The sequence below is a fragment of the Rhodococcus sp. MEB032 genome (genome assembly GCF_030208925.1).
Lineage (GTDB): Bacteria > Actinomycetota > Actinomycetes > Mycobacteriales > Mycobacteriaceae > Rhodococcus_F > Rhodococcus_F qingshengii.
The window spans coordinates 1-57,084 of sequence record NZ_JARVSY010000040.1; the positions used below are offsets into that span (position 1 = coordinate 1).

The 57,084-nt window shown below is 62.9% G+C and carries 53 protein-coding genes (1 of these 53 only partly in view); 26 read left to right on the top strand and 27 right to left on the bottom strand.

Going from position 1 to position 57,084, the window contains the following annotated elements; all coding sequences use genetic code 11:
• Positions 1–499 (bottom strand): aminotransferase class III-fold pyridoxal phosphate-dependent enzyme (locus QRN54_RS29155; protein ID WP_285183639.1); only part of this gene is annotated, 499 nt, incomplete at its 3' end.
• Between the two features lie 40 nt (positions 500–539).
• Entirely contained in the window at positions 540–2,018 is a 1,479-nt protein-coding gene (locus tag QRN54_RS29160) for an amidase (protein ID WP_007735205.1), read from the bottom strand.
• Between QRN54_RS29160 and QRN54_RS29165 the strand changes: the two genes are divergently transcribed.
• Positions 2,010–2,150 (top strand): hypothetical protein, encoded by a 141-nt coding sequence (locus QRN54_RS29165; protein ID WP_155277953.1) that lies wholly within the window; start codon positions 2,010–2,012, stop codon positions 2,148–2,150. The two genes, QRN54_RS29160 and QRN54_RS29165, sit on opposite strands and share 9 nt — an antisense overlap.
• On the opposite strand, the gene bar is transcribed toward QRN54_RS29165, so the two are convergent.
• Positions 2,144–3,253 (bottom strand): barbiturase, encoded by a 1,110-nt coding sequence (gene bar / locus QRN54_RS29170; RefSeq protein WP_007735206.1) that lies wholly within the window; start codon positions 3,251–3,253, stop codon positions 2,144–2,146. The genes QRN54_RS29165 and bar overlap by 7 nt on opposite strands.
• A gap of 223 nt (positions 3,254–3,476) precedes the next feature.
• On the opposite strand from bar, the gene upp reads away from it, so the two are divergent.
• The 4 genes from upp to QRN54_RS29190 all read left to right on the top strand — a co-directional run bounded on the left by upp (position 3,477) and on the right by QRN54_RS29190 (position 8,914).
• Complete coding sequence (upp, locus tag QRN54_RS29175; RefSeq protein WP_007735207.1) at positions 3,477–4,100, top strand: uracil phosphoribosyltransferase; 624 nt, start codon at positions 3,477–3,479, stop codon at positions 4,098–4,100.
• Positions 4,101–4,192: 92 nt separating this feature from the next.
• Complete coding sequence (locus QRN54_RS29180; protein ID WP_003946020.1) at positions 4,193–5,890, top strand: PucR family transcriptional regulator; 1,698 nt, start codon at positions 4,193–4,195, stop codon at positions 5,888–5,890.
• Positions 5,891–6,179: 289 nt separating this feature from the next.
• Positions 6,180–7,406: a CaiB/BaiF CoA transferase family protein gene (locus tag QRN54_RS29185; protein WP_285183642.1), complete on the top strand. Its 1,227-nt coding sequence runs from the start codon at positions 6,180–6,182 to the stop codon at positions 7,404–7,406.
• On the top strand, positions 7,403–8,914 hold the full coding sequence (locus QRN54_RS29190) for a carboxyl transferase domain-containing protein (protein ID WP_042450595.1): 1,512 nt from the start codon (positions 7,403–7,405) through the stop codon (positions 8,912–8,914). Before QRN54_RS29185 ends, QRN54_RS29190 begins: the two co-directional genes overlap by 4 nt.
• A gap of 87 nt (positions 8,915–9,001) precedes the next feature.
• Here the strand turns inward: QRN54_RS29190 and QRN54_RS29195 are convergent, their stop codons facing one another.
• From QRN54_RS29195 to QRN54_RS29205, 3 genes are all read right to left on the bottom strand, one after another.
• Positions 9,002–10,435, bottom strand: a complete 1,434-nt coding sequence (locus tag QRN54_RS29195; RefSeq protein ID WP_042450598.1) for a uracil-xanthine permease family protein — start codon at positions 10,433–10,435, stop codon at positions 9,002–9,004.
• Positions 10,436–10,583: 148 nt separating this feature from the next.
• A complete protein-coding gene (locus QRN54_RS29200) occupies positions 10,584–12,227 on the bottom strand; it encodes a PucR family transcriptional regulator (RefSeq protein ID WP_083058490.1) in 1,644 nt (547 codons plus the stop codon).
• A 102-nt stretch (positions 12,228–12,329) separates the two neighbouring features.
• The gene (locus QRN54_RS29205; protein ID WP_064689119.1) at positions 12,330–13,445 is read right to left on the bottom strand and encodes an XdhC family protein; all 1,116 of its coding nucleotides are present in this window, start codon (positions 13,443–13,445) and stop codon (positions 12,330–12,332) included.
• A 282-nt stretch (positions 13,446–13,727) separates the two neighbouring features.
• On the opposite strand from QRN54_RS29205, the gene QRN54_RS29210 reads away from it, so the two are divergent.
• The 3 genes from QRN54_RS29210 to QRN54_RS29220 are packed head-to-tail and all read left to right on the top strand — an operon-like array spanning position 13,728 to position 16,274.
• Positions 13,728–14,915 (top strand): CaiB/BaiF CoA transferase family protein, encoded by a 1,188-nt coding sequence (locus QRN54_RS29210; RefSeq protein ID WP_285183646.1) that lies wholly within the window; start codon positions 13,728–13,730, stop codon positions 14,913–14,915.
• 43 nt (positions 14,916–14,958) lie between these two features.
• A complete protein-coding gene (locus tag QRN54_RS29215) occupies positions 14,959–15,618 on the top strand; it encodes a TetR/AcrR family transcriptional regulator (protein ID WP_003946066.1) in 660 nt (219 codons plus the stop codon).
• Positions 15,615–16,274: an enoyl-CoA hydratase-related protein gene (locus tag QRN54_RS29220; RefSeq protein WP_007735215.1), complete on the top strand. Its 660-nt coding sequence runs from the start codon at positions 15,615–15,617 to the stop codon at positions 16,272–16,274. Before QRN54_RS29215 ends, QRN54_RS29220 begins: the two co-directional genes overlap by 4 nt.
• Here the strand turns inward: QRN54_RS29220 and QRN54_RS29225 are convergent.
• Complete coding sequence (locus QRN54_RS29225; RefSeq protein ID WP_231914970.1) at positions 16,242–16,787, bottom strand: ATP-binding protein; 546 nt, start codon at positions 16,785–16,787, stop codon at positions 16,242–16,244. The two genes, QRN54_RS29220 and QRN54_RS29225, sit on opposite strands and share 33 nt — an antisense overlap.
• 115 nt (positions 16,788–16,902) lie before the next feature.
• Between QRN54_RS29225 and QRN54_RS29230 the strand changes: the two genes are divergently transcribed.
• Entirely contained in the window at positions 16,903–17,634 is a 732-nt protein-coding gene (locus tag QRN54_RS29230; protein WP_003946042.1) for an MBL fold metallo-hydrolase, read from the top strand.
• On the opposite strand, the gene QRN54_RS29235 is transcribed toward QRN54_RS29230, so the two are convergent.
• Positions 17,626–19,017 (bottom strand): amidase, encoded by a 1,392-nt coding sequence (locus QRN54_RS29235; protein ID WP_064075500.1) that lies wholly within the window; start codon positions 19,015–19,017, stop codon positions 17,626–17,628. The genes QRN54_RS29230 and QRN54_RS29235 overlap by 9 nt on opposite strands.
• A 150-nt stretch (positions 19,018–19,167) precedes the next feature.
• Positions 19,168–19,479: an ArsR/SmtB family transcription factor gene (locus tag QRN54_RS29240; RefSeq protein ID WP_007735219.1), complete on the bottom strand. Its 312-nt coding sequence runs from the start codon at positions 19,477–19,479 to the stop codon at positions 19,168–19,170.
• Positions 19,480–19,570: 91 nt separating this feature from the next.
• On the opposite strand from QRN54_RS29240, the gene QRN54_RS29245 reads away from it, so the two are divergent.
• Both QRN54_RS29245 and QRN54_RS29250 read left to right on the top strand, forming a co-directional pair.
• Positions 19,571–20,629, top strand: coding sequence for an SDR family oxidoreductase (locus QRN54_RS29245; RefSeq protein ID WP_042926153.1), 1,059 nt, complete (start codon positions 19,571–19,573; stop codon positions 20,627–20,629).
• Between the two features lie 139 nt (positions 20,630–20,768).
• On the top strand, positions 20,769–22,067 hold the full coding sequence (locus tag QRN54_RS29250; RefSeq protein ID WP_285183651.1) for a T3SS (YopN, CesT) and YbjN peptide-binding chaperone 1: 1,299 nt from the start codon (positions 20,769–20,771) through the stop codon (positions 22,065–22,067).
• A gap of 24 nt (positions 22,068–22,091) precedes the next feature.
• Here the strand turns inward: QRN54_RS29250 and QRN54_RS29255 are convergent, their stop codons facing one another.
• The 6 genes from QRN54_RS29255 to QRN54_RS29280 form a co-directional block, all read right to left on the bottom strand.
• On the bottom strand, positions 22,092–24,281 hold the full coding sequence (locus tag QRN54_RS29255; RefSeq protein WP_285183652.1) for a transglycosylase domain-containing protein: 2,190 nt from the start codon (positions 24,279–24,281) through the stop codon (positions 22,092–22,094).
• Between the two features lie 112 nt (positions 24,282–24,393).
• A complete protein-coding gene (locus QRN54_RS29260) occupies positions 24,394–24,603 on the bottom strand; it encodes a hypothetical protein (RefSeq protein ID WP_019746112.1) in 210 nt (69 codons plus the stop codon).
• A gap of 22 nt (positions 24,604–24,625) precedes the next feature.
• Positions 24,626–25,462, bottom strand: a complete 837-nt coding sequence (locus tag QRN54_RS29265) for a carbohydrate ABC transporter permease (RefSeq protein ID WP_003946046.1) — start codon at positions 25,460–25,462, stop codon at positions 24,626–24,628.
• Positions 25,459–26,634 (bottom strand): carbohydrate ABC transporter permease, encoded by a 1,176-nt coding sequence (locus QRN54_RS29270; RefSeq protein WP_007735224.1) that lies wholly within the window; start codon positions 26,632–26,634, stop codon positions 25,459–25,461. Before QRN54_RS29270 ends, QRN54_RS29265 begins: the two co-directional genes overlap by 4 nt.
• 20 nt (positions 26,635–26,654) lie before the next feature.
• Positions 26,655–27,944 carry an ABC transporter substrate-binding protein gene (locus tag QRN54_RS29275; protein WP_007735225.1) on the bottom strand — a complete coding sequence of 430 codons (1,290 nt, stop codon included), beginning with the start codon at positions 27,942–27,944 and terminating at the stop codon, positions 26,655–26,657.
• A gap of 170 nt (positions 27,945–28,114) precedes the next feature.
• Positions 28,115–29,188 (bottom strand): ABC transporter ATP-binding protein, encoded by a 1,074-nt coding sequence (locus QRN54_RS29280; RefSeq protein WP_003946073.1) that lies wholly within the window; start codon positions 29,186–29,188, stop codon positions 28,115–28,117.
• A 114-nt stretch (positions 29,189–29,302) separates the two neighbouring features.
• On the opposite strand from QRN54_RS29280, the gene QRN54_RS29285 reads away from it, so the two are divergent.
• Genes QRN54_RS29285 through QRN54_RS29295 form a run of 3 tightly spaced genes read left to right on the top strand, consistent with a single transcriptional unit; the run spans position 29,303 to position 31,048 of the window.
• On the top strand, positions 29,303–30,127 hold the full coding sequence (locus QRN54_RS29285; RefSeq protein WP_030537724.1) for a DUF2786 domain-containing protein: 825 nt from the start codon (positions 29,303–29,305) through the stop codon (positions 30,125–30,127).
• The gene (locus QRN54_RS29290) at positions 30,124–30,621 is read left to right on the top strand and encodes a TIGR04338 family metallohydrolase (protein WP_083058478.1); all 498 of its coding nucleotides are present in this window, start codon (positions 30,124–30,126) and stop codon (positions 30,619–30,621) included. Before QRN54_RS29285 ends, QRN54_RS29290 begins: the two co-directional genes overlap by 4 nt.
• 58 nt (positions 30,622–30,679) lie before the next feature.
• On the top strand, positions 30,680–31,048 hold the full coding sequence (locus tag QRN54_RS29295; protein WP_003946041.1) for a helix-turn-helix domain-containing protein: 369 nt from the start codon (positions 30,680–30,682) through the stop codon (positions 31,046–31,048).
• Here the strand turns inward: QRN54_RS29295 and QRN54_RS29300 are convergent, their stop codons facing one another.
• Both QRN54_RS29300 and QRN54_RS29305 read right to left on the bottom strand, forming a co-directional pair.
• Entirely contained in the window at positions 31,049–31,636 is a 588-nt protein-coding gene (locus QRN54_RS29300; RefSeq protein ID WP_003945993.1) for an ATP-dependent Clp protease proteolytic subunit, read from the bottom strand.
• Between the two features lie 4 nt (positions 31,637–31,640).
• Entirely contained in the window at positions 31,641–32,249 is a 609-nt protein-coding gene (locus QRN54_RS29305) for a ClpP family protease (protein ID WP_116057617.1), read from the bottom strand.
• 300 nt (positions 32,250–32,549) lie between these two features.
• Between QRN54_RS29305 and QRN54_RS29310 the strand changes: the two genes are divergently transcribed.
• The gene (locus QRN54_RS29310) at positions 32,550–33,344 is read left to right on the top strand and encodes an LLM class F420-dependent oxidoreductase (RefSeq protein WP_030537640.1); all 795 of its coding nucleotides are present in this window, start codon (positions 32,550–32,552) and stop codon (positions 33,342–33,344) included.
• Here the strand turns inward: QRN54_RS29310 and QRN54_RS29315 are convergent.
• Genes QRN54_RS29315 through QRN54_RS29325 form a run of 3 tightly spaced genes read right to left on the bottom strand, consistent with a single transcriptional unit; the run spans position 33,266 to position 37,583 of the window.
• Positions 33,266–34,495: a CaiB/BaiF CoA transferase family protein gene (locus tag QRN54_RS29315; protein ID WP_285183655.1), complete on the bottom strand. Its 1,230-nt coding sequence runs from the start codon at positions 34,493–34,495 to the stop codon at positions 33,266–33,268. The genes QRN54_RS29310 and QRN54_RS29315 overlap by 79 nt on opposite strands.
• Positions 34,492–36,207, bottom strand: coding sequence for an acyl-CoA dehydrogenase family protein (locus QRN54_RS29320; RefSeq protein WP_285183656.1), 1,716 nt, complete (start codon positions 36,205–36,207; stop codon positions 34,492–34,494). Before QRN54_RS29320 ends, QRN54_RS29315 begins: the two co-directional genes overlap by 4 nt.
• A complete protein-coding gene (locus QRN54_RS29325) occupies positions 36,207–37,583 on the bottom strand; it encodes an MFS transporter (protein WP_285183657.1) in 1,377 nt (458 codons plus the stop codon). Before QRN54_RS29325 ends, QRN54_RS29320 begins: the two co-directional genes overlap by 1 nt.
• 146 nt (positions 37,584–37,729) lie before the next feature.
• Between QRN54_RS29325 and QRN54_RS29330 the strand changes: the two genes are divergently transcribed.
• Positions 37,730–38,608: a LysR family transcriptional regulator gene (locus QRN54_RS29330; protein ID WP_285183658.1), complete on the top strand. Its 879-nt coding sequence runs from the start codon at positions 37,730–37,732 to the stop codon at positions 38,606–38,608.
• Here the strand turns inward: QRN54_RS29330 and QRN54_RS29335 are convergent.
• The 3 genes from QRN54_RS29335 to QRN54_RS29345 are packed head-to-tail and all read right to left on the bottom strand — an operon-like array spanning position 38,605 to position 42,484.
• A complete protein-coding gene (locus QRN54_RS29335) occupies positions 38,605–40,296 on the bottom strand; it encodes an acyl-CoA dehydrogenase family protein (RefSeq protein WP_151098503.1) in 1,692 nt (563 codons plus the stop codon). The genes QRN54_RS29330 and QRN54_RS29335 overlap by 4 nt on opposite strands.
• A 10-nt stretch (positions 40,297–40,306) precedes the next feature.
• On the bottom strand, positions 40,307–41,812 hold the full coding sequence (locus tag QRN54_RS29340; RefSeq protein WP_285183659.1) for a class I adenylate-forming enzyme family protein: 1,506 nt from the start codon (positions 41,810–41,812) through the stop codon (positions 40,307–40,309).
• A 36-nt stretch (positions 41,813–41,848) separates the two neighbouring features.
• A complete protein-coding gene (locus tag QRN54_RS29345; RefSeq protein WP_030537647.1) occupies positions 41,849–42,484 on the bottom strand; it encodes a TetR/AcrR family transcriptional regulator C-terminal domain-containing protein in 636 nt (211 codons plus the stop codon).
• A gap of 176 nt (positions 42,485–42,660) precedes the next feature.
• On the opposite strand from QRN54_RS29345, the gene QRN54_RS29350 reads away from it, so the two are divergent.
• From QRN54_RS29350 to QRN54_RS29395, 10 genes are all read left to right on the top strand, one after another.
• The gene (locus QRN54_RS29350; protein ID WP_047270147.1) at positions 42,661–43,641 is read left to right on the top strand and encodes a helix-turn-helix domain-containing protein; all 981 of its coding nucleotides are present in this window, start codon (positions 42,661–42,663) and stop codon (positions 43,639–43,641) included.
• A gap of 204 nt (positions 43,642–43,845) precedes the next feature.
• Entirely contained in the window at positions 43,846–44,907 is a 1,062-nt protein-coding gene (oxdA, locus tag QRN54_RS29355) for an aliphatic aldoxime dehydratase (protein ID WP_064075482.1), read from the top strand.
• A gap of 115 nt (positions 44,908–45,022) precedes the next feature.
• Positions 45,023–45,391 carry an ArsR/SmtB family transcription factor gene (locus QRN54_RS29360; RefSeq protein ID WP_007735244.1) on the top strand — a complete coding sequence of 123 codons (369 nt, stop codon included), beginning with the start codon at positions 45,023–45,025 and terminating at the stop codon, positions 45,389–45,391.
• A gap of 44 nt (positions 45,392–45,435) precedes the next feature.
• A complete protein-coding gene (locus tag QRN54_RS29365) occupies positions 45,436–46,842 on the top strand; it encodes a substrate-binding protein (protein WP_054187255.1) in 1,407 nt (468 codons plus the stop codon).
• Between the two features lie 114 nt (positions 46,843–46,956).
• On the top strand, positions 46,957–48,522 hold the full coding sequence (locus QRN54_RS29370; RefSeq protein WP_042450636.1) for an amidase: 1,566 nt from the start codon (positions 46,957–46,959) through the stop codon (positions 48,520–48,522).
• A 73-nt stretch (positions 48,523–48,595) separates the two neighbouring features.
• Complete coding sequence (gene nthA / locus QRN54_RS29375) at positions 48,596–49,219, top strand: nitrile hydratase subunit alpha (protein ID WP_042450854.1); 624 nt, start codon at positions 48,596–48,598, stop codon at positions 49,217–49,219.
• A 26-nt stretch (positions 49,220–49,245) separates the two neighbouring features.
• Positions 49,246–49,884, top strand: a complete 639-nt coding sequence (nthB, locus tag QRN54_RS29380; protein ID WP_285183668.1) for a nitrile hydratase subunit beta — start codon at positions 49,246–49,248, stop codon at positions 49,882–49,884.
• 98 nt (positions 49,885–49,982) lie between these two features.
• Positions 49,983–51,182, top strand: coding sequence for a zinc metallochaperone GTPase ZigA (zigA, locus tag QRN54_RS29385; RefSeq protein WP_285183669.1), 1,200 nt, complete (start codon positions 49,983–49,985; stop codon positions 51,180–51,182).
• 151 nt (positions 51,183–51,333) lie between these two features.
• Positions 51,334–53,151 carry an ABC transporter substrate-binding protein/permease gene (locus QRN54_RS29390; RefSeq protein ID WP_003946057.1) on the top strand — a complete coding sequence of 606 codons (1,818 nt, stop codon included), beginning with the start codon at positions 51,334–51,336 and terminating at the stop codon, positions 53,149–53,151.
• Positions 53,152–53,155: 4 nt separating this feature from the next.
• Complete coding sequence (locus tag QRN54_RS29395) at positions 53,156–53,902, top strand: amino acid ABC transporter ATP-binding protein (RefSeq protein ID WP_003946070.1); 747 nt, start codon at positions 53,156–53,158, stop codon at positions 53,900–53,902.
• On the opposite strand, the gene QRN54_RS29400 is transcribed toward QRN54_RS29395, so the two are convergent.
• The 4 genes from QRN54_RS29400 to QRN54_RS29415 form a co-directional block, all read right to left on the bottom strand.
• Positions 53,888–55,072: an RNA polymerase sigma factor gene (locus QRN54_RS29400; RefSeq protein WP_054187259.1), complete on the bottom strand. Its 1,185-nt coding sequence runs from the start codon at positions 55,070–55,072 to the stop codon at positions 53,888–53,890. The genes QRN54_RS29395 and QRN54_RS29400 overlap by 15 nt on opposite strands.
• A gap of 8 nt (positions 55,073–55,080) precedes the next feature.
• The gene (locus tag QRN54_RS29405) at positions 55,081–55,488 is read right to left on the bottom strand and encodes a YciI family protein (protein ID WP_003945999.1); all 408 of its coding nucleotides are present in this window, start codon (positions 55,486–55,488) and stop codon (positions 55,081–55,083) included.
• Positions 55,489–55,640: 152 nt separating this feature from the next.
• Positions 55,641–56,255, bottom strand: coding sequence for a response regulator transcription factor (locus QRN54_RS29410; protein WP_064689017.1), 615 nt, complete (start codon positions 56,253–56,255; stop codon positions 55,641–55,643).
• On the bottom strand, positions 56,252–57,084 hold the 3' portion of the coding sequence (locus QRN54_RS29415) for a sensor histidine kinase (RefSeq protein ID WP_054782137.1). Its footprint extends 310 nt past the window's final position; only the last 833 of its 1,143 coding nucleotides appear in the window; the start codon falls outside the window, past its right edge — the gene reads right to left on this strand; the stop codon is at positions 56,252–56,254. The genes QRN54_RS29410 and QRN54_RS29415 overlap by 4 nt, the downstream gene beginning before the upstream one ends.

Genomic DNA, 57,084 nt, shown 5'->3' on the forward strand with positions numbered 1-57,084 from the left:
CATCCGCCATCAGCTCGCCGTACCCCTCACGGTTCACCGGAATACCAGCGAGAGCCGTTCCGGCAATATGCATTCCGTGATACGCCTTCTGACGACCGACGATGATCGCCTTCTCCGGCTGCCCCACCTCGTGCCAGTACCGGCGAGCGAGCTTCGCCGCAGTGTCCACCGAATCCGAACCACCCGAAGTGAAGAAGATCTTGCTCCCGGCAACCGGCGCGATCGTCGCCAACCGCTCCGCCAACACCTGCGTGGTCTCGGGAACGAAATCACCGAAATTCGAGAAATGAGCGATCTTCGACAACTGAGCCGCCACCGCATCCGCGATCTCCGTGCGCCCGTGCCCGACATTGGTGAACCACAGGCCCGCCGTCGCATCCAGATACCGAGTGCCCTCGCGGTCCCAGATGTACGCACCCTCACCGCGAGAGACGACAAACGCGCCGTTCTTCTCCACAGCGCCCATATCCGCGAACCCGTGCCACAATGCCGAAGCCATCGTCTCTCTCTCCCAACTGGATACGTTCGAAATAGATCGGTCAGTTCACGCGGAGTGCGGGCGGAAGAACCCGCTCGACCCACTGGGTTGCCTGCTCGAATGCGTAGGCGAGTTGGAGTACGTCCAAGTCGGCTCCGTGCCGACCGATGATCTGGATACCCATGGGAAGCGAACGATCGTCGAAGCCGACCGGCATTCCCGCAACCGGAACCCCGGCCATCGTCCAGGGGACAACCGTCTCCATCCACCGGTGATACGTGTCCATCGACCGGCCGTCGACGGTCTCGGGCCAGTGAGTGTTCTTGTCGAAAGGAAACACCTGGGCACTGGGCGCAAGAATGTAGTCGTAGGTTTCGAACATCTTGGTAATGGCCGACAGCCAGCCGTTGCGGGCCTCCGCGGCCTTGGTCACGTCGAGAGCCGACAGTGTGACCGCGTGCTCGAGTTCCCACAACAGTTCGGGCTTCATCAACTCGCGCAAGCTCGGATCGTTGTACTGATCGATCAAGCCGAGCTGTGCCCACCAACGCCACCGCAAGAACAGTTGCCAGATGTCCTCGGGTTTGAAGTCGGGAAGCGCCGCCTCGACGCGGCACCCCAACTGTTCGAAGACCTCGAACGAGGATTCGCACAACTCGAGAACTCCAGGTTCGGTTGCCAGGTAACCGTTCCAGTCACCGACCCATGCGATCCGAGAGCCCTTCAGATCACGTGCGAGGCTTTCGGTGAATACCGCGGGATCCTCACGAATCCCCAACGGTGCATAAGCATCCGGCCCCGCCATCGTGGAAAGCAGGTGAGCCACGTCGGTGACGGTTCGGCCCATCGGGCCCACAACAGCGCCCTGAGCGATGAATCCCGTCTCCGGTATCCGACCCCAGGATGGTCGAAACCCAACAACGTTGTTGAATGCCGACGGGTTTCGGAGCGAACCCATGTAATCGCTTCCGTCAGCCACCGGCAGCATGCGGAGCGCCAACGACGCAGCGGCGCCTCCGCTGCTACCGCCGGCAGTGCGCGAATTGTCGTACGGCGACACCGTCGTACCCCACACCGGGTTGTACGTCTGGGATCCGAGCCCGAACTCCGGTGTGTTCGTCTTGCCGATCACGATGGCACCGGCAGACCTGATCCGCTTGACGAACAGTTCGTCATCTTCGGCGATTCGATCCGCGAACATCGGCGACCCGGACGTGAACGGCAGACCCTTGGCCGCCGAAAGATCCTTCACCGCATGCGGAAACCCGTGCATCCAACCGAGATACTCCCCACTCGCCAACTGCGAATCACGCTCGCGCGCCTCCGCCGTCAACGCTTCCCGATCCCGCAATGCGACAATCGCGTTCACCGCCGGGTTATGTAATTCGATCTGATCGAGGAAGCTGTCCATCACCTCGACACACGACACTTCACGCCTGCGTATCAGACCACTGAGCGTGACCGCATCGGCCATGACGAGTTCGCGATTCTCGGGCGCACCGGAAACGCTCTCGTCGACAGGGTCAGCAGCATGAACCATCGTGAATCCTTTCAAGCAGTGAAGTGGGGTACGCCGCGGCGGACTCGCCGCCACCGGCAACTGATTCGAGGACGAATTGCCGGTGGCGGCGCGACTGTCGAGGTTTCCAGCGAGGTTCTTGCCTACTACTGACCGAGATCGACGATGGCAGCGACTGGGCCGCCGCCCTCGGGACCCTGGTGCGCTGCCGATACCGAGACGAACACTGCCGGATCGCCGGTGACAGCTGCCGTGACTCCGCCGACACACGACTTGATCTGGCGGTGCCAGTGCACGTCGGAGTCGTCGAGCATCGCATTACGACGGCCACGGACCGTTCCGTCCTGACTGGCCTCGCACTTCAAGAACACGTTGACGAGTTGACCGTCCAGGTCGCTCGAGTGCGGCCGCTCCGGAAGTTCGAGTCCGGCGTCACGGATCGCCGCCCAGATGCCGTCCTGGTCGAGCGGATCCTTCATCACGCTGTGGCCGATCCGGTAGCGTCCGCCGACGCCACGTGCGTTACCGACGACGACGATCTGCGCGCGGTCCAACTCGACGCCGGACGAGCAGGATGCGACAGAGGAGAAGAGTTCGCGGCTGTGCATGACATCCTCGTCGGTCGGCATGTCGATTTCGCCGAGCGCAACCGCGATCCCCAGAGCCGTTCCGCCGTTGGACAGGTCCATCGACTCATGAGTCTGTTCGGTCCACACAGTCTTGCCGCGGCTCTTGGCGTCACGGATGGTGTGAATTGTCAGCAACGGGGTCTTGGTCTGTACGTAGTGCACGTCGGCGGGATCGGTGATGCCGGCATTGGCCATCGCGTCTTTCACGGCCGCAGCAACTTTGGTGATCATGGCCGTACGGCCGATGTCCTCGGGCAGCAGTTGCTCACTCATGGCGACACCCACGGTCAGTCGCGGCTCGTCGGTCTTGGTGACCTTGTCTGCCGGCACGGTCGCGAAGATCGTCGCGTGCGGGCTGATCACGCCGTCCGTGCCGCCGGACCAGACGATCGGCACCTCCGCCACTTCTTCGGGGCTGCGATTACCCTTGGCGGAGAGAACCTCTCGGAACGCTCGGTCCGCGATGATGCGCGTGTAGTCGTTGACGCCGCCGTTACCCTCGGTTTTGCCGATGACTGCAATGACGCGGTCGGCCTCGAGGACACCGTCGTCGATCAGCTTGGCGAGCTCACTGGCGTCGGAGACGCTGTGTAGCGGAACCTTACGGACCTCGATTGCTTCGGGCATTGGCATCTCCTTGTATAGGGAATCGTGGAGGCAAAATTGGGCCTTGACAGCTCCGGGCGCCCAGTCCAGCCGAGCGATTCGGAACTGCCGTGTCGACCACGCTATGACGACTCGAACCCATCGGCATCGTCAATACTTGCCCAAACGAAAACCGCGATTGGTTATTTCGACTCCGAATCACCGGTTGTGCGCCGCCCCATCGGTTCTCACTTACGATTCGACCATGGACACCACTGTTGTCGACCATCCGCTGGCGGCATCGCTGCTCACGACCATGCGCGACGCTCGCAGCGACAACGCAACGTTCCGGTCCGCCTTGCGCAGACTGACCCATATGTTGGTCTACGAGGCCATGCGCGGCGCAGAACTGGAACAGTTCGACATCGAGACGCCAGTTGCTCCGACGCTGGGGGTGCGGCTGGCGAATCCACCGCTCCTGGTCCCGGTCTTGCGAGCGGGCCTCGGCATGGTCGAACAGGCGAGTGCCCTTATTCCGCAGGCAGGCGTCGGTTTCGTGGGAATGGCACGAGACGAGAAGACACACCAGCCGGTTCCGTATCTCGAGTCCCTGCCAGCTGATCTGTCGAGCACCCCCGTCTACGTCCTCGATCCGATGTTGGCGACCGGTGGATCCATCGTCCGCACAATCGATCTGCTCATTGCACGCGGAGCCACCGATGTGACTGCAATATGTGTCGTCGTGGCTCCGGAGGGGATCGAAGCACTGAAGAACTCCGGACATCCGGTCCGGCTCCTCACAGCGAGCATCGACGACGGCCTGAACGAAAATGCTTTCCTGATACCTGGACTCGGAGACGCGGGCGATCGCCAATTCGGGCCGCGGTAGTTGGCAGACATACGGAGAACCGCTCATTTCGAGAGGCTATTTTCGTCAACTGTTGACAATGTTCGTCGCGTGATCGAGCGTAGTCTCGCGACATGGATAGATCTGCCAAATATTCGAGCGAAGAGCTTCAACATTTGCCAGAGGGTGGCGACTACAGACTCACAGTTCGGGATGTCCTCGAGCTGCCCAGTCTGCGTGGAGCCGAAGTCCTTGCCGGGCACGGGGGCTTACGCCACCTCGTTCAATCGGTGAACGTGATGGAAGTACCGGACATCCTCGCTTGGGTGAAGCCGAACGAGTTGTTGGTGACAACCGGGTTCCCGCTGCGCTACGGGCGAACCGGCGAGCTTCTCGACGACACAGATCTCAGTGACCTCGTCGACGGTCTTGCACGTCGAGGAGTCGCGGCACTTGCCGTGAAAACGGGCCGTTATCTCGACGAGTTGCCCGAGGCGATGCTGCACATGGCAGAGCAGCGAGGGCTTCCGCTGTTGGTTCTTCCCGTCACCGCGGGATTCGACGAGGTGATCTCGGAGGTCTTCACCAAGTTGGTGGCGAAGCAGTCCGCGGCACTCGACATTGCCGATCGACTTCACCGCTCGTTGACGTCGATCGTCTTGGAAGGTGGCGATCTACCTCAGATTGCCGCAGAATTCGCCGCGCTCTTCGACGTCAGCGTTCTGATCTGCTCGCCGGACGGAAGGGTATTGACCGAGGCCGGGGATTCAGCCGCGCTGAACGCGCTTCCGTTGTTCGAAAGCACCGGTCGGTTCCTGACCGAGCGGGTCGCCGTCGGTTTACAGAACGCGCCCAAGGGATTTCCCGGCCAGTTGGCGCTCACCCGAGTGGTGGCCGGCGGCACCGACCACGGCCGGATGGTGGCGTACGCCGGCACCCACGAACTCGGCGCAGTTGTCGTTCAAGCGCTGGAGCGAGCGGCCACCGTTGCCGCGCTGGCCGTCACCAAACAGCTGGCAGTTGCGGCAGTGGAATCCAAGTTCCGCGGCGACTTCCTCCGTGACGCACTGATAGGCGAAGCCGGCTCGCCTGCGGAAGTGAGCGCGCACTTCACCCAGTTGGGGTGGGATGTCACTCGTCCACTTGCCGTTGTGGTTGCAGAACTCGACGTCGATCACCCGGAATCCCAGCACGCGAATTCCACTCGCACGGACCAAGATCGACTCAGCGACGGCTGGCAACAAGTGGTCCGAACACACGAGCGGACGGCGCCGTCCGTCGGGTTTCGACACGAGGTGGTCACGCTTTTCCCGACCAGCACCGACCGTGCGGTTCGGGACATCGAAGGGTTGGTGCGCAAGGTTGCCGGCGATCGCACCAGCGGCCGCCGATCCTTCAGCACGGGAGTGAGCCGGGTGATCTACTCCCTGGCCGATCTACCCGCGGCCTACGACCAAGCCTGTACAGCCGTGGTCGTCGGCCGACGTATCAACGGGCCGGGGCAGATCGCACACTTCGACGAACTCGGTGTACACCGACTCCTCTCGCTCCAGACGGACAAGAGCGAACTGCGTTCGTTCACCGATGACGTTCTGAAGTCCTTGTCGGCGGACAACGCCGAAGCCGCTGACCTGCGTCTGACACTCCAGACCCTGCTCGACTGCAATTGCAATGTCGCCGAGGCCTCCCGGGCGCTGCACATGCACTACAACACTTTGCGTTACAGAATCGGAAAGCTGGAGAGCGTCGTCGGATCGTTCACCGACGACCCCGTCCTTCGATTGAACGTCTCACTCGCCCTGCAGGTCATGAAGATGCACGAAATGTCATGACTTCGCACGATATGAGCTGACAGAACGTCCCGATAACGGTTCGATACAACCGCAATCGCGCCGCCCGGTGAGCGTTCGTCACTTCTTACCCACCACTGGCACCCGTCGTCGGCAAGGTTACCCATGTGCCGTTCACCGGTGTCCGCTTACGGTTCGAAAGACGGGCCGCACATACCTCCTTCAGTGGCCCTGGCCGATTTCTCGGTCCAGCGGACCGGAGTCGACCGAACTACGGAGGCCTCAACCACCAACTGGCTCAGCCAATTACACCAGAACACGGCGGTGCGACATGAACTCGACTTCGAAGCCTCACAACACAAGTGCTCGTAGTGGTCCGCTACACGACGTGATTGTCGTCGACCTCACGCGCGCACTCGCGGGTCCTCACGCGGCAATGATGCTCGGCGATCTGGGTGCCGACGTGATCAAGGTCGAATCACCTCACGGCGGCGACGACACCCGTGGGTGGGGGCCGCCTTTTGTGGAGCCCACGTTGGAACCACCGAACACGCAACGGGAATCGACGTATTTTCTGTCCACGAACCGGAACAAGAAGTCGATCACGCTCGATCTGAAATCCGACAGTGGGTGCGCGACCCTCGAAGATCTCGTCTGCCGCGCCGATGTTCTCATGGAGAACTTCCGCACCGGAGTTCTCGATCGACTCGGATTCTCGACCGAGCGGCTGGCCGAACTCAATCCTCGACTGATCGTTCTGTCCATCAGCGGTTTCGGCCACGACGGCCCGGAAGGCGGTCGCGCCGGCTACGACCAGATCGCCCAGGGGGAAGCCGGACTCATGTCGCTGACCGGCTCGAGTCCGGACGACGTTCAACGAGTCGGAGTTCCGATCGCCGATCTTCTCGCCGGAATGTACGGGGCGTTCGGTGTCGTCGCGGCTTTGAAGGAACGCGAACAGACGGGGAAAGGCCGCGTTGTCCGAACGTCGCTCTTGGCCAGCGTGGTCGGTGTTCACGCGTTTCAAGGAACGAAGTGGACCGTCGCCGGTGAGGTAGGCACAGCGCAGGGCAACCACCATCCCTCCATCGCACCGTACGGACTCTTTCGTACCGGCGATGGCGCAGTACAGATCTCGGTCGGCAGCGAAAGCCTGTGGAGAAGATTCTGCGAAGGATTCGACCTCGACCCTGACGCCCCGGGTATGGCAACAAACGCCGAACGCGTCGAAAATCATTTCCAGGTCGTCGAATTGATCGAACGTACCTTCAAGCCGTACTCGCGTGACGAGCTTCTGACCGAACTCGACCGCATCGGAGTACCGGCAGGACGGGTTCGGACGATCTCCGAAGTGTACGAATGGGAGCAGACCCGATCACAGGGATTGCTCGTCGACGTCGACCACAGCACGCTCGGAAACATCACACTGCCCGGTCCACCGCTACGATTTTTCGATCCGGACGGAACCGAAGTGACGGAGACCCGCCACACTGCACCTCCGGTTCTCGGTGAAGACACTGACGAAATCATGTCATGGCTACAAGGATTCACCCGATGAACCGCCTGACGGCTCGCGACTTGCTCGACCTGGTAATCGATGCCGGCACCTGGGAGTCGTGGGATACCCCTCCGATTCCCGTCGCGACCGACTCCGATTACGCCGAAGCACTTCTGCGGGCCCAGGAGAAGACCGGACTCGACGAGTCCGTCCTGACGGGAAGCGCCTCCGTCCGAGGCCGCCGTGTGGCAATCATCGTCTGCGAGTTCGGCTTTCTCGGCGGATCGATCGGCGTGGCGGCGGGCGAACGCCTCGTCGTCGCCATCCGTCGAGCCACGCAAGAGCAGCTGCCCCTTCTTGCGCTTCCCACGTCCGGGGGAACGCGTATGCAGGAGGGGACGACGGCGTTTTTGCAGATGGTCAAGATCACCGCGGCGCTCATCAAGCACAAAGAAGCGCACCTGCCCTACATCGTCTATCTCCGAAACCCCACCACCGGAGGCGTATTCGCGTCCTGGGGATCACTCGGTCACGTGACGATCGCGGAACCGGGGGCCCTCGTCGGATTCCTCGGCCCTCGAGTGTTCGAGGCCTTGTACAACTCACCTTTCCCCGCCGGTGTCCAGACAGCGGAGAACCTTCACGAGCACGGACTCATCGATGCAGTGAGGCCGCCAGACCAGCTCGCCGAAATCGTCGAACGCGCATTGCGCATCATCACCGGGGCGCATCGTGGGTACTTATTGCCCAGTGACCCGTGCTCGTACGATTGCCCACCCGATACGTCAGCCTGGGAATCCGTCGTCGCATCCCGACGCGAAGACCGACCGGGGATACGGGAAGTGTTGCTCAATTCCGCCTCGGACATGCTCCCGCTCAACGGAACCGGCCAGGGCGAGAACGATCCCGGCATCATGCTCGCGCTCGTTCGCTTCGGCGACATGCCCTGCGTCCTTCTCGGACAGGACCGGCGCGGACAGACTGCTCACTCCCCACTCGGCCCCGGCGCTCTGCGGGAGGCTCGGCGAGGTATGCGGCTGGCCGCAGAACTCGACCTGCCGCTGGTGACGATCATCGACACAGCGGGCGCGGCACTGTCGAAGGAGGCCGAAGAAGGCGGACTGGCGGGCGAGATCGCTCGGTGCATAGCCGACATGATTTCACTCGAGGTCCCCACCATTTCCCTCCTGCTCGGGCAGGGCACGGGCGGCGGCGCCCTGGCACTGATTCCGGCCGATCGAGTGCTGGCGGCCCGCCACGGTTGGCTCTCGCCCTTACCTCCCGAAGGTGCGAGCGCGATCATGTTCCACGACATCACGCACGCGCCGGACATGGCAGCCAGTCAAGGGATCAGGTCCTTCGATCTGCTCGCGGGCGGCATCGTCGATCGGGTCATCCCCGAATTTCCCGATGCCGCGGACGAATCCGCCGCCTTCTGCACTCGAGTCGGAACGGTACTGCACTACGAGCTGAGCGTGCTCAGTGCTACCGATGCGACTGAACGGCTCAACACCCGCACCGAACGCATCGACCGTATCGGCCTGGTCGAAGCCAGTACCTCCGTCTGATCGATCAGTACCCAGAACACCGGAAAGGCCGGACATCCTCCGCGGAGGATGTCCGGCCTTCGTCGATCGAGCACACTCAGCCAAGCGTCACGTGAGTTGCTTGGCGGGTTCCTCCCGCTCGCCGCCGGGAGTCTTCGAATCCGGCTTGTTCGGTTCCGGATTCTTCGCATTCAGTTCCGGGTTCTTCGAACCGATGAACTGGCACAGGTGGTACATCCCGATCACGACGATGGTGCCGAGCGCGATGCCGCTGAGCGAGAACGTGTCACTGAACTTCAGGGCCGTGTCGCCGATACCGATGATGAGGCCGGCCGCGATCGGCATCAGGTTGAGCGGATTGCCGAAGTCGACGCCGTTCTCCTTCCAGATCTTGGCGCCGAGAAGGCCGATCATGCCGTAGAGCACCACGGTGATTCCGCCGAGAACACCGCCGGGCGTCGCCGAGATGACGGCACCGAACTTGGGGGAGAAGCCGAGCATCATGGCGACGATGCCGGCAACCGCGTAGGCGGCGGTGGAGTACACACGGGTCGCTGCCATGACACCGATGTTCTCGGCGTACGTCGTGGTGGGCGAACCGCCGACGCTGCTGGCGATAGCGGTGGCGAAACCGTCACCGGCGAGCGCACGTCCCATGTACGGGTCGAGGTCGTCCCCGGTCATCTCGGCCACGGCCTTCACGTGGCCCGCGTTCTCCGCGATCAACGCGATGACACCCGGAAGGACCAGGATGATGAACGTGAGGCTGAACGACGGAGCGTGGATGCCGACGATTCCGTTGGCCTCGTCCGAGAACGGGGGAAGGCCGAACCACGACGCCGACTGCACCGAATCCCAGTTGACGCGGAAGTGCTCGGTGATCTGACCGGTGCCTGCGTCGTAGGAGGTGATCGTCCCCGAGACCCGGTCGAGGATCCAGGAGAGGACGTAACCGAAGATCAGCGCCAGGAAGATGGCGATGCGCGCCATGAAGCCGCGTAGCGCGATACTCATGACGATCAGGGCCACCATGACGATCAGAGCCACCCACTGGTCCTGCGGCCAGTACAGCCCCGCGACGACGGGTGCCAGGTTGAATCCGATCAACATCACCACCGCGCCGGTCACCACTGGCGGAAGAACCTTGAACACGACCCGGCCGCCGAGGAAGTGGATCGCGATACCGATGGCCGCCAGGACCAGTCCGGACACCAGGATCGCGCCGGTCACCTCGGCGGACGTTCCGCCCTGGGCGCGAATGGCGGCGATACCACCGACAAAAGCCGCCGACGTACCGAGGTAGCTGGGAATGCGTCCCTTGACCACCAACAGGAAGAAGAGCGTACAGAAACCCGACATCATCACGGCAAGTTGAGGATTGAGGCCCATGATGATCGGGAACACGAACGTCGCGCCGAACATCGACACCACGTGCTGGCTACCCAGCCCAATGGTTCTTCCCCAGCTGAGCCGCTCGCCGGGAGCGACCACTTCACCCGGTTTGATGTTCTTTCCATCTCCGTGCAACGTCCAAATCGGCATGATGGGACCTTTCGTGCAGAGGAAGGTGTCCGAACGCTGAGTGTGCTCCAGCTCACAAAACACCGTGACTGGAGTGAAACGCTATTACAGCGCAGGGGTATCGACGTGATGACAATCTGCCAGAACCCACGGACTCGGATTGGCAATATTAGTGATTGATGCCGCGCATCGCGGTTATCTTCAGTGCTAGAGACAGATCCAGCCGTAGCTCGGGTTGCGCCGTGAAGGGTCCCAGCATTTTCTCCAGCTTAACGACCCTGTAACGCAGTGTGTTGTAATGGAAGTGGAGCTTGCGCGCTGTCTCGGCGATGTTGATGTTGGTCGCGAGCAAGACTTCCAATGTCTTGCGCATGTCCTGCGCTTCGGCAGTTTCCTCCGTCAGTTCCCGCAGTGTCTCCCGCGCGAACGTCTCCAGTTCGTTTTCGTCCTCGACCAGACTGAGCAGTCTGTACACACCGAGATCGTCGAACTGAGTCACCGTCCACGGACCGGAGATCCGTCGCCCGACGGTCAGTGCGGTGCGCGCCTGACTGTAGAGCGCGGGGACGGCGTCGATCGCCGCTGTCGGCCGGGACACCCCGACACTGAACGGCCTTCTCCCGCCGCCACCTTCACCGCGAACGACCGTGACGAGGTCCCGCACCAATGCCATCGTGTCGGTGCCGACGCCCATGACGATCACCGTCTCGCCCGTCAGCGCGGTCACCGCCGCACCGGGATCGCGGTGGGCGATCGCCCCGGAGAACGCCATCGCCTGGCGATCGACAACAGGCAGCCGAGCGGGCGCCGCCGAGGCCGGTTCGTCGACCGGGTCCGGCTCGATCGAGACGATCACCAGCGGGCGATCGAAGTCCCAACCGAACGTCTTGGCGTGGGAGACAACGTGATCGTGGTCCCCGGCACGGCCGAGGAGCAGGTCGTGAACGAAGTTGGCGCGATGGCGTTCTTCCACCGACGCAACGGCCTGCTCACGGGTGATGACCAACGCGCACACCGACGCGGCCCGCTCGACCAGGTACTGGTCGTAACTCGTCATGACGCGCTCACCGGTGAACAACGCGAGACGCCCGTGGTCGATGTGATTGGCGGAAATCGCGGACACCGCGATGAATTGACCGTCGAACTCGTGCAGACCCAATCCGCCCTCGACGGTGTCGGTCCGCAGACGACCGGTGGAATCGACGGCGGGACAGGCAGACAGATGCTTGCGCTCCGCGGCGTCCCCGGCGCGGCAGATCTCGCGTCCGTCCGAGGTGGTGATCAGGGCGGCGCCCTTCATCTCCCGAGCGATGACTTCGGTCAATTGCGGGAGGCCGCCGCCGCCCATCACGACGTCGACCAGCAGCCGTCGCAAGCGCTCGGCCCCGAACATGGCGTCGATCTGGGCCGACTCCGTCTGCTCACGGTCTCTCGCCGCAGGGTGATCACACGCACCGTGAAAAACCAGGAGCGGGAAGCCGGCGCTTTCGGCCGCGTCGACCAGCTCCGGCGCGAGAGTGTCCCCGTCTGCGCCGAATTGGACGGCAAGTGCCGCAACACCTCGCGTCGACAACCGTCCGACAAATGCTTTGAAGGTTTCGGTGACCCTGGCGAGGGTTTCCGGCGTGGTGATCAGCAACTGTCCGTGCCGCAGCCACGGTCCGATGTCCGGAACCGCCATGAATCCCACCCGGGCTACCGTCGGGTCTTCGCAGCCGCCGGCGACCTTTCGAACACCAGGAAGGAGCTGGGTTCGAAGAAGTTCGGAGAGAACAGCATTCACCTCGGATGCCGGTACGGCCGGGTTTGCCACTTGGCAGGCACCTCGATTTCATTCGGATCACGGAAGATGGTTCACGAAAGAAACGATCCTATCCCCACCGAACACAAGATGTCCGAATTCAGCGCAGTCGACTCAGGCCGTTCGATGCAGGGCGGTCGGATTCTCCTGAGGTGGCGGGTGGATCGGCCCCTGCAGATCCCGCAGTTCCAAACCGGAGGCATTGCGAAGGGTCTTGGTCATCTCGGCGAGGATCGACACTGCAGTCTCCTCCGGTGTCCTCGCGCCGAGATCCAACCCGATCGGTGAGTGCAGACGCCCCAACTCGGCGTCGGTGACGCCTCGCTCCTTCAACAGCGCCACCCGACGCTCATGCGTCGCACGACTTCCCATCGCGCCGACGTACGCAGCCGGCGAACGCAGCGCGATCTCGAGCAGGGGGATGTCGAACTTCTCGTCGTGCGTGAGCACGGCCAGGACGGTTTTGTTGTCGATCGGTGCGGTTTCGAGGAACTTGTGTGGCCACATGACGACCAGATCGTGGGCGTCGGGGAAACGCGCCCGTGTCGCGAAGACCGGCCGTGCGTCCACGACGGTCACTCGGTAACCCGCAAAGGCGCCCAACGTACACATCGATGCCGCGAAGTCGATGGCCCCGAACACGTACATCCTCGGTAGTGGCGCGAAGATCTCGACCAGCAAGTCGTGCTGCGAATCGATGAGGGTTCCCGCCGGCGCGACAAAAGCGACGGACTCACCGGTGTCCATCGTGCGCAACAGGATGGAGACCTCGTCCTCCGTGGCATCCAGATCCCCGCTGCGTCGGCCGTGCTCGACGACGAGATGCCGCGCCGGCGCTCCCGGACGCACTTCGGTGACCACGACGACGGGCGTATCGGCCTCGATTCGTTCACAGACCTGACCGAACTCGGCGAAATCGGCTCCGACGGCCTGGACGAACACTTCGATGGTTCCGCCGCAGGTCAGACCTACTCCGATGGCGTCGTCGTCGGAGACGCTGAAGACCTCGATGCGGCTGGTGCCGTCGGCGAGAACCTCCTGGGCGATCTCGTACAGTGCACTCTCGATGCACCCGCCCGAGACGCTGCCGACCACCTCGCCGGAGCGTGAGACGGCCATCGAAGCACCGGGCATGCGCGGTGAGGATCGCCAGGTACGGACAACCGTCGCCAGTGCAAAATCCTCGCCGCGGGCGTGCCACTGCGCCAGCTGAGTGGAAATGTCGCGCATCGCCTCGCCTCCCGCTTGCATCGCCGTCCGTAGAGAGTTCACGGTATCGGCCCACCGCAATCCTGCCTGTCACACAATGCGCCTAAATCCGGGCCCTGCAGTTGTGCAATGTCGCCGTCGCATCACCTTGCGCTCTCGACCAGTGTTGTCACCGAGCCCAGCCGAAAGCAGGCCTGACCTTCATTCTTCCCCTCTCCGACGATCACTGCAGCGGCAATTCACGCAGATGGTGCGACGGATCGAGTGGGCGACGTTGCACACCACAGAACCGAGGTTTCTCCCATGGACCAATTGCTCAGCGGTATCAAAGTTCTCGACCTCACCCGTGCTCTCGCGGGGCCTCTGTGCACGTCGCTGCTCTCGGACTTCGGCGCCGACGTGGTCAAGGTCGAAACCCGTGGCTCCGGCGACAGTTCGCGTCAGTGGCCTCCGTTCGACGGCGATCGAAGCCTCTACTTCGCTTCCGTGAACCGCGGCAAACGGTCGATCGCCATCGACATGCGCAGTGACCGCGGGCGGAAACTGCTTCGCAGCCTGGCCCTCGACGCAGATGTGCTGGTCGAGAACTTCCGTCCGGGAGTACTGGCCGACATGGGGCTCGATCCCGACTCGCTCGAGCAGGAGAATCCAGGGCTCGTCGTGATGAGCATCAGTGGTTTCGGCCCGGTGGGCCCGGACCAGTTCGCGCCCGGACTCGATCAGGTGGCCCAGGGCATGTCCGGGCTGATGTCGGTCACCGGTGCCGGGGAACAGACCCCGATGCGGGTCGGTATCCCCATCATCGACACGGTCTCGGGCATCTACGCGGCACTGGGAATCACGGCGGCACTGGCTTCGCGCGGACGCGACGGTCGTGGGCACCGCGTGCAGACCTCGTTGCTGGAATCCGCGATCTCGATCATGACCTTCCAGGCGCAGGACTACCTGAGCACCGGGCGGGTTTCGACGCCGAACGGCAATACGCACCCGACGATCACGCCGTACGGCGCTTTCGACACTGCCGACTTCCCGATCAACATTGCCACCGGCTCGGACAAGCACTGGATCGCACTGTGCTCGGTACTCGGTGACCCCGAGCTCGCCTTCCGTACCGAATATGCCACGGGTACAGAACGTTTGGTGCACCGAGACCAACTGACCAAAGAACTCGAGGACCTACTGACCACGAAGGGCGCAGCGCAATGGATCTCCGAGATCCGCGGTGCCGGAATCCCCTGCGGCCCCATCCATTCGATCGATCAGGTGTTCTCCGACCCGCAGGTCGAGGCATTGCAGATGGTCGAGCAGACCCAGAGCGCCGACGGAACGTCGATTCCCGTTGTCCGCGGACCGTTCTGGGTGGACGGCAAGACCCTTCCCGTCAGGAATGCGCCACCCATGACTCTCGGCGGTGACGCCGACGACGTACTCACCGACTTCGGCCTGCGCCCGGAGGAGATCGAGGATCTTCGCGCAAATTCGGTGATCTGACCGCACTCTAGTAACAGAGCAGACGCTCTGTTACTGTGCGTTCATGCCTCGGCCACGCGTCCACGACCTCGACACCCTGCTCGACGCTGCCGAAAAACTTGCCGCCACTGCCGGGCCGAGCGCTGTCACGGTCCGGGCAGTCTCCGACGCCACCGGTGTATCCAACGGGGCGATCTATCACGCATTCGGCTCTCGCAGTGGACTGGTCGGTAGCGCGTGGCTGCGTGCTGCGCGACGATTTCTCGCGCTTCAACAATCGAGAGTGGACGACGCTCTCGCGGACCCGTCGCCGACTTCGGCGGTTTCCGCCGTCGTCGCGGCCGCCGAAGTTCCGGCCGTCTTCGCGCTCGACTACCCACAATCCGCGTTGCTGCTGTTGACGATCCAGCGCGACGAACTGCTCGGCACCGACGTCCCTGCCGACATCGCCGAGCAACTCACACAACTCGACCGGTCTCTGGTCGAGTTGTTCATCCGGTTGTCGACCGCGCTCTGGGGCCGCAAGGACGGCAGAGCCGTCGAGGCAATCGAGGCCTGTGTTGTCGGCCTGCCTACCGGATTACTCATTCATCCCGCCAAACGCGCCGACGGTTGGCGAGTCCCCGACGCCGCAGCACGCGCGCGGTTGGATGCCGCCGTTCGAGCGGTTCTGCATCTCGACCCACCACTGCCCAAGCCACGCAACAGGAAAGGCCAATCATGACCGCAACTCTGCGCTTCGAAGACAAGATCGCCGTTCTCGATCTCGGCGAGGACGAGAATCGATTCTCGCCGGAGTGGCTCGATTCCGTCGACAAGCTACTCGACCAGGCTTTGAGCGAAAGCGCACATGCCCTGGTCACCACGGCGACGGGCAAGTTCTACTCCAACGGACTCGACCTCGACTGGCTGGGCGCGAACGGCGACAAGGCGAAGTGGTATGTGCAGCAGGTGCAGTCGCTGTTCGCCCGGATGCTGACGTTCCCGATGCCCACCGTCGCGGCGATCAACGGCCACGCCTTCGGAGCCGGCGCCATGCTCGGCATCGCGCACGATTACCGCGTCATGCGCGATGATCGCGGCTACTACTGCTTCCCGGAGGTGGACATCAACATCCCCTTCACCGAAGGAATGGCAGCTCTCATCCAGGCCAAACTCAGCCCGGCGTCGGCAATCGTCGCCATGACCACGGGGCGGCGATACGGCGGAAGTGACGCATTCGCAGCCGGTTTGGTGGACTTCACCGCATCCGTCGACGCTTTGACCGCCAAGGCCATCGAAATGGTTGCACCGATCGGCCCGAAGAATGCGGGCACACTGGGGGCAATCAAGTCGACGATGTTCGCTTCAGTGGTCACCGCTCTGAACACCGACGGCTAGAAGCGACGGACTGTGTTCTCGCAGAGCCGCTTCCAGATCGTCGGCAACACTTTCGGGATCGCGGCCGTCGGTGCTCAGAACCACGTCGACTCCACTGAGCGTCGGCATCGAACCGGCCAGCAGTTGTGACGCCTCCACCAACTCGTCCAACCCGGCCCAGCCGGCCGGTTCACGTTCGATGATTCTGGTACGCAACGTATCCGGATCGGCCTCGAGGCGCGCCAGCAGGTGCCCCTCGGCGCCGGTCGCGGCCAGCAGGGCGCGCCCGTAGTCGTCGTCTTCGACGGTAGCCGTGAGGAACAGGAGTTCGTACCCCGCTTCCCGGTACGACGCACACAGCATCCCGACGTGTGCGATTGCCCGTTCGGTCCCCAGCGGCGGATAGCACCGCTCGAGTTCGTCCACCTCGATCATCGCGTTGCTCACCCCGGCCTCGCCGAGTCGATCGTGAAGCGCGGTCAGCACGGAACTCTTCCCCGCGCCCGGCGGGCCTGTCAGCAGCAGTACGAACACGTCCTCCACTATTGCAGAGCCGTAAGCACGTCCAGAACCTTGTGCAGGCGAGGGGCGGCGAGAAGGCTGGAGAAGACAGCTCGACATGTACAACAGCCCTGATCGGAGCACAGCGATGACCACCACGATCACCGAAATCGCGCCGGACATCTACCGACTGTCGACCTTCGTGGACGAAGCGAACCTCACGATGAACCAGTTTCTCGTCGACGGCGAGGAACCCTTGCTCTTCCACACCGGGCAGCGAGCGTTGTTCACCTCGGCTTCCGACGCACTCTCCACGCTGATCGACATCGACCGTCTGAAATGGATCACGTTCGGTCACGTCGAGGCCGACGAATGCGGGTCCATGAACTCCTGGCTTGCGGCGGCCCCCGAAGCGCAAGTTGCACACGGTGCGATGGGGTGCTTCGTCCAGGTCAACGATCTGGCCGATCGGGCGCCACTTCCCTTGCAGGACGGCGACGTACTCGAAACCGGCAGCCGCCGAGTCCGGCACATCGACACCCCACACGTCCCACACGGTTGGGACGCGGGTCTGATGTTCGAGGAGACGACGTCGACGCTGTTCTGCGGAGATCTCTTCACTGCGTTCGGGCACCACCCCGCGACCACCGAGCACGAAATCGTCGGTCCCGCTTTGGAAGCCGAGGACTTGGGCCACGCCACCTGCCTCACCCCGGATCTCGAACCCACGATCCGCGCCCTGGCCGACCTCGAGCCGCGGATTCTGGCTACCATGCATGCACCGACGTACTACGGCGACTGCGTCACCACGCTTCACGACCTGGCCGACTCGTACGCAACACGTTTCGCAGCCGAAACCGAAAGATGGAAGTCAGACTAGAGCTTGCGCATTCGACGTGATTCGCGCCGCCACGGACAGCGCAACATGCTCGTGGAACGGCCGGGCCACCACTTGCACTCCGACCGGTAAACCGTTGCGGGAGAGTCCTACCGGAACCACGACCGACGGAAGGCCGAGCACACTGATCGCCCGGCAACTCGCGAGCGCGTCCATCCACGTGAGTTTGCGACCGCCCACCTCGAAGCTCTCCACACCGAGCGGCGGAGCGAGCACCGACGCAACCGGCAGAATCAGGACGTCGCCCATCTCGTCGAGGAATTCGGCGATCAACATCGCACGATCCGCCCACAGCGCTTCCACCTCGGCGGAACTGCGATCACGGCCTGCCGCAAGCATGGCGGTGATGTCCGCGTCGAAAGAGTGCGCTGAACCTGCGGCGAGAGAGTGGATGTCCGCGTGGGTCTCGACCGATCGCAACGCGCCGAAAAGCGCGTTGGCCCGCGGCAGAGCCAGACCGTCGTACTCGCTCGCGTCCAGGCTGATCGCCACCGTCCGAACCGCTGACCGGATTTCTTCGTCGACGGGAATCGTTCCCTCGCCGGTGGCCCAGCGGATGTCGAGGTCATCGACGTCGACCGAATCAGGCTCGCTCCACGAGAAATGCGGCATCGACAGGACGCGCAACGCAAGCGCCGCATCACCGAGGTTGCGGGCCAGTGGGCCGATGGTCTGGATCGTGCCGTGCATCGTCGCAGGGTTGGCGAGTACCCGTCCATCCGAAAGCACGCCTGGATACTGACCTTCCGGATCGACACGTCCGAGCGTCGGGCGAACCGAAGTGAGGCCGGTGCAGTGGGCGGGCCAACGCACCGAGCCACCAAAATCCGTACCGAGTCCGAGCACGCTCATTCCGGCAGCAACCGACGCGGACTCGCCGCCACTCGACCCGCCGGGGGACCGGACGACGCCGTCCGGTCGCACCGGACTGGCCGTGGTTCCGAACAGTTCGTTTCGAGTCAGGCCGCACGCGCCGAATTCCGGGGTGTTGGTCTTGCCGATCAGAATCGCACCGGCAGCCTTGAATGCCGCGACGGCCGGGGCGTCGACGGCCGGGACGTTGTCCGCCAGAGTGCGAGAACCGGCAGTGGTGCGCACGCCGGCAGTGGCGATCAGGTCCTTGACCGTGAACGGAACCCCGGCAAGGGGGCCGAGTGTCTCACCGAGAAGGCGTCGTTCGTCCAGGGCATCCGCGGCCGTGCGAGCCTCCTCGGCGCACACGGTGACCAGTGCGTTGAGTTCGTCATTGCATTCGTCGACCCGTGCGAGGTGGTCTTCGACGATGGTCCGCGCCGACGCCTGACCCGACCGCACGGCCTCGGCGATGGATCGGGCATCACGGCCCACCCAGCTCTCACGACTCATCGCACGCCTCTCCTTGCCAGTACCCTCTGCCGAGCGTAAGGACAACGAGCAACCCGAGAAACGACCACAATGCACATACCGACGGCGCCGGCGATGTGAGGTTTTGCCACAACGTTGGCGGCCCCGGAGGGATCGGTCAGGTGCTGGTACCTACAAACCCTGCCTGATGAATGCAGCAAGCTTCTCGATCTGTTGCTCGTTTCGCTTGTAATGCCGCCACTGACCGATTCGTGTGGTGGTCACCAGATCCGCGGCCTGGAGTGCGGCCATGTACTGAGACGCCGTCGATTGCGACACCTTCGCCCTCGCTTGAATGTGCTTGAGGCACACTCCGACCTCCTCAGCAGGCTCGAGCTGAGGGGGAAAGCTCCCGGGGTCTTTCAACCACTGCAGGATTTGCACACGCATCGGGTTGGCCAGCGCCTTGAACGCCGTTTCCCACTCGGTTGTTGCGTCTTCCATGTTCGTGAGCATACCGCTAGATCGCGAAATGCCGATATGTGTGGTTCACTCCCTATATCGCAACATCGCGATATACCAATGGGAGGCTGAAATGGTGCAGCACGACAAAGTGGCACTCGTGGTCGGAGCCCGAGGCGTGATCGGTGGGAACTTGATCGATCACCTCGAGTCGACCGGAGAATGGAAGATCATCGGACTCTCGCGGCGAGGCGGTACGGACACCGACCGGGTCGAACACATCGCAGTCGACCTGCTCGATCCTTACCGGACTGCAGCGGCACTGAGCGGACTGGGCGACGTCACTCACGTCTTCTACGCCGCCTATCAAGACCGCCCGACATGGGCCGAGCTGGTTCCGCCCAACTTGGCGATGCTGGTCAACACTCTCGACGCCATCGAGCCCGTTGCGGGCGGACTCGAGCACGTCAGCCTGATGCAGGGCTACAAGGTTTACGGGGCACACCTCGGACCGTTCAAAACTCCGGCCCGCGAGAGCGATCCACCGCACATGCCACCCGAGTTCAACGTCGACCAACAGCAGTTCCTCGAACGTCGGCAGCTCGGCAAGTCGTGGACATGGTCGGCGATCAGACCCTCGGTCGTCTCCGGATTCGCACTGGGCAACCCGATGAACCTCGCGATGGTCATCGCCGTCTACGCGACCATCTCGAAGAAACTGGGTGTCCCACTCCGATTCCCCGGCAAACCCGGCGCGTACACCAGCTTGATCGAGATGACCGACGCCGGACTCCTGGCCGAAGCGACGGTCTGGGCCGCGACCAACCCCGAGTGCGCAAATCAGGCGTTCAACATCAACAACGGCGACCTGTTCCGCTGGCAGGAGATGTGGCCGAAGATCGCAGCCTTCTTCGACATGGACGTCGCACCTCCGCTCCCGATGTCCCTCGATGTCGCAATGGCGGACAAGGAGTCGGTGTGGGATGAACTCGTCGAGGAACACCAACTTGCTCGGACCCCGTATTCCGATGTCTCGTCCTGGGGGTTCGGTGACTTCGTATTCGGATGGGACTACGACTTTTTCGCTGACGGATCGAAAGCTCGGCGGTTCGGATTTCACCGCCACGTCGACACCGAAGCGATGTTCCTCGACATCTTCGCCAATCTGCAGGCTCGGAAGATAATCCCCTGACTGAAACACGGTCACTCGGATCCTACGAACACTGTCACTGTCGGACCCCACGACTAACGTCGTAGGCGGGGTTTGAAAAGCAGGGGTTTCGGCGAGTCGTCGGTAGGGCCCCATGCGCCCCCGGACCAGAGGAGCGACGATGTCGGACAATACTTTCGATCTGGAAATCCTGAGTGCCTGGACTACTTTCGAGACTCATCTCGCTCGCTACATCTCCGTGATGGAGGACGACGACACCCTCGTGGTGGAGTCGCATTACGACAGCATGGACGAACTGGCCGACGCACCCGCGTGCATCCAGTTCTTCGCGTGGAACCAGACCTCCGTGCGCTGTGAAGTTCCTTCCAACAGGTTTCTGCATCCACTGCGCATGCTCGAACCGGAAGACCATTCAGCGCTGCTCGACATGGGGTTCAACGCTCCCGATCTGTGCGAGCACGAACCCGAGGGCAATGGGTCCATGTCCTTCTACATCGACGTCGACCGCGCTCGTCCCGAGGAACTGGTGACAAAGGTGTTGCGCGTATTCCGCGAAATGTGGAGCATTGCGCACCCGTCGTTCCTGCGTGCCAGCACCAGTGGGCGCGAGTCGACGCCGGCGTTCGCCACGACGCCGTCTCACGCTCCCTCGGGTTCGGGCGACATGCTGCGGATCCTGGTCGACGGGGCCGTCGAGCGCCTTCTCGGTCATCCGCCCAAGCGTGACGACGACGGCGATATCCCGCTGGTCCGCGGTGAGCAGGTCACCTATGTTCGTGTTCTCGAGGACGACGAGTACGTAGAGGTGTTCTCGCGGGTCGTGCATTCGGTGGAGAACCTCGAGAACGCTGCTGTAATTCTTGCTCAGCTCAATCGGCAATGGCCGACCATCAAGCTCATTCTCGTCGAGCAGAGTGTGCTGGGCGTGGTCCGCGTGGACGGCGCACCCTTCGTCGCCGAGCACCTGCTGCGGGCTCTGCGCTCGTTCGCCGAACTGGCCGAAGCATCCGACGAACTCGCCGAAGAACTGGGCGGGCAACCCATCCGCGCAACCGGAGACACCGCCTTCAACGACGGCATGGCCTCCGAGCACGAAGATCCCGGTGCCGAATACGAGTCACACGAGTGCCACGAATTTCCGCCGGCTCTCATGGCGCTCCTCGAACTCGACGCAGACGGAACGGGCGAGCTCAGCGCCGAAGAGGTTGCCGTGATCTGTGAGCACGACCGCGACACCATTCTCGACTACCTGCGGATCAGCCAGGAGCAGGAGACTGCCTGGCACGAGGCGTTGACCGAGTCCATCCGCCGCAAGGACGACGACACCGACCTGTGTGCGGGCGAGAAGCGCGCGTGGACGCACGCGATCCGCAACCTCAGGCGCGGACTGCGCGTCGTCGTACTGCCCGCCAAGGATTCAGCGCCCACCCAACTCGGTCTCTTCGACGATCAGGCCTGAGAACCGGAAATCGGGCGCTGCTTGTCAGCCCGGCAGTGGGATGACGATGCCCGGCAGGATCTCGATCTGACGCGGCAACTGGGGGAGCGGCGGCACTTCGATCGGCGGTAGGCCGGGCACCTCGATGGGCGCCGGGGGAGCGACCGCGCCCGTCGTGGGCGTGCCCGTCCCGTCCCCCGAGGTCACGCCGGAGTTCGCGGGAACGCCGGCCTGCCCGCCGATGGGGTCCGGCCACGGGAAGCTCTCCCAGTCGGATCCCTTCAGCGCGCCGTCCATCGTGCTCTTCCAGATGTCCGCAGGCACTCCGGAGCCGTAGATCAAACCACCGTAGGAGTTGGTGATGGCCTGAGCGTCGGAAGTTCCGATCCACACCGCGGTGGACAGCGACGGCGTGTAACCGACCATCCACGCATCCTTGTTCTGCCCCGTGTCACCCAACTGCGCGGTGCCGGTCTTGGCAGCAGACGGGCGTCCACCGGCAAGCGCGTGACCGTTCGAGTACGACGCGATCGGGAGCATTGCCTGCGTGACGTTGTCGGCAACGGCAGCATCGAGACGACGCTCACCGGGAGAGACCGGGCGATCGAGCAGGACTTCACCTTCGGCCGTCACGACCTTCCGGATGAAGTGCGGCTGCTGGTACACACCGGAATTGGCGAGCGTCGCGTAAGCGGACGCCATGTCGATAACGCGAGACTGATACTGGCCGAGCACGATTCCGTTCTCCGGCGGACCACCCTCCTGTGTGAGCGTCGGGTAGTCGAGTCCGGGAATGTGCTCGGGGATGCCGGCCAGGTGGGCGGCGTCGGCGATCTTCTGGGGACCGTTCTCCATCGAGAGCATCAACCGGTAGAAGCTGGTGTTCAGCGAACGCTTGAGTGCCTCGGCGATGGTGCATCGACCACAGGATTCGCCGCCGACGTTTCCGATGGTCACGCCGTTGATCGTGAGCGGTGAACTGTCGAACCGTGCGGACAGCGGAATGTCTTCCATCAATGCTGCGACCAGACCGAAGACCTTGAACGCTGAACCGGTCTGCAGCGGCGCCTGGGCGTAGTCGAAGCCGGCTCCGTCGTCACCGCCGTAATAGGCGTCGACGCCACCGGTCTTGGGGTCGATGGACACTACTGCGGTCCGCAGGTCTTCCGGCTCGCCCTCGAGATTCCGCCTGACGGCGTTCAGCGCAGCTTCCTGCGCAACCGGGTCGATGGTTGTCGTGATCTGCAGACCAGCGGTGTTCAGCGTCTGATCGCTGATACCGGCCTCGGCCAGTTCCTTGAGTACCTGGGTCTTGATGTGGCCTTCGGGTCCTGGCGCCTGGTTCAGATCGGTCGGCCGATTGGCGGGGGCGACGACCGGGAACTGCATCGCGTCGCGATCCGTCTTGGTCAGGCTGCCCAGTTCCACCATGCCGTTGAGAACGTAGTCCCAGCGCGCTTGCAGCGCGGACAGATTGGTCTCGGGGTCCAGGAACGACGGGCTCTGGATGACGGACGCGAGAACTGCGCCTTCCTCGACACTCAGCTCACTGACCGGCTTGTCGAAGTACGCGTTCGACGCGGCGGCGATGCCGTACGCACCGCGACCGAAGTAGATGGTGTTGAGATACGCGGCAAGAATGTCGTCCTTGGACCATTCGCGCGCCATCTTGGCGGAGATGACGAGCTCACGCAGCTTCCTGTCGATACTGCGCTTGTCACCGACCAAGACGTTCTTCACGTATTGCTGAGTGATCGTCGAACCACCGCCGGCGCTTTCCTTGCCCATCACGTTGTCGCGGGCAGCGCGAGCAAATCCGGAGATCGAGAATCCGGGGTTGGTGTAGAAGTTACGATCCTCCGCCGAGAGCACCGAATCGCGGACGTGAATCGGGATGGCCGACAACGCGACCTCGGTGCGGTTTCCCTCCGCCGGCACTACCTTGCCGAGCACGGTCGTGCCGTCGGCCATGTAGATGGTGGACACCTGATTGGTCTGCATGTCAGAGGGGCGCGGGACGTCGGTCCGGCTGTACGCGACAGCAAAAAACGACGCGGGCACGATGACCATCAGGAGCACGAGCACGTAGATGGTCCGCCGGACGTACCGCCACTTCGAGCGCTGCTTTTTCGCGGGCTTGGCCGACTTGTTCGACCGGGGCGAATTAGCCGACTTGCCCGATCGAGCCGACGACTGATCGCCACCCGTCGCACTCGATCTGTTAGATGGACTCACTCAACACTCCCGGTCGTGGATCCGGACTTACCGGCACCATTCCACCAGGGTGATATCTCGATCAGATAACTCCCGGCAACTGCGATACCGAAATGTCACCCTACCGGGCTGGCTACTCGCGACGTTCTGCTCGGACCGCGTTCCGATATCCGCGGAACGCGAGCCCGAGAGCGACGACGCAACCGAGCAGCACCAAAGACGGCATCACGCCGGGGTCTCCCTTGACGATCGCGACCACAGCGCCGATCAACGCCATGAGGGCGAAGACCGAGATGAAGCCGGCAATCAGCTCCATACGCTGGGCGCGCGAAGCCCGCCTCATCGAAACCGTGCGCAAGCGCGCATCACGACTTGACGCCGCCTGCGGTCAGACCGGCGATGATGCGTCGCTGGAAGATGAGAACCATGATGACCAGCGGGACCATCACGAGGGTTCCGCCGGCCATGATCGAGGTGTACGGCGTGACGAATGGGTCCGTTCCGGAGAACTTGGCCATCGCCACGGTGACGGGTGCGGTCTTGTCACTCGAGAGTTGGAGCGAGAGCAGGTACTCGTTGACCGTTGCGATGAAGGCGAGGATCGCGGTGGTGAACAGTGCCGGCGCGGCGAGCGGAAGCATGATCAGACGGAAGGCCTGGCCACGGGTGGCGCCGTCAATACGCGCCGCCTCCTCGAGCTCCCACGGAAGCTCGGAGAAGAACGACGTCAGCGTATAGACCGTCAGCGGCAGCACGAACGAGATATTCGGGATGATCAGCGCTTTGTAGCTGCCGATCCAGCCGATGTCGGTGAACAACTGGAACAGCGGGGTCACGAGGGCGACGACCGGAAACATGGACGCGCCGAGGATGATTCCGGTGACGAAGTATTTGCCACGGAAATCGAAACGCGAGAGCGCGTACGCCGTGAACACGCCGATGACCAAGGCGATCAGCGTGGTCGCGCCCGCGATGATGAGGCTGTTCATCAGTGCACGGGTGAAGTTCACCTTCGCGTCGGGATCGAGCGCCGCGGTGAAGTTGGACAGCGTGAGATTGGTGGGCCACAGCGACGTCGAGAACGTGTCCGCCGGGTCGCGCAGCGCCGTCACGATCATCCAATAGCAGGGAGCGAGTCCCCACACGATGATCAGTACGACGCCGATGTAGGTGCCGATCTTGCCGCGTAGTGCCTTGTTCATACCGGCTCCCCCTTCCGCTGCTTTTCCTGCGTGCTGACCGCATTTGCTCCGAGGAATCGGACCAGGATGAAGGCCACAGCGAAGATGATGAGGAACGTGATGGTGGACAGTGCCGACGCCGAATTGGCGCCGACGCGCATCTGATCGACCACCAGAACCGAGATGGTGGAGGTGGCGGGATTGGATCCCATCATGATCGCGGGCAGGTCGTACATGCGCAGCGCGTCCATCGTGCGGAAGAGCACCGCCACCATGAGTGCGGGCTTGACCAGCGGAAGCGTGATCATGCGGAACCGCTGCCACGCCGTCGCACCGTCGACCTTGGCGGCCTCGTAGACGTCGGCGGGAATCATCTGAAGACCCGCAAGGATCAGCAACGCCATGAACGGCGCGGTCTTCCAGACGTCGGCGACGACGATCGCGAATCGCGCCGGCCAGGGGTCCGCCGTCCACAGGATGTTGGTGCCGAGGATCTTGTTGGCAATGCCGTCGTTGGCGAAGATGAAGAACCAGAGCTTCGCGGTGACGGCGGTGGGGATGGCCCAGGGAATCAGCACGGAAGCGCGGAGCAAACCGCGTCCGCGGAACGTCTTGGCCATGATCAACGCCATCGACAGACCGATCACCGTCTCGAGCAGGACGGTGACGACGGTGAAGCCGAACGTATTTCCGATCGACTGCCAGAACTGCGATCCGAGTGTGCCGGGCGGGCAGGGAATCGAGCCGTTGGCGGTGTTGCAGGACTGGGTGATCCAGTTCTTGTAGTTGTCGAACCACGTGAACTGACCGGTGACGAACATGCCGGTCTCGGGATCGAGCTTCTTGCCGTCGCTGTGCATCGACATCCAGATCGCTCGTCCGAGCGGATACAGAATGATGACGGCGAGAACGATCAGCGACGGTGCGACGAACGCCCACACCGGAACTCGTCGACGCTTCTTCGGCTTGTCGGCCGACGCAGGCGGGGGCGAGGTCGGCGGGGGTGGAGTAGCTGCAAGGTCAGGCAGAACCTTGGTCAGGGATGTCCCTGCTGCCTCGGATGCCGACGGCTCTTCTAGCGGTTCCGGTGCACGGTGTCTCCCACCAACGCCCGAACGGTCGGGACCGGTTGAACCGGCCCCGACCGTGGGGTTGGTAGGCACAGCCGCGGAAGGATCCTGCGGTTCTGCCATTGCTTATTGCTCCTGGTAGATCAGTTACCGGCGGTTTCGATGCCGGCCTTGGTGTCCGCCAAAGCCTGCTCGACGGTCTTCTCGCCGCGAATAGCAGCGTAGGTGTTGTCGGAGATCGACTTCGACACCTGCGTGTAGTACGGCGTGACGGGGCGCGGCTGAGCGGTGGCGAGTGCTTCCTTCAGGGTCGCGAAGTACGGGAACTGAGCGAGCACTGCCGGATCGTCGTAGACAGCCGAGAGAACGGGTGCGCCGCCGACCTCGGTGAAGTACGTCTGCGACTTCTTGGTCTGCATGAACTCGAGGAAGTCACGAGCCGTGGCGGGTGCGTCCGAGTACGCGCTGATGCCGACGTTGTAGCCGCCGACGGTCGAAGCGCCCGGTCCGTCGACACCCGGAAGAACGGTGTAGCCGTACTTACCGGCAACCGAGGTCTTCTCACCGTCGACCGAGAAGCCGGACCACGTGCGCATGAAGAGTGCCTTGCCGTCGCCGAACGCGGTCTGCGACTCGCCCTCGGAGTAGGTCAGCGCTTCCTGCGGGATCGTGTTGTCGGCGAAGTTGTCGACGATCGACTGAACGCCTGCCTTCGTCTTGTCGTCGATGGCCGGGGTGAGTCCGTCCGGGCCGACCCACGGGCCGTCGAAGGCGTTGGTGATCTCGGTGGTGTTGACCGTCAGGCCCTCGTAGTTCTTGAACTGACCGATGTAGCAGGAGATGCCGGCTTCGACAGCCTTCGGGCAGTTTTCCTTGAGCTCGGCCCACGTGGTGGGGGCCTTCTCGACGAGGTCCTTGCGGTAGTACAGGAATGCGGCGTTGGTGTTCTTCGGCGCTGCGTAGAGCTTGCCGTTGTAGGTGCCCGAAGCGACGGTCGACGGCAGGAGGCCGGACTCGTCGATCGCGAGGTCACCCTCGAGCGGCAGCAGCCAACCGTTTGCGGCGAACTGGGCGGTGTTGACGACGTCGACGCCGATGAGGTCGTACTCGTCGCTCTTGGCCTGCATGCGCTGGGTGATGTCGTCGACCTGCGCGTTGGCTTCCTTCGCCAGCGGCTTGAGCGTGACCTTCTCGTCCGGATGCTCGGCATTCCAGTCGGAGATGATGTTTTCGAGCGCCTCGTTCAGGGCATCCTGCCCCTCGACGATCGTGATGGGTCCGCGGCCTTCGCTCGAGGACGATCCCCCGGATGCGGCCGTGGTGCTGGTTCCGCTGTCCTTGTCCGAATCGGACGAACAGCCTGCCAGTACCAGCATGGACGCTGCCGTGGCTGCAATTGCAGCGCGGCGCATCGCCTTCGAGTTCAGAACCATGGATTCGCTCCCCGTATGTGTATGACAAATAGACGGTCACCGAGAGCCTGCTCACGGCATGCGCCATGAGTGCCGGCTCCCGGCATCGGCCCCTACTGTGGCACGAGACACCCGTACTTGTGGGTATTACGCCGAACCTGAATCGGTCATGTGTCGTTTGACAGGTCGACCTAACCCAGGCGACGCCCGTCGGTGGTGGCAAAAATGTGCACCTTCTCGGGGTCGACGCGCAGGTTGACGCGCTCGCCCTTCTGCGGCGGATTGCGCCAGTCACCACGCGAGACGATCTGCTGCAACCGTCCGCCGATCGTGGTCCGGCCGTAGACGTAGGCGTCCGAGCCCAGTTCCTCGACGACGTCGACCTCCATCGGCAGGCCTTCGGCGGCGATCTCGAGGTGCTCGGGGCGAATACCCAGAACAACCTCGGTTTCGACGACGCCGTTCATCGTCTCGCGCGGAACCGGAACGATCCCGTCACCGAATGCGACGCCGCCGTCGACGACGGGGAGGGTGAAGAGGTTCATCGCGGGTGAACCCATGAAGCCGGCGACGAAGACGTTCTTCGGCTTGTTGTACAGCTCGCGCGGCGAGGCGCACTGCTGCAGGATTCCCTTTTCGAGGACGGCGACGCGGTCACCCATCGTCATGGCCTCGACCTGGTCGTGGGTCACGTAAACCATCGTCGTCGCGAGGCGTCGTTGCAGCTGAGCGATCTGCGTACGTGTCTGCACACGGAGTTTCGCGTCGAGGTTCGAGAGCGGCTCGTCCATCAGGAAGACCTGCGGCTGGCGGACGATGGCGCGGCCCATCGCCACTCGCTGACGCTGGCCACCGGACAGCGCTTTGGGCTTGCGATCGAGGTACGGCTCGAGATCGAGCATCTTCGCGACCTCTTCGACGCGGGCGCGGATCTCCGTCTTGTTGGTTCCGGCGAGCTTGAGCGCAAAACCCATGTTCTCGGCCACCGACATGTGCGGGTACAGCGCGTAGTTCTGGAAGACCATCGCGATGTCGCGCTCTTTCGGCTCCTGACCGGTGACGTCGCGGTCGCCGATGAGGATGCGTCCGCTGTGGACGTCTTCGAGCCCGGCGAGCATGCGCAGGGTGGTCGACTTTCCGCAGCCGGAGGGTCCGACGAGGACGAGGAACTCGCCGTCCTCGATCTCGAGGTCGAGCTTGTCCACTGCCGGAGTGTTCGATCCGGGGAACAGGCAGGTGGTGCTCTCGAAAGTCACTGAAGCCATGACGGGGTTGATCCCTTCTACCGGCAGGAACGTGCCGGACGATCCAAGTCGAGGGTGAGCGTGTGCGCTAGCAGCATAAACGTCCGTGTCGGCGCCCGAGCGTAGTCTTTCACGGTGAGTTCGGAGAAGATGCTGACCCGCATCGGTGCGCTGCTTCGCCAAGCGGAGTCCACCGACAATCCACACGAAGGTGAAGCCTTCATGGCTGCCGCTCAGCGGTTGGCCACCAGTTCCGCGATCGACCTGGCGGTCGCGCGTGCGCACACCGCGTCTTCGGAAAAGCGTGCGACGCCCACTCAACGGCTCATCACCATCGGCGAACCGGGCAAGCGCGGACTGCGAACGTACGCCCAGTTGTTCATCGCGATCGCCGCTGCCAACGACGTGCAATGCGACATCGCGCAGACGTCGGCCGTCATCTACGCCTACGGCTTCGCCGGCGACATCGACGTGTGCGAGGCCCTGTATTCGAGCCTGCTCTTCCAGATGGTGCGTGACTCCGATGCCTACGTGCGTTCCGGGGCGTACCGCGGCGAAACGTCCGTGCGGACCGTCGTCGAAACTCGTGGACGACGACGCGTCAGCACGCAGGTCCGCAAGCCGGTGGCCGGAGTGACGGCGCGCCTGAACTTCCAGATGGCGTACGCGTCCCGCATCGGCGCTCGGTTGGCCGAGACGAAGCAGGAGACGGAGAAGACCGCGATCGCAGAATCTGCCACGTCGTCTTCCGAAACCGCACTCGTGCTGCGTAACAAGGAAATCGAGCTGAAGGACTACTACTCGTCCAACTCCAAAGCGCGTGGGACGTGGCGGGGCGGCGGCCGCGCAAGCGCCGGGCATTCCTCACATGCTCGACGAGCGGGTGATCGGGCGGCGCGCTCCGCACGTCTGGGGAACCTTCCGGAGATCGGCGGGGTGCGCGGGCAGCTGGACTCGTGAGGGATACGCAGCGGAGCGCCGTCTACGAGGCAGAGACGATGGTGCGCACCATGTTCGATCGCGCCGACCAGCGTGGACTTCGGAGCGTCGAGGTCATGGGTTCCACCATCACCTTGCCGGTCGAGCGCAAATTCGGTTCCGTGGAGTCGGTCCAGGCGTACTGCGATCAGCTACTCGGGCTGAATTGGGTACGGGAGACCTGGACTCGCGCAACCATTCCGGTGTCCGTACGCTCCCGCGGCGGCAATGCCGCCGCTCACTACTCGAACGACGTCATCGCCGTCCCGGACGACCGTGACGGCCGGTGGGCGCTACGCGAATTCGTTGTCTTGCACGAACTTGCGCACCACCTCGGCGACCCCGCCTCCGACGAGGCTTCCCACGGGCCCGAGTTCGTCGACCGCTACACGAGCCTTGTCGGCGAGATCATCGGGCCCGAGGCGGCCTTCGTTCTTCGAGCGATGTTCCTTGCCGGTGGTGTTCGAACGGACTAGATGTCAGCCCTCGGCGAACCCGGTGGTGTCCGTACCGGTCGGCTGGAATACTCGGCCTATGGATGCGCCGCGCAGACTGGTCCTGGTCAAGGGTGAGTCGGAACTCCCCGATCCGGCTGTTGCCGTGCGCAAACCCCCACTGATTCGTGAAGCCTACGGACGAGTGCTGCGGGAGGTTCGACGCGATCAGGACCGAACTCTCGACGACGTAGCCGCAAAGGTCGGGATGTCGAAGCAATACCTCTCCGAGATCGAACGGGGCAAGAAGGAACCGTCGTCGGAAATTCTGCGCGCAATCTGCGAAGCGCTCGGGATGCCGCTCGAGCACCTGCTGTTCCGAGCGGGCAACCGGATCGTTGCGCTCAACTCCCTCACCTTCGGGCACTCTCCCGCACCGATCTCGGGTCCCGTCCTGATGGCGGCCTAGTCAGTTCCCTTCGATGAGGGTGTCGGCCAGCCCGTAGGAAATTGCGTCGTCGGCGGTGAAGATCCTGTCGCGATCGGTGTCCTTACGCAATCGCTCGACGCTCTGACCGGTGTGCTTACTCAGAATCGCCTCGGTCTGCTCCCGGATTCGCAGGATCTCGGCTGCTTGAAGCGCGAGGTCCGAGATGGTGCCACTACCTTGCGTCGACGGTTGGTGCAGCAGCACCCGCGAATGGGCAAGAACATGCCGATGGCCTGGAGTGCCGGCGGCCAGAAGCACTGCAGCAGCCGAAGCCGCTTGACCCATGCAGTACGTGGAAATCGTCGGTTTCAAGAACTGCATGGTGTCGTAGATCGCGAGCATCGCCGTGGTGGAACCGCCGGGAGAGTTTATGTACAAACCGATTTCGCGATCCGGGTTGTCGGCTTGCAGATGCAGCATCTGAGCCATCACGACGTTGGCGACGCCGTCGTCGATCTCTGTGCCGAGAAAGACGATGCGCTCGTTGAGCAGCCTGCTGAAGATGTCGAAAGATCGCTCACCCGTTGGTGTTCGCTCGATGACACTGGGAATCGTGTACTGGGACATGACGTCACAATCCGATCTTGGGGAAGGTGGCTTGCGGTGCTATCTCGGCGAAGGACGTCACGACGCGGTCGACGATTCCGTACTCGCGCGCCTGCTCGGCGGTGAACCAGCGATCCCGATCGCTGTCGGTCTCGATCTCTTCGACGGTCCGGCCCGTTTCGGCGGCGAGGATTTCCTGCGATTGACGCTTCATCAGCTCGAGACTCTCGGCCTGGATCGCAATGTCCACCGCAGTGCCACCGATACCTGCCGAAGGTTGGTGCATCATGATGCGGCTGTGCGCCAAGCTGATTCGCTTGCCGTGGGTGCCGGAGCAGAGAAGCACCTGGCCCATGCTGGCCGCGAAGCCCATCGCGACCGTCACGACGTCGTTGGGGATGAGCTTCATCGTGTCGTAGATGGCCAGACCGGCAAACACCGACCCGCCAGGTGAATTGATGTAGAGCACGACGTCGCGCTTGGGGTCGGTGGTGGCGAGGAGCACCAGTTCCGAACACACACGTTCGGCCATGGCGTCGTTGACCTCGCCGGTGAGCAGAATGGTTCGCTGTCGGAAGAGCCTGTCTGTCAACAGGTCACGGTAGCCGGTATCGGCGGGCGCTTCAGTAGTCATGAATCCATTCCTACCGGCGCTGCAGTGCCGCGGCCCCGCCTGTCTGCTGTGGGCAGACCACCCCTGCTTTTACCCGCCGCCTTTGCCCGCCCCCCCTTTTTTGCCCGCCCCCCCTTTGACTGCCCCCCCTTTCTGAGCGAACGGCACGTTCAGTCGATCTAAGGCGCCGAAAGTACCGTTCGCTCGAAAAGGGGTGGGCACAAGATCGGGCAAACCCGTCACCGACGGCGGCGGTAGCGGTACCGCGCACACCCGGCCATGATGGGAGAAGACAACCATTCCTCTCGTCAGGAGCGTGGCATGACTCGTCCGGTACGCATCGGTGTTCAACTCCAACCCCAGCACGCACCCGATTACGGGTTGATACGCGACGCCGTCTTGCGGTCCGAGGACGCCGGGGTGGACATCGTCTTCAACTGGGACCACTTCTACCCGTTGACCGGCGATCCCGACGGCGCACACTTCGAGTGCTGGACCATGCTCGGCGCCTGGGCCGAGCAGACCGAACGCGTCGAGATCGGCGCCCTGGTCACCGGTGGTGGCTACCGCAATCCGGATCTGCTGGCCGACATGGCGCGAACCGTCGACCACATCAGCGGCGGACGCCTGATCCTCGGCATCGGTGCCGGCTGGTTCGAGAAGGACTACGACCAGTTCGGATACGACTTCGGCACTCCCGGTTCACGGCTGAAACTGCTGGGCGAATACCTCCCCCGCATCACGGGCCGCCTGGCGAAGGGCAACCCGCCGCCGACGCGCAACATCCCGGTCCTCATCGGCGGTGGCGGCGAGAAGAAGACCCTGCGCCTGGTCGCCGAGTACGCCGACGTCTGGCACAGCTTCGGCGACCGTGAGACACACCTGCGCAAGTCAGACATCCTCTCCGACCACTGCGCCGACGTGGGCCGGAACCCGCTGGAAGTAGAGCACTCGGTTCCGTGGCCTGGGCTCGAAAATGCAGCCGACCTGGTCGCCGACGGTGTCTCACTCTTCACCGTCGGCGTCAGCGGACCGGACTACGACCTCACGACGCTTGCCGAGGCCATCGGTTGGCGCGACGACAACACGCCGCCTGCGTTGAGCGGGCTGGCCTGAGCGGTACCAAGGACTTCGTCGTTGTCGGCGCCGAGAACGGGCGGCGCCGACGTCAGACGTGGCCTCTGGCCGGAGAAGTTGACCGGAAAGGCCACTTGCTTCAACGGTCCGAGCGTCGGATGGTCGACGGTTCCGACCATGCCGAGCGCGGCGGTGTGGGGATCGGAGTAGATCTCGTCGAGATGCCGGATCGGTGAGACCGGTACGGCGCGTTCGGCGAGAAGAGCGCACCAGTGTTCGACGGTCTCCGATGCGAAGGCGCTGGCGAGTTCTCGTTCCAGACTCTCGCGGTTCTCCACCCTGTCGCGGTTGTGGGCAAAACGCGGATCGGTGACCAGTTCACTCCTTCCGATGGCCTCGCACAGCGACGCCCACATCGCGTCGTTGCCGACAGCGATGACGAAGTACCCGTCGCTGGCAGGAAATGCTTGATACGGAGCAAGATTCGGATGACCGGAGCCCAACGCAGTCGGGCGCTCACCGGTGGCGAAGTAACTGGTCGCCCAGTTGACGTGCATCGCGAGTTGGCACTCGTACAGCGACGTGGTCACGTACTGTCCGCGTCCGGTCCGGCCTCGCTCGACCAATGCGGCCAGGACACCGACCAGTCCGAAAAGTGCTGCGCCCAAGTCTCCCAACGCAAATCCGGATTTCATCGGAGCGCCGCCGGGCTCACCGGTGAGCGACATGAGCCCGCCCGCGGCCTGCGCGATCATGTCGTACCCCGGTTCGTCGCGCAGCGGTCCTTCTTCACCGAAGGCAGAGATGTGCAGGGTGATCAGATGCGGGTATCGCTCGGACAGTGCCTGGTAGTCGAATGTCTTCTGTAATCCGCTGCCCGGCTTGAAGTTCTCCACGACTACATCGGTCTCTTCGAGCATGCGGTGGATGATCTCCTGCCCTTCGGTGGACTTGAGGTCGATCGTGACCGACTTCTTACCGCGGTTGATCGCGAGATAGTAGGCGGCATCTACCCCGACGAAGGGAGGCCCCCACGAACGCGTGGGGTCGCCGCCTTCAGGGTGTTCGATCTTGGTGACGTCGGCACCGAGATCGGCAAGCGACATGGTTGCGTACGGCCCGGCAAGGATCTTCGACAGATCCAGAACACGGACGCCGGCGAGGGGTGTGGGGCCTGTTGGAGAATTCACCGCTGAACTCCTGCTACGGAGAGGAACTCGGCTACGACGTCACGTGCATCATCCAGCTCGACGTCACCGCCGTCGGTGATCACGTCGAGATTGCCGAGTGCAGCCGACGGCACCTTCCCCGCAAGACCGGCCAGGTAGGAATTCGCCACCAGCAGTGACCGGTACCCGCGACCTTCTCGGATGCCGTGATCCGCAAGGTCGAAGAGCAGGGTCGCCATGACGGTACGAGCCAACTCGTCGGAGTACCTTGCACTCGCAGCCTGCGCGGCATCGTCAGATCCGGAGATCAGACGATCTCCTTCATCGACCAGTTCCTCCCAGCGCCGCAACAGAACTCCGGACCCGGCCTCGCAGTCCGGTCCGACGGTGGACAGGATGTCCGTCATCGCTCCCGCGACGGTGCGGTGCGAGTTGAACTTACGTAGGCACCGAAGTACGTCCAGCGCAATGACATTGCTCGACCCTTCCCAGATCGATCCGAGGTGAGCGTCCCGGACGAGTCGCGCGTTGGCCCATTCCTCGATGTAGCCGTTTCCTCCGCGCACCTCCATGGCCTCGCCGGTGACCACCCGCGCGCGTTTGCAGACAAAGTGTTTGGCGATCGGTGTCAGTACTCTGATCAGTGCGCGCGCCTGTTCGTCGCCGCCGTCTGCTGCCTGAAGATACTGTGCGCTGTACGCGACCAGGGCCAGCGAAGCCTCGGCATCGAGTGCAAGGGGAAGAAGTGTCGCCCGCATCAGCGGCTGCTCGAAGAGCCTCTTACCGAACACGACTCGGCTCTTCGAATGTTCGACGGCTTCACGAACTGCTCGGCGCATGAGAGCGCTCGAACGCATCGCATTGGAGAGGCGAGACGTGTTGACCATCTCCGCCATCTGGCGGAACCCTCGATCGAGTTCACCGACCTGGAGTGCGTGCGCGCGGTTCAGCGTCACCTCGCCGCTCGGCATGGAACGCGTACCCAGCTTGTCCTTGAGACGATCGATCGTGAGGTTGTTGCGCTCGCCGGATCCCAAGGTCTTGGGCACCATGAACATTCCGACTCCACGCGTCGAACCATCCTGTCCGCCCGGGAATCTTGCGAGGGTGATGATCACATCGGCATCCGGGTTGGAGGCGAACCACTTCTTGCCCGTCAGAACCCATCCGTCGCCGTCGCGCTCGGCGCGTGTTTCGGTGCAGGCGATGTCGGTGCCTGCCTGAATCTCGGTCATGAACATCGCACCCGTCTTCGCCTGATCGGGGTCCGTCGACGTCAACGCTTCGATCCAGGGCGAGAACACGGCCGGATCACCGAACATACGCAGGGTCCGCGCAGCAGCATCTGTCATCGACACCGGGCAGGCCAGCCCGAACTCGGCCTGCACGAAGATGTACGACGCGAGGTACTTCGCGAGTGGCGGATGCACGGAGTCCCATCCGTGCAACCCTTTTCGGTGCGACATGGCGGACAGGCCGTACTCGTTGTACGCCGCCCGGCACAGTTCCAGGTAGGCCGGGTGATAGGAAATCCGGTCGACGCGGTCACCGGCCTTGTCGAATTGCTGCAGCACCGGCGGGTTCTTGTCTGCGATGTCGGCAAGCTCGGACAAACGGCCGGCTGCATCTCGGCCCAGTCGGTCGAGCAATCCGTTCAACGTCTCTCGGTCCGCCTCGGCGGTCCATCTGTCCACTACCGCTGTCAGAGCGGGGTCGGTGTGTGCAAAGTTCATCAGTGGTCAACGCCTTTCAGGGTGGAAGCATCGGTCATGTTCGAGGAGCTCGTCGACTCCAGCCCGGGCGCTTGCGCATGCAGCGCACTCCTGCGCAACAAAGCAGTCATACAGACAAGGGAGAGAACGACATACACGAGCCCTAGAGCTACGACCGGCCAGATCGAGTTGGTTCGCGTCAGCAGATACTGGCTGACCATCGGGGCCGTTCCGGCAAATACGGCGGTCGACAATTGGTACGACAGAGAGATGCCGGTATACCGAACATTGGTGGGGAAAACCTGTGCCAGGATGCCGGCCAACGCGGCGTAATACATTGCGTGAGGCGCCGTCGCGAGGACCATCCCCAGAATCGCCAAGGGCACGGAGCCCGTCTGAACCAGCACGAACATCAGTGGTAGGAGCACGATTTCCGGAAGCAGCATCCAACGGACCGCTTTCGACGGATCGATCCGCGTGGCCAGCACAGCACCGAAAGGCTGTACGAGCGCCTGGGCTACCAGTGCCACGGTGATCACGAGGAGGAAGTCACTACGCTCGAAGCCGAGATCCGTTGTCGCCCAAGAGAGCGCAAAGGTTGTCTTGACGTACGTGATGGCAACACCGGCAACCACAGCGCCGACGCCGAGGGCAAGTTCGACGGGATGCGACCGCAACACTTCGACCAGCGGCATCCGTGTACGCTCCTGTGCCGCAACAGCCTTCTTCATCTCGGGTGTCTCGGAGATGTGCAACCGGATGTAGAGAGCGACGATCACCAAAGCTGCGGATCCGAGGAACGGCAGACGCCAACCCCACGACTCGAACACGGAATCCGACATCAACGTCAGGCCGAGGAAGGCCAGCGTCGCGAGCAGGTTGCCGACCGGTGAACCCTGCTGCGCAAACGCACCGTAGAGCACCTTTTTCTTCGGGGGAGCGAACTCGGTGGCGATCAATACGGCGCCACCCCATTCGCCGCCCATGGCAATGCCCTGGAGAACACGCAGTGCCACAAGCAGTATCGGTGCCCAGATCCCGATCTGGGAGTACGTAGGGAGGAGGCCGACACCGACGGTTCCCAACCCCATGAGCGCGAGGGTGATGATCACGGCGTTCTTGCGACCGAACTTGTCTCCGAAATGACCGAACACCACTCCGCCGACCGGACGCGCCACGAATCCCACGGCAAAAGTCGCGAAGGCTGCGAGTGTTCCCACCGCCGGCGACGCATCCGGGAAGAACAGCGGGCCGAGCACCAAGGCGGATGCGGTTCCGTAGATGTAGAAGTCGAACCATTCGATGGTCGTTCCGACAAACGCCGTGATTCCGGCCTTGCGTGCCTGTTTGGTGTTGTATTCAGGTGGATTGGTGTCTTGACCTGGGTGTTGATCCACGGTTCTCCCTGATTCTCGCGTCGGGCATCACCAAGGGATGCAATGTGAGGCGTGAATCACTATCGTCCGAAATCCATGTAGAGTCCAAGACTTAGTTCGACTTATTTATGTGGGAGAACCACATAATGAAACCCGGGAGGAGCGACGTGGAACTGCGTCAACTGCGCGCGTTTCTCGCAGTCGCCGACGAACTTCATTTCGGCCGGGCCGCCGAGCGACTCCACATTGGGCAGTCCCCGCTCAGTCAGACCATTCGAGCGCTCGAGCGTGAACTGGGCACCGACCTGTTCGTCCGGACCACCAGATCAGTGCAACTGACCGCAGCCGGCGAAGCCTTGGTCACGCCCGCACGGATCATCGAAGCGCAGATCGCCGTGGTACGAGAAATCGCATCGGCCGCGTCGACTGGCGAGACGGGCCGTGTCACAGTGGGTTTCGGCGGAACAGGCGGCTACACCGTCCTGTCGGCCCTCACACGGTCCTTGGCCGACTCCCATCCGGGAATCGAACTGGAACTACGGCCGCAGATGTACTCGGGTGAGGTGCTCGACGCTCTCCGACGCGGAGCACTGGACATGGGCATAGTCGGCCTGCCCATTCCGCGCGGATTCGAGACTCACACTGTGCGGGAGGAAACCTTGATGGTCGCGGTTCCGGCCAGGCATCACCTCGGTACGCATGACTCGGTGTCACCGGAAGACCTGGCAACCGAACGATTCGTGATGTATCCCGCCGAGCACGGCTCGGTGGTGCGCGATGCAACGTTGTCCGTTTGCGCCACAGCAGGTTTCACGCCCACCATCGCACACGAAGCCCCCGATCCGTACAGCCTGTTGGCCATGGTCGGAGCGGGGGTCGGGATCGCCGTCGTCGTGGAGTCGACGGCGCATCTGTCCATGGACGGGGTCGTGTACCTGCCGATCGCCGGGGCCACGCCCACGCTGAAAATCGCGATGGCATGGCGACCCAACAATCCGACGCCGGCAGTACACACCGTCACCAGGTTACTGAGGGAGCAGCCTTAGGCTCTCGCGAGAATTCCGGCGAAATCTGTTCCCACAGGCAGAGTTCCGTACTCGTGACCACGGTCGGCGCCGAGGCGAGCGGCAATGAACGCATCGGACGAGGCGGCCGGGGAGTGGCGCACCATGAGCGAAGCCTGCAGTGCCAACGCCATAGCCTCGACGACGGTCCGAGCGCGGAGTTGAGCGTCGGCAGGTGCCATCGTGGCGAGCTCACCGAGTTGGCGTCGTACCCGATCGAGGTGCTGATCGAGGACCGGGTTGTTGCCGCGGGCGAGGTTGACCTCGTGGTCGAAGGCGGCAACGGAGTCGGGTTCACGGGTCATCGCGCGCAGGACGTCGAGCGCGATGACGTTGCCCGACCCCTCCCACACGGCCATGACGGGCTGCTCACGGTAGCGACGGGCAAGCGGGAAGTCCTCGGTGTAACCGTTGCCACCCAGGCACTCGAGGGCTTCGTAGGAGTGGTGCGGGCCGCGCTTGCAGATCCAGTACTTCGCAACAGCCGTCGCGAGTCGGCGGAACGCCTTTTCCTGCTCATTCGCGTCCTCGTCCTGCGCACGGGCCAATCGCAGTGCGGTGATGGTCGCGGCCTCGGATTCGAGAGCCAGATCGGCAAGCACCGAGGTCATCGCCGGCTGATCTGCCAGGACGGCACCGAAAGCGCTGCGGTGCCGTGCATGCCACACCGCTTCGGCGACCGACTGACGCATACCTGCCGTGCTGCCGAGGATGCAGTCGAGTCGCGTCTGGGACACCATTTCGATGATGGTCCGCACGCCACGACCCGGTTCGCCGATCATGGTGCCGACGGTGCCGTCGAGTTCGATCTCGGACGACGCGTTGGACTTGTTGCCCAGCTTGTTCTTCAGACGCTGGATACGGAAGACGTTGCGTGTGCCGTCAGGCAGGATGCGGGGGAGAAGGAAGCAGGAAAGTCCCTCGCCGGCAGCACCTTCGGCCTGAGCGAGAACCAGGAAGGCGTCAGACATCGGCGCGGAGCAGAACCACTTGTGTCCGGTGAGGAGGTAGTCCGCACCCGGGCCGCCACGTCCGGCCGGCTTGGCGATGGTCGTGTTGGCTCGCACGTCGGAGCCACCCTGCTTTTCCGTCATCGACATTCCGAAGATCGCGGATGCCTTTCCGGGAGCATCCAACTCGGGGGTGTAACTCCGAGAAAGGGCACGCGGGGTCCAGATGGCGGCTACATCGGGTTGCAGCTCGAGCGAGGGGATCACAGCGTGCGTCATGGAGATTGGGCACGCGTGGCCCGGTTCGACCTGGGAGAACAGCATGAATGCCGCGGCCCGAGCCACGTTGGCACCCGGCTTGGGGTCAGCCCAGGCAGAGGTGTGAGCACCGTGCGCAACGGCGGCAGAGATGATCCGGTGATACGACGGATGGTATTCGACCTCGTCGATGCGGTTTCCCCAGCGATCGAAGGTCTTCAATTCGGGGATCACCGTGTTGGCCAGCTCGGCGTCGTGCTGGAACCCGGCACTGCCGACCAGTTCACCGATATCGGTGAGTTCACTGGTGGCCCAATCGGCGTCGTGACGCGCGACGCCTTCGGCCAGGACCGTATCGAGCAGGAACTCGTTGACGTCCGTGCGCGGTACCGACTGGTTGAGCACTGCATGGGTGCGATGCGGAGCCGGGTGGGTGACGGTCTTCTCGGAAATATCAGTCATGACAGGCCTTTCAGCTCGCTGCGCGGATGAGGTGCTTCTGGATCTTGCCGGTCGGTGTACGCGGAAGAATCGTCGCGAACACCACTTCACGCGGAATCTTGTAGCGCGCCAACTTGTCCGAGAGGTAGTCCTTGATGTCGTCGGCGCTGATGACATCCGGTTCACGCCAGACGACGTGCGCGACGACGGTCTCGCCCCATTCTTCGTTGGGTTTTCCGACAACGGCGACGTCGACGACGTCCGGGTGGCCGGAGATCACGTCCTCGACCTCCTTGGAGTAGACGTTCTCGCCGCCCGTGATGATCATGTCCTTCGCGCGGTCGACGATGAAGAGGTAACCGTCCGCATCCTTGCGCGCCAGATCGCCGGTGCGATACCAACCGCCGTCGGCAAAAGCAGCCTTCGTGGCAGCGGGGTCGTCGAGGTACCCCTGCATGACGGTGTCGGCGCGCAGCCAGATCTCACCGATCTGATCGGGCTCCGCGTCGGTGCCGTCATCGGCAACCAGGCGCAGGTCGACGCCGGCCAGCGCGACGCGGCCGATCGAGCCCGCCTTGCTCAACTGCTCTTCGGGGTACAGCACGGTGCCCACTGGCCCGGTCTCGGTCATGCCGTAGACCTGCCGGAATTCGGTGGTGCCGTACGACTCCACCAGTCGCCGAGCGACATCCGCGCCGATCGGTCCCCCGCCGTACAACCACGCACGAACGCTTCCGAGGTTGTAGTCGGCAAAGTTCGGCACGAGGTTGAGTGCGGTGGTATAGATGACCGGCGGGCCGAAGCAGAGGGTAATGCGTTGTTCCTGAACTGTTTCCAGAAATTTGACGGGATGGTACTCGCGCAGCAGCACGACGGTTCCGCCCATGTAGAGCGTGGACATGAACCAGTTGTTGAGCGGGGAAGCGTGCCAGATCGGGACGGCCATGAGCAGTCGCTCGTCCCGAGTCGTCGACACGGCGAGGGCCGCGGTGACGGCAACACCGACGACGTTGCGGTGGCTGTGGACGCAGCCCTTGGGCGAGCCGGTAGTCCCCGAGGTGTAGAGGATTTCGGCCGGATCGTTCTCGTCGATGTCGATACCGTCAACGCCGTCCTGGCGGGTGATGGCGTCGTCGAAGAAGTCGAAACCGTCTGCGACAGAGTCCGTGCTGATCAGCTTGGCCGTTGTCTCCAGTCGACCGACAACCGGCGCCAACTCACCGTCGAAGACGCACACCGACACCTTCGCGTGTCCCAGCACGTAGGCAACTTCCGGAGTCTGCATCTTGTGGTTGATGGGGACCACGACGGCGCCCAAGCGCCAGGCACCGAGCATCGCGTACACGAATCCCGGAGTGTTGTAACACATCAGCGCGACGCGGTCGCCCGGCTGCACGCCCAGCGACTGCAAATAGCCTGCGGCGCGTCGACTTCCGTCCTGAACCTGGGAGTACGTGTGATCGTGACCGTCGAATATCAGGAAAGGTTTGTCCGGGTTCTTGGTGACGTTGCTGTCGAATACGCGAACGATATTCATCGAAGTCCTTGTCGGAGAATCACGCTCGAAGAGAGTTCATTCCATCGAGCTGTTGAGTACGGCGTCGGGTATCTGGAGGGTGGCGAAGATGACGGCAACCGCCTCCTCGAGGGAGTAGCCGAAGCTCTCGCCGGTGGCAGTCTTCTGGATGACGAGGCCGAAGATCGCAGACCAGAAGGCCTTGGACTCGACGTCGATGCCCGCGCGCAGCTGCCAGCCGGTGCGGATCAAGGTACGGAGGAGGGCGGTTTCGCCCGAGGAGTGCAGAGTGCGAAGCGTTTCGGAGATCAGGTCGCGGAGTTCACCACGACGACCCGTCATCATCATCGCTTCCACGAAGAGTTCGACGCTGGGAGCGCCCGAGCCCAGGAGGGATCCGACCAGCTTCTCGGTGTAATCGCCGACCGTGTCGGCGTCGGCCGCATCGACCTCGGCACGCTTGCCTGCGCGCAGAACGGCCGCGCACGCCACCTCGACGAAGAGCTTTTCTTTGGAGCCGTAGTAGTAGGTCACCTGGTTGGGATGGGCGCCGGCGGCCGTGCAGATCTGCGCGATGGAGACGCTGTCGCCGTGCTCGAGAAACAGCTCGGTTGCGGCGTTGAACAGCGCCATGCGCGTCTGCTTGCCCGACTCACGCGTCGCGCGCGCTGCGGGAACTGCCTCGGTGGCCATCACGAACTCCTACTTGTTTGTATGACAAACAATAACTCGGCGTTGTTTGTATGGCAAACAATTTCTTCCCGACGCGATGACATGTCGACTTCTATCGACATGTCTGATGTGCGGGATTACTCTCTGAACATCGAGCACCCGAGAACTTCGGCTTTTCTGCGAGGAGGCGCCCTGCAATGCTCGCGCGATCCGGCTTCTCCCTGCCCACACGCACGACTCTCACGGGCGACTGGGCAGATTTGTTGCGCGAGCATTTTGTCGCGCTCGACGTATCCGATATCGGAGACGGCGATCGATTCAGCGGGGCCGTCCACTCGGCCCAACTCGCACACGTTCGGGTATCCGCAGTTCAATCGATGGAACAACGAATAGTCCGTAGCAACAGCCTGATCAAGAGCGACGGCGCGGACTATCTGCAGATCGGGATGATCCGCCGCGGTAGCGCGGTAGTGCGCCAAGACGACCGCGAATGCGTCCTGCGACGTGGCGACTACGTCCTGTACGACACCACGCGCCCCTTCGATTGGCAGATCGAGGGACACGCACACGACGGCATCTGGGGACTCGAGGTGTTCACCTGGCCACGGTCGTACCTGTCGCTCAGCGACGCGGAAGTCACGAGCCTGACCGCCATCGCCTTCGACGGACACGCGGGCCTGAGTGGTCTGCTTGGTCGCTTTCTTCACGATCTTGCCTCCGTCCGCATGACGTCCGACGCAAGCGGAGACGAAGAGGAAGTCGTCAACGAGATCGGCAACCTGGTCAAGTCCGTTCTTCACACAACTGCGCGACCGATCACCTCGCGGCGAACCAGCCTCTACGAATCCGCCCTGTCGGTCATAGACGCCCGCATCGCAGACCCGGCCCTGTCTCCGGTGGACATCGCGGGATCGGTCAAAGTCTCCATTCGGCAGTTGCACCGAGCCTTCGCCGAACACGGCACGACGGTGTCACGGTCGATTCGCAGCCGTCGACTCGACGGTTGCCGTCGTGAGATCGTGCAACGACACGGAGTAGAGCGGTCGCTGACCCAGATTTCTCACCGCTGGGGATTCACCGACCTGGCCGCCTTCAGTCGAGCCTTCAAAGCGGAATTCGGGATCAGCCCGCGGCGGTACCGGTCGCAAGCAGCGGCCCCCACAAGTACTACCCGCTGATCTGTAACATCTTCGGACACTTACCCATTGAACATGGTGTTCAAAATTTTCTGTCGCCGAAACGTATCCACAATTCTTGGCACGGTAGGCCAAGCATCGGGCGCTGACGGCCAAGTTTGCTCGGCTGAGCGGGCGTAGATTTTCGGCACGGCGTTGCCAAGTGCCAGGCACCCGATTCGACCACCTACATCACAGGGAGCACTCATGGAATCTGCAATCGGCGAACACCTTCAATGCCCGCGCACTCTGACCAGGCGGGTCCCGGATACCTATACGCCACCGTTTCCCATGTGGGTCGGGCGCGCAGACGACACATTGCACCAGGTCGTGATGGGCTATCTCGGCGTGCAGTTCCGCGGCGAGGATCAGCGCCCGGCAGCACTGCGGGCGATGCGGGATATCGTCGCCGGCTTCGACTTGCCGGACGGACCGGCACACCACGATCTCACCCATCACATCGACAACCAGGGCTACGAGAACCTGATCGTGGTCGGTTACTGGAAAGATGTTTCTTCCCAACATCGTTGGAGCGCATCACCTCCAGTATCCTCCTGGTGGGAGTCCGAAGACCGCCTGTCGGACGGATTGGGGTTCTTCCGCGAGATCGTGGCACCGAGAGCCGAACAATTCGAAACGCTCTACGCGTTCCAAGACGACCTCCCCGGAGTGGGAGCTGTCATGGACGGTGTCAGCGGCGAAATCAACGAGCACGGCTACTGGGGTTCGATGCGCGAGCGGTTTCCGATCTCCCAAACCGACTGGATGCAGGCCTCGGGCGAACTACGGGTCGTCGCCGGTGACCCCGCCGTAGGTGGACGCGTAGTAGTGCGGGGACACGACAACATCGCACTGATCAGGTCCGGGCAGGACTGGGCCGACGCGGAAGCAGACGAGCGCAGCCTCTACCTGGACGAAATCCTGCCCACTCTTCAATCGGGCATGGACTTCCTCCGCGACAACGGCCCGGCCGTCGGGTGCTACAGCAACCGATTCGTACGCAATATCGACATCGACGGAAACTTCCTCGACTTGAGCTACAACATCGGCCACTGGGCCTCCCTCGACCAACTCGAACGGTGGTCGGAATCCCACCCGACCCATCTACGGATCTTCACGACGTTCTTCCGGGTGGCCGAGGGCCTGTCGAAATTGCGTCTCTACCATGAGGTCTCGGTATTCGATGCCGCCGATCAGCTCTACGAGTACATCAATTGCCATCCCGGGACCGGAATGCTGCGCGACGCGGTGATCACCGCCGAGCACTGACCGAAGTCGCCGGCAATCTTCGGCCACATTCTTTCCCTCGGAGGCAACTCGAGATATGTTGACGGGTGTCGACATATCTCAGTAGAGACCATCGAGGAAGCGCGGACAGCAGACAGTGACTACTCAACGAAACGAAGAGTTGGCGTTTGCTGTGCTGGCCGACCAAGTGCGTCGACAGATTCTCGACACGCTGGCTACACACGGCGAGTGCAACGCGGGCTTCATCAGCGATCAAATTTCGACGGTCGGTCGCACCACGGTATCCACACATCTCAAGGCGCTGCGGTTGTCCGGCGTGATCGTCGAACGGCGTCAAGGACGTCATCGCCTGTTCTCGATAGATCCATCGGGGCCCGCCAACGATGCACTCCAGTTCCTGCGCGACGTCCTCGGGCGAGCGCTGGAAGCAGGTTCGAACGCCTCCGAGTTGCCGGCCACTGCGACTGAGGATTCAGACGTCGCATCGGTGCGTCGCCGAGCGTGAGGCCTTGTTGAGCCCCAGCACCTATTTCAGGCAGGAAGTAGAACGTGCCAGGTCTCTCCGTAACGGCACAGATCGTGACGACCGACCCACCAGGGTCAGCCTTCGAGCGCCTCGAAACGGGGCAACTGCTCGAACTCGAATGTGAGCAACTGACGGTCGGGGCCGCTGCCGCCATCTCCCTTCCCGTCGGCGACGGCGCACGCGCAGATCCAGTCGGAATGCCGATCACGCTGTTGGGATACGTCGCCGGCGTGAAGCGGGGCCGATCGGTCGTGATCGTGCACCACCAACCGTGGCGCGGCCGCCTGACGATCCGGTTCTTTCCCGACGGCGCTGGGACCCGGATCGTTCTCGAGTCCAGCCTCGATCAGGACGGCATTTCCTGGCTTGCCAACAAGCGCGGATTCGCTCCACCCGAACCTCCGCGTTCCGACCGACATCGGATCGGGCTGCTGGTCAGCAAATCCGGCCCGGCAGCTGTATTCGCCCAGGCGACAGAAACACTCGCAGCCCTGGCCGTGGAAGAAATCAATGCCGACGGCGGCATCGGCGGCGTTCTCGTCGACTTGGTGATCGGCGATGACGCTTCCGACTCGGCGGCCGGAGCGGCGACCGCACTGCGATTGGTGAAAAGCGGATGTCGCGCCGTTTTCGCGTGCGTGACATCGTCGACCTTCAATGCCGCTGCATCTGCATTGCAGAACACCGGTGTGCTGTTGGTGCACACAGTTCTCAACGAGGGAGGTCGATCGCGTCCGGGAGTCCTTCGATTGGGTGAGCGACCACTCGACCAGACGCGAGCGGGCATACCCGCAATGATGTCCGAGACCGGTTCTCGCACTTGGTTCCTGGTCGGCCAGCAGTATTCGTGGTCGTTCGGAGCGCATTGGGCGGCCCGGCGTGTGATCGCCGAATCCACAGGTTCGGTGGCCGGCGAAGTCTACGTACCGTTGGGGACAACCGACTTCTCACGCATCATCGAGTCGATAGCCGACTCCGGGGCCGAACTGATTCTTTCCACCCTGGTGGGCCATGACGAGGTCTTCTTCGAACGACAATGCGCCCAGCACGGACTGCGGGCCACCACGCGGACGTTTGCATTGGTCCTCGACGAGGCCACTCAGCAGCTCATCGGCAATTCCGATGCCGACGGAGTCTGGGCGGCATTCGGCTACTTTCAATCCGCAGCCGGCGATCACGACCTCGAAAAGCGATACAGCGCGAGCTCGAACGAACTCCTGCCTCCGCTCAGTTCCCTGTCGGAGACAACATACGAAGCGATCGTCGCTTACGCACGCGCAGTCGAACGAACGTCGGCAGGCGATCCGGAAACAGTACTTCGGCAGCTTGTCACGACATCGAAAAGCTCTACGAACAACGGCGTTCCACTGCATCGACCGATTCTGCTCGCTGAATCACGCCGTGGGCGCCTGTACCCCCGCTCTCTCTGAGCGCGCGTAACCCGAACTTAACGAGTCAATATGTCGATACCTATTGACGCAATTATGGATCCGGCCCTAGTCTGAAAGACAAGTGAAGCCGATCACATCAGGAGCACACTTCTCATGGCGACAATCCGACCTGACGACAATGCAATAGACACCGCCGCAAGGCATTACGGCATCACTCTCGACCAGTCAGCCCGGCTCGAGTGGCCGGCACTGATCGACGGAGCACTGGGCTCCTACGACGTCGTCGACCAGTTGTACGCCGACGAGGCAACCCCGCCGACCACGTCACGTGAGCACACGGTGCCAACAGCGAGCGAAAATCCTTTGAGCGCTTGGTATGTGACCACAAGCATCCCGCCGACGTCGGACGGCGTCCTGACCGGCCGACGCGTGGCGATCAAGGACAACGTGACCGTGGCCGGAGTTCCGATGATGAACGGGTCTCGGACAGTAGAGGGGTTCACTCCGTCTCGCGACGCGACTGTGGTCACTCGACTACTAGCGGCCGGTGCAACCGTCGCGGGCAAAGCTGTGTGTGAGGACCTGTGTTTCTCCGGTTCGAGCTTCACACCGGCAAGCGGACCGGTCCGCAATCCATGGGACCCACAACGTGAAGCAGGTGGATCATCCGGTGGCAGTGCGGCTCTCGTCGCAAACGGTGACGTCGATTTTGCCATCGGCGGGGATCAGGGCGGATCGATCCGGATCCCGGCGGCATTCTGCGGCGTCGTCGGACACAAGCCGACGTTCGGGCTCGTCCCGTATACCGGGGCATTTCCCATCGAGCGAACAATCGACCATCTCGGCCCGATCACACGCACGGTCCACGATGCCGCACTGATGCTCTCGGTCATCGCCGGTCGCGACGGTAACGACCCACGCCAAGCCGACAGCGTCGAAGCAGGTGACTATCTGTCCACCCTCGACTCCGATGTGGATGGTCTGCGAATCGGGATCGTTCGAGAAGGTTTCGGGCACGCGGTCTCACAGCCCGAGGTCGACGACGCAGTCCGCGCAGCGGCACACAGTCTGTCCGAAATCGGTTGCACGGTAGAGGAAGTAAACATCCCGTGGCACCTACATGCTTTCCACATCTGGAACGTGATCGCCACGGACGGTGGTGCCTACCAGATGTTGGACGGCAACGGATACGGCATGAACGCCGAAGGCTTGTACGATCCGGAACTGATGGCACACTTTGCTTCTCGACGCCTTCAGCACGCCGACGCTCTGTCCGAAACCGTCAAACTGGTGGCTCTGACCGGCCACCACGGCATCACCACCCTCGGCGGCGCGAGCTACGGCAAAGCCCGGAACCTCGTACCGCTCGCCCGTGCCGCCTACGACACTGCCTTGAGACAATTCGACGTCCTGGTGATGCCCACACTGCCCTACGTCGCATCCGAACTACCGGCGAAGGACGTGGATCGTGCAACCTTCATCACGAAGGCTCTCGGGATGATCGCCAACACAGCACCGTTCGACGTGACCGGACATCCGTCCCTGTCCGTTCCCGCCGGCCTGGTGAACGGGCTTCCGGTCGGAATGATGATCACCGGCAAGACCTTCGACGATGCGACGGTCCTCCGGGTCGGGCGCGCATTCGAAAAGCTTCGCGGCGCGTTTCCGACGCCTGCCGACCACATCTCCGACTCTGCACCACAACTCAGCCTCACCTAGTTCTGTATCCGCACTTGCACAACAAATTCCACCGATTCACACATGATCAGCCCGCATAGAAAAGGTGAACCAGATGTCAGTAACGATCGACCACACAACGGAGAACGCCGCACCGGCCCAGGCGCCGGTCTCCGACCGGGCGTGGGCCCTGTTCCGCGCACTCGACGGTAAGGGATTGGTACCCGACGGTTACGTCGAGGGATGGAAGAAGACCTTCGAGGAGGACTTCAGTCCAAGGCGCGGAGCGGAATTGGTCGCGCGGGCGTGGACCGACCCCGAGTTCCGGCAGTTGCTTCTCACCGACGGTACCGCCGCGGTTGCCCAGTACGGATATCTGGGCCCCCAGGGCGAGTACATCGTGGCAGTCGAAGACACCCCGACCCTCAAGAACGTGATCGTGTGCTCGTTGTGTTCATGCACCGCGTGGCCCATTCTCGGCCTGCCCCCTACCTGGTACAAGAGTTTCGAATACCGTGCGCGAGTGGTGCGTGAGCCACGGAAGGTTCTCTCCGAGATGGGAACCGAGATCGCGTCGGACGTCGAGATCCGCGTCTACGACACCACCGCCGAAACTCGCTACATGGTTCTCCCGCAACGTCCCGCAGGCACCGAAGGCTGGAGCCAGGAACAACTGCAGGAAATCGTCACCAAGGACTGCCTGATCGGCGTCGCAGTCCCGCAGGTTCCCACCGTCTGATCACCCCGACAAGAAGGAAGCACACCATGGATGGAGTACACGATCTTGCCGGAGTTCAAGGCTTCGGCAAAGTCCCGCATACCGTCAACGCCGACATCGGTCCCACCTTCCACGCCGAGTGGGAACACCTTCCGTACAGCCTGATGTTCGCCGGTGTCGCCGAACTCGGGGCATTCAGCGTCGACGAAGTTCGATACGTCGTCGAGCGGATGGAACCCCGCCACTACATGATGACCCCGTACTACGAGAGGTACGTCATCGGCGTCGCGACACTGATGGTCGAAAAGGGAATCCTGACGCAGGAAGAGCTCGAAAGCCTCGCAGGGGGACCGTTCCCACTGTCGCGGCCCAGCGAATCCGAAGGGCGTCCGGCACCCGTCGAGACGACCACCTTCGAGGTCGGTCAGCGAGTACGCGTGCGCGACGAGTACGTTCCGGGGCATATTCGAATGCCTGCGTACTGCCGCGGACGAGTGGGAACCATCTCTCATCGGACTACCGAGAAGTGGCCGTTTCCCGACGCAATCGGCCACGGGCGCAACGACGCCGGCGAAGAACCGACGTACCACGTGACGTTCGCGGCGGAGGAATTGTTCGGTAGCGACACCGACGGCGGCAGCGTCGTAGTCGACCTTTTCGAGGGTTACCTCGAGCCTGCGGCCTGATCGTCCAACATTCCGGGCGGCGGTCACGCGATCACAGCGTTTCGCGTGACCGCCGCCTGATCACAGCAATTCTCTCATTCGGAAGGACACTGGAAATCATGGTCGACACACGACTTCCGGTCACGGTGCTGTCAGGTTTCCTGGGCGCCGGGAAGACGACACTACTCAACGAGATCCTGCGAAATCGAGAGGGTCGGCGGGTCGCGGTGATCGTCAACGACATGAGCGAAATCAACATCGACAGTGCAGAAGTCGAGCGTGAGATCTCGCTCAGTCGCTCCGAGGAGAAACTGGTCGAGATGACGAACGGCTGCATCTGCTGCACTCTGCGAGAGGATCTTCTCTCCGAGATCAGTGCCTTGGCCGCCGATGGCCGATTCGACTACCTACTCATCGAATCTTCGGGCATCTCCGAACCGCTTCCCGTCGCAGAGACGTTCACATTCATCGATACCGACGGCCACGCCCTCGCCGACGTCGCCCGACTCGACACCATGGTCACCGTCGTCGACGGCCACAGTTTTCTGCGCGACTACACGGCTGGGGGCCGCGTCGAAGCCGATGACCCGGAAGACGAACGAGACATCGCGGATCTGCTTGTCGATCAGATCGAATTTGCCGACGTCATCCTGGTGAGCAAGGCAGATCTCGTCTCGCACCAGCACCTGGTCGAATTGACCGCAGTCCTGCGCTCTTTGAACGCATCCGCTGCGATAGTTCCGATGACGCTCGGTCGCATCCCACTCGACACGATTCTCGACACCGGTTTGTTCTCACTCGAAAAGGCTGCACAGGCCCCCGGATGGTTACAAGAACTCCAAGGTGAACACACCCCCGAAACCGAAGAGTACGGAATCAGTTCGGTGGTGTACCGCGAGCGCGCACCCTTCCACCCCCAACGGCTGCATGATTTCCTCAGCAGCGAGTGGACCAACGGAAAGTTACTTCGGGCCAAGGGCTACTACTGGAATGCCGGCCGGTTCACCGAGATCGGGAGTATTTCTCAGGCCGGTCATCTCATTCGCCACGGATACGTCGGCCGTTGGTGGAAGTTTCTACCCCGTGACGAGTGGCCGGCCGACGATTACCGTCGTGACGGAATCCTCGACAAGTGGGAAGAACCCGTCGGAGACTGCCGACAAGAACTCGTCTTCATCGGCCAATCCATCGACCCGTCTCGACTGCACCGAGAACTCGACGCGTGTCTACTCACCACAGCCGAGATCGAACTCGGGCCAGACGTGTGGACCACCTGGAGCGACCCCCTGGGCGTCGGCTATACCGACCAGACCGTTTGATATTGATCTCTACGGCACGAGATTCCCCGACCTGGCGATACTTAAAATCACGCTGATTTGAAGGCATGCCCGCAGCGCAACGGCCCCTTGTCCGAAAACTGTCAACAGTTCTACACGGAGAAATGGCTACCCTTAGGTTTACGCTGCACGCATGTTTTCTTCCGTCGCAGCGAAGATCCGCCTGGTGGTGGCACTGCTCCTCACTGCCCTCCTGGCGCTGACTCTGTCATCGTGCTCGAGTGGCTCGGATTCGTCGGCAGCCCCCACAGACCTGTGTGCACCTCCAGGAGTGGGAGCTGCAACCGCGGCGCCCACCAATCTGGACGCGGCAGCGGGTGCGGGCGCCGAAGACCGCTACACCACGGCCACCGTCACCCCGGTCGATCAGATCGACACCTCGAAGCTGAATCTGATCAAACCCGGGGTCATCACGGTCGGCACGCTCGGTGACGCGCCCCCGAGCATCTGCGTCAACTCCGAGAATCAGTACACCGGATACGACAACGAGCTGCTGAAGGCCGTCGCGGACAAGCTGGGCCTGAAGGTCGAGTTCGTCGGCACCGAGTTCGCCGGGCTTCTCGCCCAGGTTGCCGGTCGACGCTTCGACGTCGGCTCGTCGTCCATCACCACCACGGACGACCGTCGCAACACCGTCGGCTTCACCAACGGTTACGACTTCGGATACTTCTCCCTCGTCGTGCCTAACGGCAGCCCGATCACCGGCTTCGGAGACCTGGATGCCTCCAAGCGCATCGGCGTCGTGCAGGGAACCGTGCAGGACGACTACGTCGTGAACACGCTCAAGCTCGATCCCGTGAAGTTTCCCGACTACGCCACGGCGTACGCGAACCTCAAGTCCGGACAGATCGACGCCTGGGTAGCTCCGTCTCAGCAGGCCGAAGGTGCAATCGCTCCCGGTGATCCGACCTCGATCATCCAGAACACCTTCTCGGTCAACAACTTCGTCGGCTGGGCGGTGAACAAGGAAAACCAGCCCCTGATCGACGCCCTCAACTCCGGCCTCGACGCAGTCATCGACGACGGAACCTGGTCTCAGCTGTACGCCGACTGGGTACCGCGCCAACTCCCTGAAGGCTGGAAGCCCGGATCCAAGGCCGCGGCCACTCCGGAACTGCCCGACTTCGCAGCCATTGCCGCGGAAAACGCAGCAAACGGCGACGGTGGCGATACCGCGTCGTACCAACCGAAGTCGACGCTCGAACAGCTCAAGGACACGTTCTTCGACTGGGATCTGTACAAGAAGGCATTCCCCGATCTCCTCAAGACCGGTCTTCCCAACACCCTGATCCTTGCGCTCGCGTCCGGCATCATCGGCACGATCCTCGGCATGCTGCTCGCTGTCGCCGGTATCTCGCGCACCCGTTGGCTGCGCTGGCCGGCCCGCGTCTACACCGACATCTTCCGTGGCCTGCCCGCAGTCGTCATCATCTTGATCATCGGGCTCGGCGTCGGACCGATCGTTAAGGGAATCACCGGTAGCAATCCGTACTGGCTCGGTGTCGCGGCACTGTCACTGCTCGCGTCGGCATACATCGGTGAGATCTTCAGATCCGGAATCCAGAGCGTCGAGTCCGGGCAGCTCGAGGCTTCACGTGCCCTCGGTTTCAGCTACCGAAAGTCCATGTCGCTGGTCGTCATCCCGCAGGGTGTACGACGCGTTCTGCCGGCGTTGATGAACCAGTTCATCTCGCTGATCAAGGACTCGTCGCTGATCTACTTCCTCGGTCTGCTCGTCACCCAGCGGGAACTCTTTGCCGTCGGACGTGATCTCAACGCCCAGACCGGCAGCCTGTCCCCGCTCGTTGCGGCAGGCTTGTTCTACCTTGCTCTGACCATCCCGCTGACGCACCTCGTCAACTACATCGACAACCGACTCCGGACCGGACGCGCCGACACTTCAGGCACGTTGGATCCGCTCGAGCAGGCCATCGTCGTGGAAAGGGGCTGAGGACATGACCACCAGCTCTGAACTGAAGTCCGTATCGCTCACCGGCAAGGACCTGCATCTGTCCTTCGGTACCAACAAGGTGCTTCGCGGCGTCAACCTGCACGTCGACGCCGGAAACACCGTCACCGTCATCGGGCCCTCCGGTTCGGGCAAGTCGACGCTCCTGCGCGTGCTGAACCGTCTGCACGAGCCCGAGCAGGGTGACGTGCTGCTCGACGGGAAGTCCGTCCTGAAGGACAACCCCGACGAGCTACGCCAGCGGATCGGCATGGTGTTCCAGCACTTCAACCTGTTCCCACACAAGACCGTCGCCGAGAACATCGCACTCGGGCCGAACAAGCTCAAGGGTTTGTCGAAGGAGCAAGCTCGGGCGCTCGCGCTCGAGCAGCTGGATCTGGTGGGGCTCAGGGAGAAGGCCGACTCGCGGCCCGGCAACCTTTCGGGTGGTCAGCAGCAGCGCGTCGCAATTGCCCGCGCCCTGGCGATGAAGCCCGAGGTCATGTTCTTCGACGAGGCGACGTCAGCTCTCGACCCCGAACTGGTCAAGGGTGTTCTGGCATTGATGGCCGATCTCGCGAAGTCCGGCATGACTATGGTCGTCGTGACGCACGAAATGGGTTTCGCGCGTTCCGTTTCCGACAAGGTGCTGTTCATGGATCGCGGTGCCGTTGTCGAAACCGGTACTCCGGAACAGCTTTTCGACGATCCCGAAACAGATCGACTGCAAGCGTTCCTCTCACAGGTTCTCTGACTCAGGGGCGCTTGCAGGAGATCGACGGGCGTTGATCCTGGACGCCTGAAGCATCAGATGGTCGCGTTCGGCGAGGTTGGATGCCTTGTGCGCTGCATCGGCATACAACCTCGCCGCCGACTCGAGATCTCCGTCGCGTTCACGCAGATAGGCCTCGACTGCGGCATGGCGTGGAAGTGAATCGTCCAGCGCTGCAAGAGCTGCCAATCCGGCGCGTGGTCCGTCTGCCTCGCCGACCGCCACCGCTCGGTTGAGCCGGACGATCGGGCTGTCGGTCAAGGCTGCGAGTTCGTCGTACCACTCCACGATCTGCACCCAGTCGGTCTCGTCTGCTGTGAAAGCGTCGGCATGGAGTGCGGCAATGGCGGCCTGGGCCTGGAACTCACCGAGCCGGTCGCGGGCGAGAGCTGACTGGAGGATTGCGACTCCTTCGGCAATCGAATCGGTGTCCCACCGGCTGCGATCCTGCTCGGCTAGCGGAACCAGACTGCCGTCCGCGGCAGTTCGCGCGGCTCGACGAGCGTGATGGAGCAGCATCAGTGCGAGCAACCCTGCGACTTCGGGGTGATCGATCGCGGCCGCCAACTGCCGGGTGAGCCGGATGGCCTCGGCAGCCAGGTCGACGTCGCCGGAGTACCCCTCGTTGAAGACCAGATAGAGGACACGCAGGACGGTGGCGACATCGCCGGGTTGCTCGAACCGGACGCCGGAGACCGTGCGCTTGGCTCGGCTGATGCGCTGAGCCATAGTCGCCTCGGGCACCAGGTAGGCCTGCGCAATCTGGCGGGTGGTCAGCCCGCCGACAGCGCGCAGCGTGAGTGCGACGGCGGACGACGGCGTCAACGACGGGTGCGCGCACAGAAAGTAGAGCTGGAGTGTGTCGTCCACGCCCGGCACCGACCCGCTGACCGGCCGCTCGCCTGGCTGCTCGTCAGCCAGAAACTCCCGCTTACGGCGAGCCGCATCCGACCGGATCCCGTCGAGGAACCGCCGCCAGGCCACCGTGACCAGCCAGCCCTTCGGGTCCCGCGGCGGGTTGTCCGGCCAGACCCTGACCGCCTCGAGCAGAGCGTCCTGCACGGCGTCCTCGGCCGACGCGAAATCTGCTCCGCGGCGGACGAGGATGCCGAGCACGCTCGGAGTCAGACTCCGAAGCAGGGCGTCGTCCATGACAGGTTTCAGTCCGTGATGGTCGGCGGCTCGGTCAGGAACGGGCGCAGTTCGAGCCATTCGTGAATCGGCTTCCCGCCTGCGCCGGGCGCGGCCGAGAGCTCGCCGGCCAATTGGACGGCACGGTCGTAGTTGTCGACGTCGATCACCATCCAGCCGGCAATGAGGTCCTTGGTTTCCGCGAACGGACCGTCGGTGACCGGGGGGCGACCCTCACCGTCGTATCGGACAAAGGTGCCCTCAGGAGCGAGAGCCTGACCGTCGACGAACTCGCCCGCCTTCTCGAGCCGATCCGCGAAGTCCTGCATGTACTTCACGTGGGCAGTGATCTCGTCCGGCGTCCACTGGTCCATCGGCACGTCGTTGACTGCAGCCGGAGCGCCGCGGTAGTGCTTGAGCAGCAAGTACTTGGCCATCGTGAATCTCCTCTGTGTCGGTGCCACCCATTCTGGTCGCACTTCACTACAGGGACGAAGCAAGTCGGGGATTCTCGACATCGCAGGGCCTTCGGCCCTGTGCGCCTTTTTGGTAGTGCCCGCAACCAGAAAGGCGCACGGGGCCGAAGGCCCTAAATCCACCCCTGCCGGCGGGCGATCACTGCGGCTTCGTGCCGATTGGCTGCACCGAGTTTGGTGACAGCTGACGACAGATAGTTTCGGGTGGTACCCGCAGACAGGTGTGCCCGGGAAGCGATCTGCTCGATGGATGCTCCGTCGGCCGCGTACTCGAGTACGTCCGCTTCGCGCGGAGTAAGCGGCGAGTCGCCGGCGCCGATTGCCTCGGCAGCCAACGACGGATCGACGTACCGCCCGCCCGCGTGGACGCTGCGGACCACCTCGGCGAGCGTCGCCGCAGGCGTCGTCTTCGGCAGAAATCCTCGGACGCCCGCTGACAGTGCCTTCTTCAGATACCCGGGACGCCCGTGGCTCGTCACGATGATCGAGACGCACCCCGAGACCCTCTGCGCAATCTGTTGCGCCGTCTCGATGCCGTCGATACCTGCCATTTGAAGGTCGAGCACGGCTACGTCAGGTTGATGTTTTGCAGCAGCGACCACGGCATCCTCGCCGGATTCGGCTTCCGCGACGACAACGATGTCGTCCTCGAGCGACAACATCATGGCCAGAGCCGAGCGGATCAGATTCTCGTCGTCGGCCAGCAGTACCTTGATCGGCTCGGTCACCGAGACTCCTTCGTTCGGGACGGAAAGTGGGCGGTGAGGGTGAAGCGATCTTCGTCCTGCACGGTTTCGACAATTCCTCCGACGGCGCCGACGCGCTCGCGCAATCCGTTCAGGCCGGTTCCGTTGTTCGGCTCTGCGATCCGTGCGCCGTCGTTGGCGATCACGACGCCGTCCGCGAACACTTCGATGCTGCAATTCTCGGCACTGGAGTGCCGGAGAATGTTGGTGACGCCTTCACGGACGACCCAGGCGGCAGCTTCGGCCAGTTCCACCGGCAGCTGATCTGCCGATCCACGTATCGCAGTGGAGATTCCGGCGGCCTCGAGCAGAGACTGCGCACCGGCCAGCTCGGACGCCAAGGCGATGGACCGGTATCCCCGAACCAACTCGCGCGCTTCGTCGAGTGAATCTTGCGCAAGTTCGCGTACTTCGTCCATCTGCGCGGCGGCACGATCGTCGCCGCGCCGTGAAAGAGTAGCTGCAAGTTCACTTTTCACCGCAATTGCAGACAGTGCCCGCCCGACGACGTCATGGAGATCGCGTGAAAATCGCAACCGTTCCTCGGCGACGGACAGAGCGGCAGCGGCTCCGCGTGCCTCGTCCAATTCGGTGACCATCCGCAGCAGCCACACCGACATGTAGACGGTCAGCCCCATGAAGGCGGCGACGATTCCGACGGACACGCCGCTTTCCGGACCCGCAAGCAGTCCCAATACAACCCCGGCGGCCACCGAGCCCACGATCAGCCAGCGCAACGACGTCAACCCCGCAAGGGGCACGACAAGGATTGCCGCCAGCCAGAAGTACGGGCCGTTCTCGCCATTGCTTC

Bases quoted from the DNA above. Each gene is read 5' to 3' on its own strand.
- QRN54_RS29165 (WP_155277953.1), top strand. From the start codon at position 2,010: ATGAACCATCGTGAATCCTTTCAAGCAGTGAAGTGGGGTACGCCGCGG.
- QRN54_RS29160 (WP_007735205.1), bottom strand. From the start codon at position 2,018: ATGGTTCATGCTGCTGACCCTGTCGACGAGAGCGTTTCCGGTGCGCCC.
- bar (WP_007735206.1), bottom strand. From the start codon at position 3,253: ATGCCCGAAGCAATCGAGGTCCGTAAGGTTCCGCTACACAGCGTCTCC.
- upp (WP_007735207.1), top strand. From the start codon at position 3,477: ATGGACACCACTGTTGTCGACCATCCGCTGGCGGCATCGCTGCTCACG.
- QRN54_RS29180 (WP_003946020.1), top strand. From the start codon at position 4,193: ATGGATAGATCTGCCAAATATTCGAGCGAAGAGCTTCAACATTTGCCA.
- QRN54_RS29185 (WP_285183642.1), top strand. From the start codon at position 6,180: ATGAACTCGACTTCGAAGCCTCACAACACAAGTGCTCGTAGTGGTCCG.
- QRN54_RS29190 (WP_042450595.1), top strand. From the start codon at position 7,403: ATGAACCGCCTGACGGCTCGCGACTTGCTCGACCTGGTAATCGATGCC.
- QRN54_RS29195 (WP_042450598.1), bottom strand. From the start codon at position 10,435: ATGCCGATTTGGACGTTGCACGGAGATGGAAAGAACATCAAACCGGGT.
- QRN54_RS29205 (WP_064689119.1), bottom strand. From the start codon at position 13,445: ATGCGCGACATTTCCACTCAGCTGGCGCAGTGGCACGCCCGCGGCGAG.
- QRN54_RS29210 (WP_285183646.1), top strand. From the start codon at position 13,728: ATGGACCAATTGCTCAGCGGTATCAAAGTTCTCGACCTCACCCGTGCT.
- QRN54_RS29215 (WP_003946066.1), top strand. From the start codon at position 14,959: ATGCCTCGGCCACGCGTCCACGACCTCGACACCCTGCTCGACGCTGCC.
- QRN54_RS29220 (WP_007735215.1), top strand. From the start codon at position 15,615: ATGACCGCAACTCTGCGCTTCGAAGACAAGATCGCCGTTCTCGATCTC.
- QRN54_RS29230 (WP_003946042.1), top strand. From the start codon at position 16,903: ATGACCACCACGATCACCGAAATCGCGCCGGACATCTACCGACTGTCG.
- QRN54_RS29235 (WP_064075500.1), bottom strand. From the start codon at position 19,017: ATGAGTCGTGAGAGCTGGGTGGGCCGTGATGCCCGATCCATCGCCGAG.
- QRN54_RS29240 (WP_007735219.1), bottom strand. From the start codon at position 19,479: ATGGAAGACGCAACAACCGAGTGGGAAACGGCGTTCAAGGCGCTGGCC.
- QRN54_RS29245 (WP_042926153.1), top strand. From the start codon at position 19,571: ATGGTGCAGCACGACAAAGTGGCACTCGTGGTCGGAGCCCGAGGCGTG.
- QRN54_RS29250 (WP_285183651.1), top strand. From the start codon at position 20,769: ATGTCGGACAATACTTTCGATCTGGAAATCCTGAGTGCCTGGACTACT.
- QRN54_RS29260 (WP_019746112.1), bottom strand. From the start codon at position 24,603: ATGAGGCGGGCTTCGCGCGCCCAGCGTATGGAGCTGATTGCCGGCTTC.
- QRN54_RS29265 (WP_003946046.1), bottom strand. From the start codon at position 25,462: ATGAACAAGGCACTACGCGGCAAGATCGGCACCTACATCGGCGTCGTA.
- QRN54_RS29270 (WP_007735224.1), bottom strand. From the start codon at position 26,634: ATGGCAGAACCGCAGGATCCTTCCGCGGCTGTGCCTACCAACCCCACG.
- QRN54_RS29275 (WP_007735225.1), bottom strand. From the start codon at position 27,944: ATGGTTCTGAACTCGAAGGCGATGCGCCGCGCTGCAATTGCAGCCACG.
- QRN54_RS29280 (WP_003946073.1), bottom strand. From the start codon at position 29,188: ATGGCTTCAGTGACTTTCGAGAGCACCACCTGCCTGTTCCCCGGATCG.
- QRN54_RS29295 (WP_003946041.1), top strand. From the start codon at position 30,680: ATGGATGCGCCGCGCAGACTGGTCCTGGTCAAGGGTGAGTCGGAACTC.
- QRN54_RS29300 (WP_003945993.1), bottom strand. From the start codon at position 31,636: ATGTCCCAGTACACGATTCCCAGTGTCATCGAGCGAACACCAACGGGT.
- QRN54_RS29305 (WP_116057617.1), bottom strand. From the start codon at position 32,249: ATGACTACTGAAGCGCCCGCCGATACCGGCTACCGTGACCTGTTGACA.
- QRN54_RS29310 (WP_030537640.1), top strand. From the start codon at position 32,550: ATGACTCGTCCGGTACGCATCGGTGTTCAACTCCAACCCCAGCACGCA.
- QRN54_RS29320 (WP_285183656.1), bottom strand. From the start codon at position 36,207: ATGAACTTTGCACACACCGACCCCGCTCTGACAGCGGTAGTGGACAGA.
- QRN54_RS29335 (WP_151098503.1), bottom strand. From the start codon at position 40,296: ATGACTGATATTTCCGAGAAGACCGTCACCCACCCGGCTCCGCATCGC.
- QRN54_RS29340 (WP_285183659.1), bottom strand. From the start codon at position 41,812: ATGAATATCGTTCGCGTATTCGACAGCAACGTCACCAAGAACCCGGAC.
- QRN54_RS29345 (WP_030537647.1), bottom strand. From the start codon at position 42,484: ATGGCCACCGAGGCAGTTCCCGCAGCGCGCGCGACGCGTGAGTCGGGC.
- QRN54_RS29350 (WP_047270147.1), top strand. From the start codon at position 42,661: ATGCTCGCGCGATCCGGCTTCTCCCTGCCCACACGCACGACTCTCACG.
- oxdA (WP_064075482.1), top strand. From the start codon at position 43,846: ATGGAATCTGCAATCGGCGAACACCTTCAATGCCCGCGCACTCTGACC.
- QRN54_RS29370 (WP_042450636.1), top strand. From the start codon at position 46,957: ATGGCGACAATCCGACCTGACGACAATGCAATAGACACCGCCGCAAGG.
- nthA (WP_042450854.1), top strand. From the start codon at position 48,596: ATGTCAGTAACGATCGACCACACAACGGAGAACGCCGCACCGGCCCAG.
- nthB (WP_285183668.1), top strand. From the start codon at position 49,246: ATGGATGGAGTACACGATCTTGCCGGAGTTCAAGGCTTCGGCAAAGTC.
- zigA (WP_285183669.1), top strand. From the start codon at position 49,983: ATGGTCGACACACGACTTCCGGTCACGGTGCTGTCAGGTTTCCTGGGC.
- QRN54_RS29390 (WP_003946057.1), top strand. From the start codon at position 51,334: ATGTTTTCTTCCGTCGCAGCGAAGATCCGCCTGGTGGTGGCACTGCTC.
- QRN54_RS29395 (WP_003946070.1), top strand. From the start codon at position 53,156: ATGACCACCAGCTCTGAACTGAAGTCCGTATCGCTCACCGGCAAGGAC.
- QRN54_RS29400 (WP_054187259.1), bottom strand. From the start codon at position 55,072: ATGGACGACGCCCTGCTTCGGAGTCTGACTCCGAGCGTGCTCGGCATC.
- QRN54_RS29405 (WP_003945999.1), bottom strand. From the start codon at position 55,488: ATGGCCAAGTACTTGCTGCTCAAGCACTACCGCGGCGCTCCGGCTGCA.